The organism is Nocardia sp. NPDC056611 (assembly GCF_042792755.1).
Lineage (GTDB): Bacteria > Actinomycetota > Actinomycetes > Mycobacteriales > Mycobacteriaceae > Nocardia.
In genome coordinates this window covers 1-46865 of record NZ_JBHTVV010000011.1, presented here as the reverse complement: position 1 = coordinate 46865, position 46865 = coordinate 1, and the positions used below count along the sequence as shown (strand labels likewise).

Sequence of the window (46865 nt, the reverse complement as noted above, 5' to 3'; positions counted from 1 at the left end):
GTATGTGGCGTTAGCGGCGTAGTCGGGTAGGGCTTGCGCATCGGCCACAGTTTCGGCTGTGGTCGTTGGGCGGAGGAACTACCTCCAACGAGGGAGGTTCGTATGTCTAGTGAGTTGTCGCCAGGCTTGACGGTTCTGGGTGTGCTTCCGGATGGTTCGTCGTTCAAGTTCTTCTATGCGCCGGATCGGGTGGCGGGCGCGGCGAATGTGCGGGATGCGTTGGCGCGGGCGCGGGCGGGTAAGTGGTCCGATCCGGTGTCGTTTGTGGTGGTCACGGTGCCGGAAGGTGCTGGCACCGTGACGGTTTCGTCGGATATCGATTCGTAGGAGGTTTGGTCATGGCTGTGTCGTTGTTGGATTACGTGAAGTCGCTTGTCGGGGAGAAGGAGTCGTACTCGATGGCCGACTTCAACGACGCGAATGTGCCGATGCTGTCGGGGTGCGGGCCGTGTGGTGCGACGCTCGGCGGGTATAACGCGTTCCCGTCGCGGAGCGGTTACATCCGGTGCGGGGACGATATCGGCGATGAGGGTTTCGCGACGGTCGAGGAGTTCGCCGCGTGGATGGCGGAGGACTGATCATGCGGGTTGTGTCTGAGCGGCAGGCGATCGAGTGGGTTGCTGCGGCTGGCGGGTGGACGGATACGCCTGGCCAGCGGGATGAGCGCTGGAGGGACGCGGGTGCTCTGAATGTGGATAACGGCCGCTGGGGTGCGTGGGTGTTGTTCACGGACGCGGGCGAGGTTGAGGATGCCAGTTTGGTGTTCAATCCTGCTGTGGGCGATCAGATCTCGATGAATCCGACCCTGAGTGGCGATTCGGATGAGTGGTGTGAGCGTATCTGCGACTGGCTGGTGAACCCGGTTGAGAATCCGGATTGGAGGCGGTTTCAGTGACGCGTGAGCAGGTTTCGGAGCGGCCGGATTTGGCGGCGTGGCGGTGGCGGCAGGGGTTGCGCAGTTCGAATGCGGCGCAACCGAAGCCGTCTGGGAAGCGGTATCGGCGGCAGCCGAAGCATCGCGGGACGGAGGTGCAGCGCAATGGCGGGGCTTAGCGACTGGTCGGACGCGGAGTTGCTGAAGGCGCTGCGGGAATACGCGGAGCCGGGTGACGATTGGTTCGACCCTGGCGGCGAGATCGCGGGCGAGAACGAAGCCCTGCTGCTCGCCGAGGCCAATCGACGGAAGCTGAGGTACTGAGATGGGCATGAATGGCGACTATCAGAGCATGGCGGAGGCGTGCGGCGAGGCACCTCGGCGGGCGCCGACGTTCGTCCCTGGCGTGGATTTCGACCCGTACGACGAGGACGATGTCGAGGCGGTGAAGCTGGCGATGGATCGTGATCTGGCGGACCGGAATCGTGCGCTGGCGGAGGAGAATGCCCGGCTGCGCGCGTTGCTCGGCGAGGAGGACGATGGCGAGTGGTAGCTTCTCCACATAACTGAATATCATTCTATTGGTGAGACTCTGACGCTTCGGCGTCGGGGTCTCTTTGCGTTGTAAGGAGTTTCGGTGGCAGAGCTGTTGGATGTGCGTGTGTTGTTTGTGTTCACGCCTGAGTTTGTGGGCGATCGGGTGACTGCGGTGTTTGTGGATGTGCCGTGGTCGCGGGATGTGTCGGATGGCAAGTTGGCGGCGTATGCGCATGGCGGTCAGCATTGTTCGGTTGATCGGGAGTGGGTTGCTGGGCAGCGGGTTGCGACGGTGGCCGAGTATTCGGAGTTGTTGCGGGAGTTGTTCCGGGTTGGGTATTCGGTGGAGGTGGTTGATTCGTTCGAGGAGGCGAAGGTCTGACGTTCTGGCGTGAGTTGGCCCTCAGTGTTCGCGCTGAGGGCTTTGTCATGCTCGGAGTTCGGGCAGTTGTGGTGAATCTCGGGAAAGGTTCTGTTATGGCGGGTCGTAATGGTGGTCGGCAGCTTCGGCAGCGGCGGGCGCTGGTTCGGGAGTTCAAGCGTGGGAAGCCGGTCGATTGGGATGCTCTGCGCGCGGAGCTGACGGTGGATTGGTGGTGGTGATCGTGTTGGGGTTGCCGTTGGTGCCGTGTGTGGGTTCGCGGAACTTGGTGAGGTTGGTGTGGCAGGGCAGCTCGCCGACGTGGCAGTGCACGCAGTGTTCGGACACGGTGTGGGTGCTCGCTGCGGCGGATGGTGCGGGTAACGCGAACGAGGCGGTTGATCTGCATCTGACTCGTGATTGCGCGGCGATCGGCCGGGCGCGGCGGGAGTTGATGTCGGCATGAGGTCGATGTGGGCCGGGGGTGAAGTTATGGCCACGTACCCGTTTTGGTCGGATCGGTCGGAGCGGGCGAGGTTGTATCACTGGCGGACGTGGCGTTCGCGGCTGTGGGTGTGGGTGCAGGTGCGTGTCCGGTATTCGGGTGGCGCGCAGTTGACGTTGGTGTTCCGTCGCCCGGCGTGGTGGTGGTTCGTGTCGTCGTGGTCGGGGTGGCGGGTGGTGACCGACGAGTACGCGATGCTGACTGGCGGCCGTGACGAGTGGCGTCAGCATTTGGCGGATTCGTATCTGATGGTGACGGATTTCGAGTTGGGTCGGTGGTTGTCGAAGCTGGACAATGATCACCGGAATCCGATTGTGGTGTAACAGTTTTAGAGGATGGCCTCTACTTGGTAGTGGGATCGGCATGTGCGTGTCGGTCCGAGGTGGTTCGATTCCACCTGGAGGCACTGCGCGGTCACCTATGAGGGGTGGCCGCCTGTTAGGTAGGAGTGATTGATGGCTGACGTGACGGGGTTGCCCGATGGGTTCACGGAGGAGCCTCGGGTTGATTCGGTGACTGGGGAGCCGGTGTTCTGGTTCCGGTCGAATGGTGTCGACCAGTTCATGGTGGTCAGGCTCGGCGAGGACCAGTTCCGCCCGTGGGTGACGGTGCCGAACTTCCCGGTGCCGTTTGTGTCGGACAGCCCTTGCGGCACGAAGGCTGAGGCTGTGGAGTGGGCGCTGAAGCGTCTGCGCGAGGAAGGCAACTGAGATGGGAACACTCGCGCCTAGGGTGTCGGCTGCTCTGAGGGCGGCCGAGATTCCTGTGTTGCGCTATTCGGACCGCAAGGGCGATCGGGGTCGGTTCGGGATTCGGGTCGGCAACGAGGGCGTGGTCGGCGGCAGGAACTGTCGGGTGTCGATCCCTTCCGACGCGGACGACGCTATGGGGTGGTCGGACAAGGCGATGGCGGTGTTGATCGCGAGGGGCTTCGAAGTAACCCGGTTTGACGGCCAGGTGTCGTTGACGGTGCGTGAGGGTTCTGCTTCCGCTCAACCGGAGGATGTGCACGCGGTTGTCGCTGCGTCCGATCTGGATATCTTTCAGCCGATGCAGAACTGTTGGCTGGTTCGGGCGGAAGGGTCTATGCGGACCGAGTATGAGATCCGCCGGACTGGTAAGGATGCGAAGACGCGGTTCGCGGTGACCAAGGCCGGGACGACGGTGGCGAAGAACCTTCGTTCGATGGCTGAGGCGCTCGCCGCTGTCGAGAAGGATAGGGACGGCGACGATGACTGAGCCCATGGTGGGTTATTCGGCGAAGCGGCACGAGGTGACGTTCGATTTGACGGACGCCCCGTTTGTGGATGTCTCGTATTCGGATCGGAGGATTCGCCCGGACGAGTTGACGGTCATCTATTGGCTTGAGGATGGCTGTTGGGTGGTGGGCCGGATCAAGGTGATTGGGTCTCGGGTCAAGAAGAACGGCGACGTGGGTGTGGCGCAGGAATCGACGTGGTGGAACAGCTTCGAGAAACAGCCGGATTACCTGCGTGTGATTGCCGAACAGAACATGCCGCAGAGTCGGCACAACAACAGTGAGGAGAGCTGAGATGGTCGATTCGAAGGATCCGGCGATCCCTTTGGAGCTTTCGCAGTCGCAGCTTGTGGTGTCGTTCACGCTTCCGGATATGGTGTGGCTGAGGGTGACTGACATGCTCGATCGCACTGTGATCCCGAAGGAGATCTCAGTGACGTGGCTGGACGACGGCGAGGGCTGGCAACTGTTCAAGGTTGATGTTCGCGGTAAGCGCGATAAGAAAACGGGAGGCCATGGCAACCCGATTCCGATCACCGTGTTCGACCTCAAGCAATTCCCTACCGACGTTCGGGACCAGATCAATGCCCAAGCGCCGACAGGATATTCCGAAAACGATTCCACAGAAAGCGAGGAGGGCTGAGATGGCGGCCGCGAATTTGAAGCGGACGAGCACGAAGCATGTGGTGCAGTTCGAGGTCCGGGAGGGTGTTGATCTTCGGCTGCACGATCCGGCGGGCCTGACGGTTGCTGCGGCGGAGTTTGCCGTGACGTGGACGGACGATGACCGCGCGGAGGGTTGGCGGCTGTCGAAGGTCGACGTGGTCGGCCCTCGGGTTCTGAAGGCTGGCGACCTTGGCAAGCCGTACCCGATCGACGTATACGACCTGGAGCAGTTCCCGCAGGACGTTCGGGACGAGATCAACGCGAATTCACCGACCGGCAGCGACATCCCGTCGCGATACGCCCTCACCATCCAAGAGGGCGAGGGCGAGCGGTGAAGTTGACGGTTGAGGCTGGTTGGCGGGAGACGGAGCGGAATCGTCGGTACGAGTTGGCGATTCTCGATTACGTCGCGGCCGTGTATCTCGAGGACGGTCGATGGCGTTGGAGCCTGACCACATCGAATGCGGTGGGCAGCCCGTACCGGGGCGGCCCACTCGATTCGGATCAGGCCGCGACGCGTGAGGTCGAGGGACTGATCGAGCATCTCCACAAACAGAAAGCGAAATTCAAGTGAGCTTCGAGGATGAGGTTCGGCGGCTGCCGAAGTTCACGGACGATCCGGTTGACCGGTTGGTGCATACGCTGGCGTCGTACACCAATCGGCCGGGTGATGAGTGGCTGCTGATTGCCACCAGGGATGTGGACGGTACGACGACGGGCCTGACGTGGCAGGATCTGCGCCGGTTGAAGAGGCTGTTGACGGAACCAAAGGCTGCGCCGGAGCCGGATGAGATCACGAGCTTGGCGGAGCTGGATGCGTTGGGCGCGGAGTCGATCGTGTCCGGGCATCGGGATGACGGCGAGGTGATGGCGTATCAGCGGGCGCGGGATGGCCGGTGGGCGCAGCCTGGAGCGTCGGTGTGGATGCCGTCCGATGCCGTGTTCCATGGGGTCAGGTTCGGCCATACGAAGCTGTATGTCCGTTTCCGATCACAGAAGGCGGTAACGGCTGGTTTGACCCCCGATCAGCATATGCAGGCGATAGCGGCCGAGCTGGGCTGGGATGTGGACGTTCAGGGGTCAACGGGCGTGCACTACCGGAAAGGCATGCGAGGTATCTCCACATGGCCTACCGCATCCGGCCGGTTGATGAAGATTCAGCGTTGGCGTTTACATGCGCCGGACGAAGACCTGACAGTTACCCGAAACGTATTGCCTACCGGCCTTCAGTGGCTGGCAGAAGAGGAGGACTGATCATGGCCGTGGAGATGGTCGAGGCGTTCGATGCGGGCGATGACCCGATCGGCCGCAGGCCGGTTGACGCCGAGCTGCTGCAAGGCTATATCGACAGGGCTTGGGGTTTGGGCTGGTCCCTGACGCTGGATGACTTCGCGATCCTGGATGGCGAACTCTGCATCGACAGCAAGTACCCCGACGACTTCATCGAAGAACTACAAGGGAAATAGGAGGACTAAACGATGAGCAACGACGAGATGCATGCGATGGTGGAGATCGCGGATGTGGTTCCGGCGGCGGTCAAGAAGCGCGCGGACGAGATCACTGTGGGTGCGACGGTTTTCGATGTTTGGGGCAACGAGTACAAGGTGACGAAGGTGCAGCTGACGACGCACCGGATCAAGATCACGCGGGATGACGACCAGGTCGATTCGTTCCCGCGCGACTGCACGTTCACGTTCATTCCGGCACCGACCGACAAGTAGCGAGCTAGGAGTTAGTGGCATGAGTGCAAGTCAGGATGGTCAGCGGTTCGTCCGCTTGGAGGTGGTGCCGGGTCAGCTGTCGCTGTATGCGTCGGTGCCGGGTTCGTCCACGCGCGATTGGGTGCTGTTCGAGGACGGCGTGTTGAGCGCCCAGTTCGGCACCGCGTACAACAAGTGGTCGGGCGCTGCGGCGATGGTGGATTTCATCGCGTGGGCGAAGGGCCTGGGGTTCTCCCTGCCGGAGCGCAGCATCGGCGTCCTCCAGGGTTACGTGTGGGCGATCCAGCAGTTCGTGCGGTGACGGCATGACTGAGGATGCGTTGACGCCCGCCGAGGAGAAGGCGGTCAAGCTGACGGTCCGCCTGTGGGCGGAGTGGGAGACAGCGACAGATCTCCGCGATATCAGGGCATACGTGAACGGTGCCATGTCGCCTGCTGATCCTGAGCGCATGATTCGGCGACTCCAGGAGGCGAAGACATCAGCGGACAGCGTGATCATGGCCGCGATGCGGCTGACGATGCTCCCCGACGCTTCCGGGTTGGAGGAGAAGCGGTTCCGGCAGCTGGTGGACGACCAGTGGCGGAGGATGGACCAAAAGAAGCGGTCCGCACCTGCTGAGCCTGCGCCTATCCGGCGTGCGCCGGGTCGGGTCATGACTGCGGCCGAGTTGAACGCGTTGGGTGTCGGCTCGATAATCTCGTTCATTCGCTTCGGCCGGTATGCGCTTGCAGCGCAGAAGGATGACCGTGGGCACTGGCTGTCAGTGGGGTCTCAAGAGCTGCACACGGCCCCGAGCCTTATTGAGAGCGGCTCGTCGTTCGACGTGTTGGTTTCGAAGCCTGGCCCACGCACGGACGCCGAGAAGGCGGCCCTGTATGCGCAGGTTGCAGCGAAGGCTCTGCGTGATTCGCCGTTGGGCTCTGGACCGGAGAAGTTCACAGTACGACGGGCTGGAACGGAAATCCATATCGCCTGGAAAGACGGCAGCGGTAGTGACGATCTACGCCGCCGGATTGAGAGCTTCACGGTAGAGCATGGCGCGCCGAAAAGCGTGCTTGTGTTCAATCGGTAGAAGATGTTATTGCGTTGGCCTGCATCGGTTTTCGGTGTGGGCCTTTCGTTTCGAAAGGGCTAGACTGTGACGGTGTTTGACATGGCTTGGGTTGATGACCCGATGATCGGTAACCATCTTCTGATTCGCCGGAATGGGCGGGGGGTGGGTTCTGTTCGCGTGGATGAGTATGGCGTTCATCATTCGGGCGAGTTGTTCGGGAATCCGATTCGGCCGGAGTTCCTTCCGGTCGCGATCGAGGCGCTTGAGAATGCGCGGGTTCGCGTGGAGCGTTTGGCTGCCGAGGAGGCTGCGAAGTGACTGAATTGACTACCGAAGGCCCTACGGCGACTGTTCACACGTTCACGGATACGCGGATTGTGACGTTGCGGTTGGAGGGGGCGGAGGATCGTCGGCCCCAGAACCGTGCGAGGGGTACGTGGTATCGGCCGGAACGCCTTCATCTGCGTTTCTACGGGATTCGCAGGAGCGAGTTCGGGGCGGCGCTTCAGTGGCAGACGGAGGCGCGGCTGAATGGTCCGATCCGTAAGAAGGATTTGACTCTGGGTGTTCAGCGCGGCGAGGAGTCTTGGCTCTGGGACGGCTTCGAGAACGCCCCTGAATACGTGAAGGCGGTGGTCGCCGAGTACATGCCGAAGGAAGGAGAGTAGGGAATGAGAGACATCCCGTTGCATGAGTTGGTGTCGCCCGATGGTCATTTGGCACGGTCGGTGTTCTTCGACGAGAATCCGGGCGCGGAGGTGTTGCGTCCTCTGCTGATGTTCTTCGTCGAGCATTCGGACGAGGTCCGGAAGGGCTTGTGGCTGCGGCTCGAGGAGGCCCAGGCGGCGGCGAAGAAGACGGCGGACACTGCCGCTGAGGTGGACCCGAAGGGTGAGATCCGCTTCTGGAGGGAAGTCGATCAGAGCCAGTCGGCGGCGATTGCTCGTGTCGAGAAGGCGCGGGCCGACCTGGATCTCATTGAAACTGACCCGAACGAGACTGAGGAGTAACTGACATGAGGACGTGGGAGCAGCCGTACGCCCGGAAGGTGGCACGGAGGTTGTTGGCCGCGCATGACGTGCTGACGAAGGTGTCGGACGTTGAGCCGGAGCGGAACGGGGATGGCGATCCGGTCGACGGTCCGGCGTGGCTCGAGTGGGATAAGCAGCAGAATCGTCCCGCCCGTGCGGCGGTGGCCGAGCTGGTCGAACATCTGGCCGATGTCCTCGACGCCGACTCGGCTGGGGCGCACGAACTGCACGGGAGGCACTGGTATCTGCCGGTCTCGAAGACCATCGGCGGCGGGGCGGGCGCGTATGAGCGGCAGGTCGCGCGGGCGTTCTTCGGCAAGCACATCAGGCAGGAGTGATCGGCATGAAGGTGTGGGAGTCGGCTGAGGCACGGGCGGCGGCGCAGAAGCTGTTGGATGCGGAGGCCGGGCTGGATGAGGTGAGGGCGGTTGAGCCGGAGCGGGATGAGTTCGGCAACCAGATCGACGAGGCGACGTGGCTCAGGTGGTTCGACGGGCCGTACGCGGATGCGCGGCGTGTTCGGGATGACGTCTTGACGCACCTGAACAAGACGTTGGGGCTCAGTACGGTTGGTGGGCGGTGGCCGCTGAGGGGCGCGTGGTGGACCGTGCCGGTCGCGAAGGCGATCGTCGGCACCGCGAACGCCGAGGAGCAATCCATCGCACAGTTGTTCTTCGACGAGAAGTTCGGGAAGGGTTAATCAATGCGCAAGTTGACGGGTCCGGCGGATTTGGATGCGATGCCGGAGCGGGGTGTGGTACGTGCCCACACGAAAACGGGCGAGAACACGCTTGAGCGTGACGCCAAGGGCCGCTGGCATGCCAGGTGGACGCCGCCGAACGGCTTGTCGTCGCAGGCGGTGTGGGATGGCGCGGTCGAGGTGTTCCAGGTGAGGCCATCGTTGGAGTTTGTGGACTTCGACAACAACGGCATCGACACAGTTCACATTCAGGTCGAGTTTCACACTCACGAAGCGCCGAGCGACGACGAGGACTTCGACTACGGCGGGGACTCCGACCCGAATCTAAATCCGCCGCGCCTCACGAACTACGGTGTCCCCGCCGACAGCGACTGGGTGGCTCAGGTGCGGGAGGAGATGCTCCAGTGGTGGGGTGCGGAAGCGGTCGAGTTGGTGGACTTCCCGTCGTTGGAGAAACGGCTGCTGGCGACCGGGCATGTGCGGATGATCCATTGGGACGCGGCTGGTTGCGAGGACGAGCAGGTCATTTCGCTCTGGTTTGAGCGCGGCTCCCAGAACCCGCAGTGGCTGGACAAGGATCGGGTGTGGGCGGCCTGGAAAGCGCTGCCGGATGAGGAGCAGTCGCCGGTGAAACGGATCGCCCGCGACCTCGGTCTGCGGAATGCGGAAGTGGCCATGATCGTGTACCCGGTTCGACAGGGTATGGGTGCCTGGAAAGACGAGCAGGAGCCGGATCTGTAATGCGTGTGGTTGTGAGTGAGCGAACGTGGGTCAATGCCCTCGATTCGACGGCGACGAGTTTCCATGACGAGCATCCGGAAGTGCCGTTACCGCAGCAGGTTCGGGATGGTTCCGTGGTGCGGTACGACTACGGAGAGCTGGATGGCGTTCCGCTGTTCGCGCTGCTGGATCGTTTGAACGTCATGGCGGAGGCGTTCAGTGGCGGTGGCGTGGACGCTGAGACGGAGGCTGACGGCGACGCGATCTACGAGGATTGGCGGCGGCTGAGAGATGCCTCTGAGCCGCGCGAAGCTGGCTACTACACCGATCGTGACGGGCGCGGCTGGTATCGGGATGGCCAGCGTTGGCATTTCGTCCGTCGGATCACAGGGAGTGGCTCCGGCGTTGCGGCGGGTGAGGGTTCCGGGGGACGCCCGTGGATTGACATTGGCCGTGCCGGTCCGTTCGAGTATGTTTCGTCTGATTGGCCCGGCGAGGGTTGGCGTGAAGTCGTTTGAGAGTTAGTGGGTGAGGTTGTGAAGCCGGAGGATCTGGAGTATTTGCGTGGCCGCGACCTGCGCGACTTGACGACGTTCGAGTTGGAAAAGCTGGAGCGGGTTGTGGAGCTTCAGGTGCGGGCGCTGAACGCCGAACTAACGGGGCTGGATGTGCAGATCAGCGCGATGCAGGTGCATCGGGATGACAAGGCTGCCGAGTTGCGTGTGGCTGAGCAGCTGCTCGGCGATGTGTCTTCGCTGAGGCGAAGGTAACCAATGTATGTCGGTGCCCTGTGAGACATTCTGTCTCGCAGGGCTTTTCGCGTTTATGGAGGTGGTTGTTTGAGTTGGATGTTGGCTGGGATTCAGGCTCGGCGTACTGCTCGTGCGGAGCGGGAGTCGTTGTTGCGGATTCGGGATCTTCGCGAGTCGTGCGATAACCGCCGGGCTTGGGCGGAGAGACGTTATGTGGAGGTGTCGGAGTGGTCGGCGCGGAGGGTGGCGGAGGGTTGCGAGTTGACGCCTCGGGAGCAGGCTGATCTGATCTGCGCGGAGATTGATAGGGATGTGGCTCGGATGTCGCGGGCCTACATATGAGTGCGAAGGGCCGCCGTTCCGAGGAGTATTCGGAGCGGCGGCCCTTCGTCACGTGATGTTACTTGATGCCGATAGCGTGGGGTAGCTGAACGCCGGGGAAGTTCCACCCGGCGTTCAGCAATTTTCCGCTAGAAGCTGCGGGCCAGCAGGTCGAGCTTGGCGTATTCCTCGTCGCGGGCCTTGTTCTGCCAGCGGCCAGAGTCGGCCCGCCAGTAGCCCTTCCGGAGGATCAGCCCGCCGAACGTGAGCATGAGGATGGCGGAGGTGATGTTCAGGCTGAGGAGGGTCACGACCGCACCGACCGCGAACACGGCTGCCGAGAGGCGTTCGGGGTTGCCGCTTCCGGCCCAGCTGTCGATCGCGAACTGGCGCACGGTGTTCCAGATTTCCTTCATGGTGTTGCTCCCTGGTTGTCGGTGGCGGGTTTTAGCGGGCCTTGTACTGGAGGATGTTGGGGTGGGCGGCGCTGTTGGGGCGCTTGCCTCGGATCTGGAAGTCGTAGCGCCGGTTGACCTGGATGGCGTTGAAGGTCGCGCGGTTATTGTTTACGGAATACGCGCCGCACGTGGTCCCGATCCAGTTGCCAGACCGCTCCTCGTGCTTGTCGGTCACGGTGCAGTTCCGCTGCCAGGTGGTGCTGCTGGTGCAGCCGGTAGCGCCGAACATGACGGCCATGAGGATGACGGCGAGTGGGAGCTTGTAGTGCAGCGGCAGGGGGGTGATCTTGGGTGTCATGTCGTAGCTCATTGCTCTCCTTGGGTGGTGTGCAACATCCGCAGCAGCCATGGACGGCCTGCGCGGACTGGTTGGTGAGATCCCAGAACTCGAATTGGTCTGGGTCGGGGTGCCCGGTTCCGTGTGCCGGGCAGAGGCGTTCGAAGATCCCTCGATCGTTGCGCCACAACAGTTCCCAGCCCCGCATGTGGTGATCAGTGGGGTCGTGGACGATGCATGCTGTTCCGGCGCAACGACTTTCGGGGTGGACGTTCGCGAGCAGGAATTCGCGAGCGTCCGTTGTTCCGTTCCGCACTACGTCTTGGCCTGGTAGCCGGTGACGGTGCGGGTGATCGGTTCGACCTGGATGAAGTCGCCGTAGAAGCTGATTCGGCCGTAGCTGTCGTATTCGCCGTGCTTCTGGAAGTAGCGGACGCCGCCGTCGGGGTATTCGGCTTTGAAGGTGATGGCGGCCGGGGCGGTGCTGCCCTGGTCGTATTCGTAGTAGTCGTCGCGGGCGCGGTCGTCGTCGAGGCGCTCGACAACGGTCACGGCCAGCGCATCGACCCGCGTGCGTCCCGCGTATCCGCTCTGCCAGTGTTCCCAGCCTCGCGGGGAGTGGTTGGCGAGCAGGTGGTGGGCGCGCCACGTTTCGATCTGGTCTTCGGTGTAGGCGGTGGTTGTCACGGCCGGGCCTTTCGTGCAGTAGAGGGTTTGGGCGGCGAGTTCAGCCGCCGCCCACTTCAGGTAGGCGATGTACCCCGCGATCACGGGGTCATCGACCAGGTCAGGCATCGACGGTTACCCAGGTGGTTTGCTCGACCTGTTTGGGCTGGACTTCGGTGATCGGGCCGTCCCAGGTTTGGCCGTCGAAGCTGTTGTACTCGCCCGTCTTTCGCAGGTACGCCATCTCGAAGTCGCTGCGCCGGAACACGTCGAGGACTATCCACGTGATCGACCGGTGCGCGGTGGGGATGGCGCGGTTGTCGTCGATCCGCCGGACGAGGTAGTTCTCCGTCCGGACACCAGGCCCGAACTTCCCGGCCAGAGCGTCGATGACGGTGTACCAGGCCCCGTACAGGGCGAGCAGTTCGGATTCGACTGCGGCCGGATCGATTGGGGTGATCACTCGTACCTGGTTTCGTACGTGGTGGTGGGGGTGCGGACCATCTTCACTTCGGTGAAGTCGCCGTCCCAGATGGCGTCGCTGCCGAAGCTGTTGGCACTGCCCAGCTTCCGGAAGTACTTGTCGCCGAAGATGTACTGGTTGTCTTCGACGCGGAGGATCAGCGCGGGAACGGTCTCGCCGTACTGGTCCTTGGCGGTGGTCAGTTCTTCGCGGCTGATCGTTGCATCGCCGACCACGATGTCCCGGCCGCCGTGGGCGAAGTATTCAGCGACGGTGTCCCAGCCGAGCGAGCCGAGGTAGCTGCTGTAGCGGCTTTCGGGGAACGCGGCGCACAGGATGCGTTCAACGTCGTGGGCGTCGAGGCGGCTCATCAGGAGTTCACGCTTTCGTAGTCGATGACGGTCTTTTCGGTGGCCCGGACTCGTTCGAAGTCGCCGGTCCAGCGGCTGCCTTCGAAGGACTCGTAGATGCCGGTCTTGCGGAAGTACGTCAGCATGCTGTGGTCGTCGTTGCAGTCAATGCGCTGGACCTTCCACACCATCTCGAGGTCTCTGCGGTAGCTGCCCAGCCGCCCGCCGACGTACCTTTCGAGTTCGATCCGCAGATCCGATGTCTCGATCGGTCCGCCGTCGTCGTAGATGAAGTACCCAGCGACAACGTGCCAGTCGGATTCGCTCAGCTCGTCGTCGTCGCGGGTCTCAGGGAACCAAGCCGAGAAGATGCGGGCGATCTCCTCGGCCGTGGCCGCCGGATAGCTCACTTCCCGATCTCCTCGTACACGGTGACGACCTTCTGGACGGGGTGGACTTCGAAGGTGGGGCCGTCGTAGTGGCCGCCGTCGAACGAGGCGTACCAGCCGTCGCGCTGGAACATGCGGGTCTGTCCCGCATCGTCTTTCACTGCGAAGACGAGCCAGTATTCGTCGCCCTGGCCTTCGCCTCCGTGGCTGGCCGCGAGGTCGTCGATGACGCCGATGCCCGGCAGCTTGAGCGGGGCCTTGACCCACGTCCATCCGCCGTTGCCGTCCGTCTGATAGAGGGAGAAGGAGTCTTCGAGTTCGCCCCAGTCGATGTAGTTCTCGCCGTCCTCGTCGATGCGGCTGTAGTCGACGGTGTCGGGGTTGAACTCGACGCCCTTGCGTTCAGCGTCCCGGCGTGCCCACTGTTCGGCGTTTGCGCGGTGCCGGATGACCAGGGCGGCAGCGAGGGCGTTCTCAAGGTCTTCGATGGTGTAGTGCAGAGCGGGGGTGGTCACTTGTTCTCCTTGAACATTTCGAGGTGGTGGGCGTTGCGTTGGTGGTGGCGGACGTAGTCGAAGTCGGGTTGCCGGAAGATGTCGTAGTTTTCGGCGATGAACCGCGACGACCGGCCTTTGGTGAGGCTGGTGATGGTGCGGCGCAGCGCCCACTTGTAGGCGCGGCCGGGGCTGTACTGGTAGTTCGACGGGATGATCAGGCGTTCGAGGGCGGTGACGTAGATTTCCTCGCGGAACAGCGCCACCTGCCGGTCGAACGGCATCGCCCACACGGCCGCCATGTCCATCGCGACTGTCTTGCCTGGCTTGAGGACCCGCTCGTAGAGGGGTTTGCCGGGGCTGTAGGCGACGGACCGGTGGAGGCTGTCGTGGTCGAAGCGGCGGACCACAGCGTCGGTGAAGAACTCGTCGGATTCCTCGTCGAGGTTGACCTGCTTTTTGCCGTGGTGCCGCTCCCACACGCTGTACAGCAGCTTGTACAGGTCTTCGTCGACCTGCGCGCCAGCCGCCTTCAGGACCATCGCGTCGTTCATGTGCTTGTCCCAGCTGCCGTTCCGCAGCTCCCACGCCGCATGCGACAACTTGATCGTGTACAGCTCCTCCGGGTAGGCGATGCCGTAATGCCCTTCGGGCAGCCACTGCGTGAGGGCGTCATCCCAGAAGATGTCGACCTTGTCGCCGTTCTCGTTGTCCCCGTGCATCATTTCGGGGAACTCGGTGTCGGCGAAGAAGTCGTAGTCGCCAGGCGTCCGGCCAAGGTCGACGCCATGCCATTTCGCGGCGTGCGAGCCGACAAGAAGTGTGCGCATATCGCTATGCCTCCGTTGCGATTCGGGCGCGCTGGGCCTCGTCGGCGATGACGTTGCGCGCGAACTCGCCGAGGCAGTGGGCGGCCATCTTGTCGAGGTCCCAGCCGAGGATCTCGGAGGCGTCAAGAAGTTCGTCGTAGCCAGTCTGGGTGGTGAGGATGTCGACGGCGACCTTCTTGGGCGGCTCGACGGCGGCAATCCAGGGGTTGGCGGGCCGCCACGGATCAGGGCCGAGTTCGTAGTTGAGCTGGTCGATTACGGTTCCAGCCGTGACCCGCGACTTCTCCAGGTCTTCCGCTGCGAGTACTGCTCGGAGCCGGTCGATTTCGAATCCGGCGAAGATCTTCGCCTTCTCCAGGTCCTCGATGCATCCCTCGGGCGTGCTGCTCTTGTTGTTGCCGTCGAGTCGGGTGGCTCGGGCGAAGTACTGGACGCCCTGTCCGCCGAAGCTGGTGAGGTGGGCGGAGATGTGGCGGACCTCAACGTCGCCGGGGAACTTGTAGTAGGCGGGGCTGGTCGCGGTGTTGGTCACTTCTCGTCCTCGTGCTTGTTGTGGTTGTGGGCGGCGACGATTTGGCGGGAGTAGGCCAGGGCGGCGTAGGCGACGTGGGCGGCGATGTCTGCGGGGCGGTGGTCGGTAAGAACTCGCGCGGCAGCCAGAACTTCCCCGAATTCACTTGTGGTGTAGGTAATCTCAATGCGCCGGTTCGCTTCCTGGTTCGGTCCGGATGCCTGATGGAAAGGCGCGATGCGCCCGGCCTTCAGCCGGGCTTTCGCCCACGCCTCGTCTACGTTCGTGACGTGGTAGTGGGCCACGTCGGGCTGCGGCTGTGTGGGTTTGAGGCTGCCCACCTCGGCGGCCAGCAGCTGCATTCCTTCAGTGAGTGCACGCATGTCGGTGAGGAGCTCGACGAACAGGCGCTCGTCGATGCAGGAGCCGGGGGTGGCCTGGTGGCGTTCGGCGATCTGCGCGGCGACGCCAGCGAGCCATGCGGCGGCGCGGGAGCGAATCGCCCAGCCCTGTAGTGCTGCAACGTTTTTCATCGGGTTGCGACCTTCTTCTTTCCGCAGGTGATGCAGTAGCGACGTTGGCCGGAGACCGTGGACTTGAATCCGAAGAAGTCGGTGACTTCGATGTAGATGTCCGACCAGTTCCCCCACTTGTGGAAGATGTGCATCAGACCGCCTCGCTGAGCTGCTTGGCGATGCCCTTGGTGACGCGGGAGATGGTGGACTCCGAGACGTTGTATTCGACGGCCAGCGCCTGCACTCCCCCGTTGCCGATGGCCTTGAAGTTCCGCGTGTACTTGGCGCGGATCTCGATGACCTCCTCCGGCGACAGGACGGGGTCCAGCGACGGCGGGCGGCGGCGGCCCTGCCGGATTCGCAGCGCGACGCGCTCTTTCGCGGTCATGCCACCCCACACGCCCTCGTCCTCGAAGTTCCTGAGTGCGTGGTCGAGGCATTCCTTGATGACGGGGCAGGTCTTGCAGATGGCGATGGCCCGCTCGGCGTCGCGGCGCTGGCTCATGCGGGGGAAGAACGGGTCGATCTCCTGGTTCCGCAGGTATGTGATCAGTGATGCCGGGTCGACGTAAACGACCTGTCCGATGACGGTGCTGCGCAGGTCGCCACGCTTTCGCATCGTGTGGATGGCTTTGCGGCCGACCTCGAGGACTTTGATCACCTCGTCGACCCGCAGGCCGCGACCTTCGGCTTCGGCCTTCGCGGCGAAGGCGCGGGCCATGGTGAGCGGCTCCATGTGGTCGCTGTCGCGGCAGACAGCTCCGTCGATCCAGGCGTAGTTGGCGATGCCCATGTGTCAGCTTCCGATCGTTCGGCCGAGCAGGTGGTAGAGATCGACGCGCGGCGGGAGGACGTTGAGTAGGTGCGCGGAGGTGTAGATGACCGCGAACCCTGTTGCGTACCGGTGTTTTTCGAGGAGCCGGTCGAAGGCGTGGGAGATGAGTTGGCCTTCGGGGGCGGCGATTTCGTAGGCGGTGATGGCGATGGTGAGCGCGATGAGTGCTCGTTCGCCGGTGAGGTGGCGGCGCATCAGACGACCTGCCATGTGGCGCTGGTACGGTGCCCGGCCTTCTTCGATGGCGAGAGCCTGCGAATGAGTCCCTCGTTGCTGGCTGCCCTGAGGGCGTTGCTGACGGCGTTCGTGGAACCAACTTCCGGCAGGTCAGCGGTGTCGAACGTGTAGCCCGTGCCTTTCGCGATCATCTCGTCGAGGGCTTGGTCGACCTCTCGCCGGTCGGGCTCGCGGTATGGGATGCCCGCTTCGCGGAGAGAGACGGCCAGACCTTTGGGCGAGTCGCGGCCGAGGCGTTTGGTGATCGTCTCGAATGGCAGATCGTCGGCTTCGAGCCACTGGAAGTCTTCGCGGAGCTTGGCTTCCCGAATGGCCCTGGAGAGTGCGGGAGCCGTGATGTTCGACTCGCGGCGACGCGCCATGATTTCGGCGAAGCTGAGGTCTTCTTCGACCTCGTAGTCAATAGCCATGGGCGCGACGGCCTTTCGTGCTCTAGTGCGAGTTGGCTGCGTGGAAGCAACCCAGAAGAATCGCCAGCGCGAGAATCATGAGTGCGAGGCTCATTCTTCGATCTCGATCTCTGTCTCGTTGGGGAGCACGGCACGTTCTTTGCCGTGGGTGGCCATGATGTCGGCGATGACGTAGCTGCTGAAGTACTCGACGCTGAGGAGTTTCGACCGTTTGCGTTTGCTGCCGGTGCCGGTGATCAGCGTTTTGCCGTAGTGCTTGTCGGCGAGGTGTGCGGCTTTCACTCGAGGTGCTCGTCGACGAGGTCGAGGAAGTCGGCGATGCTGATGACCGAGATGCCGCCGGACTCGTCTTCACCTTCGACGACGTACTGGAACACCTGCGCGAGGAGGTCGACAAGGACGTCCTTGCGCTGGTCGTCGAGGTGGGCGGTGCGGGAGAGGAGGAACTTGCTGGCGCGCAGGGCGGGCTTGGGCATGGTGTTCACCATTCGGCTTGACGGGTGCGGATTTCGGGGATGCCGACGCGGAATTCGTGGGCGATGGTGCGGCCACGGTTGCGGAGGCGGATGTAGATGCTGCCGTGGCGGCTAATGTCGGGTGAGCCGCTCCAGGACCTGTCGAGGATGTCGGGGTTGTCGGCGAGGATTCGTTCGCGCAGGATGACGGCCAGGGTGGCGATGTCTTCGACTACGTCTTTGTGTTGCGTGCCGATCCTGACGAGGGTTCGGTCGGGCCCAATGGAGATGTGCGTCCAGTAGTTGTCCGGGAGTCGGATTTCGAATTTGGGCGCGCAAAGTACAGCGGTCATGGGGTGCTCGAATCCTGTCGTGGGATCAGATTTGAGTGAGTGCCGCCATTCCGGTGATGGAAAGTATTGCGAAGGCGGCTATTTCGGCCCTGTAGCGCATGCTTGAGTAGCGCTGATTCGTGGTGAAGTCACGAATAGCGTCGATCAGTGGGAAGCATGCGAGGGCGGTGAGTATTGCCCAGCATGTCATGCGGCGCAGAGTCCCTCTCGGACGTAGCGGGTTTGGATTCCTGGGCGGACGGTGTTGCGAGTGCTTTGTGCGGCGTTGCGCCACAGGATTATGAAGGCTTCCCGTTCGATGGATACGGATGGCGGCCTCGGGCGTCCGCCGCGTCGCTTGTATCCCTCTTTGGTGTAACGGTTGTGTCCGTTGAGGCATTTCTTGCAAGGTAGGTCGGACCATCGACGGTGGCGCTGATAGCCTGTCGCTGAGCCTTTCCGGTCCCTGCAAGCTTTCCCCGGTTGCAGTGGTCCGACGAACGCTCTTGGCATGGTTTAGAACGTAATCGAGGTGTCCGCTAAGTGCAACATAGCGGACACCTCGTGTGATGCAGATCACTTTCCAGCTAATCGAGCCTGGTCACAGCCACGAGATCCGACACCAACGGCAGCCGCAGAAACCCCTCCGGCGACTTCCCGCTAGTCAGATACTCCTCCGAGAACAACGCATACGCCTCATCGCAATACGCAGCCATAAACGACCGGGACACCTGCTGCACCTTCCCCCAGGTCAGCACATCGAAATAGCCATCCCGATAGCCGACCACCGGCACATAGTGGCCACCCTCCGACCGGGCACCCCGCACGATCGACCACGGCTTCCCAGCGTTGAACTGATCCATTGCGCTGGAAGGGAATTCGATCCCCACACCCACCGCACCGAACAGATAAGTGGCCTCGATCAGCTGCCGCACATTGCCCGGCTCCAACGCCGCATACGCAGCGACCTTGTGCCGCCGACCAGCCGCGTCCACGACACCAACCTTCCGCCGATACGACAACGCCTGCGCCACATCCGTACCCTGATCGGTGCTCGGGTCGGCCGGATCGAACCCCGTGACGGCCGAATAGTCCGACAGCACAGCAGAATCCGTGAAAGACACTGCCCGGCCGTTTGCGCCCGCCCACAGCATCGTCTCGTGCGCGGCCCCCGCAAATACACAATCCCCGAACCGATCGTTAGCGAGCATTCCCCAACTGCGCGAAGCGTTTTCGTGACCGAAGCTCGGCGGAGGTGTCGGCAGCCGCGCCGCGTCGAGATAGTTGGCCAACTTCAGCTTCACCGCACCCTCACGTGCGGGCAGCTTCCCAAACTTCATGGGTTCTCCGTATTCAGTTGTAACTCAACGTATTACGCGTCCAACGGCACTTCTTCACCGAAGGTCTCAGGGGCCAGCAGGAACAACGTGTCCACATTCGGAGAGCCATACTGGATCGCGCCGTCACCCCACTCAGGAAAGCCGGGATAGAACCCAGGCTGCCGGGGGAAGCCGATCTCGTTGCCGAACTCATCCAGGACCGCATTCGGGCCGTAACCCAAATGCTTCGCCTCCCAGAACCACGCGACACGCACCAGCCGCTTCTCCGGCAGCAGCTTCACCACCCGGCCCACCTTGAACGACGACGTGTTGCCGTCCCGCGCCCCCCGGCCGACAATGCAGCCGGGGGCAATCTCCTGACCAAGCCAGTTCTTCACGCGTTCACCCACTTGCGGACCACGACCATCTCCTCCACAGGCTTGACGCGACGCACCTTCAACCCACACTCACGCGGTGCCAGGACCTCCTGAAGCTCCGTCAGCGGATTGGCATAGGTCCACGCGTAGTGCTGCCCAGACGGGCCGCGCGTGATCACCTCCACGCACTGGTTCCAGCGAGTCTTGCCAACCACATAGGAGTCGACGTACTCGAAGCCAGCGACCGGGCCTTCCAGCCCATCCGTCAGCCAATCCCAGTCGATCGACTCCAACAGATCAGTCAGCAGGTCCTGCTCGGCCCACAGCTCCGCCTCCGTCACGCGGCCACCGCCTTCATAATGTCCTCGTAGTAGGAGTCAGCCAGGGTCTGGAAGTCCTTGTGCGCATGCTTCGGCGACAGCATCAAGGATCGCGCTCGATTGCACGCAAGGCATCGGCGGTAACCCTCACGCGCTCCACATGCAGTGGTGTTCGCGGCGACCAGTAGATGCCCCTGCGGACAGTGAGTCTTGTTGGCTACGTGATGAATTCCATTTCGAACCCGATCTCGCACGTTCTCACTGCGCGTACCCCAGGCAAGGTTCCCTGGCGTGTTGTTTGCGGGGTTGTCGTCGAGGTGGCGCACCTCCTGACCCTCCTTAGGCTCTCCATGGAAGGCGCGGGCGACCAGCTGGTGGACCAGCCACGGGTTCGCCCGACCTAGGTTCACCCGCAGGTGGCCACTGGGTGTGGGACATGGCTTGAGTACATGCCCTTTCGCGGGTCTCGTCACGCCGGTAGCGGTTGTCAGCAGTCTCGGAATCGAGCGGACGCGGCCCTGGTTGGACACCTCATACGACCCCACATAGCCGGGGACCGGCAACCACGACTCGGTCATGCCGCCACGGCTTCCGTGGACTCGAGATCAGCCACGCCCTCGTCCAAGACGCGGGTTTCATGAGCGAAAAACCGTGGACTCTTCGCCTTAGCCAGGAACGGTACGAGCCCTTCAACTCGGATGACCACCCCTTCATCGACCAGGGTCTTGTCCGGGCCAAGCGAGAGAGTCTCGTAGCCGAGGTCACGGAAGCGGACATCAAGGAACTGATCCACGTCGAAGTCGGAGTGCTTGCCACGCCACAGGACCGGGACCGTATTCAGGCCATGGTCGCGGGCGAACTCGACAACCTGATCCCACGAAAGGTCAGTCAGGCGGCCCTGTGGGTTGATTTGAGCGACTCGATAAACGAACAGTTCGTGAGTGCCCTGCGGCAGGCCATAGTGGTAGTCCTTTTGGATCTCGGCACCGTCCGACGTGTAGCCGACCAGTTCGCCGAAGACAATGAAGCCTTCCGGCAGGATTTGGCCCAGCTTCGAACCGAACTCCGACCAGATGTCCTTCGCATAGAAGTGCTGCTGGCGAGGGTTGTTCACGTCCTTAAGGACCCGCCTGGACCCGAAGACGTGGTCGTAACCGGTTTCCTGGACGCGGACGCCGAGTCGTTTGGCGATACGGTCACGCCACGGAAGCTCGCGCGCCACAATGGTGTTCGCGCCGCGCCACGATGTGCCGTGATACTTGGCGCTCACGATGATCTCGGTGTCAGCGGAGATCTGGTCGCGGACGCGGAAGTAGTTGGAAGTGTCCACATGGGTGTGGAAGTGCTTCCGGTCGACGCGCGAGAAGGTCCGGCCCTTGTTCTTCTCGTTTAGCGCCTTCTCAGCCTTGGTTGCAATTTCGTATTTCCGGCAGATCTCGTGGTCGCCGATGGTGTCGAAGGTGTCGCCTTCGCGCAGCTCGCTCACGTCAATTCCCGTGTAGGCCACAGACTTCAGCGGCAGCAGCATCGCGTCCGAGCGGTGTCCGGCGAACTTGATCGCCTTGATTCGCCGGTTGTCCTCGAGGTAGCCGACTTCGGTCGGGTCGTCGTTGCGGTCGCTGTGCTTGTGGAGGTTGTTGCGGGCGGCGAAGTCCTCCGACAGCTGCGCTTCGGCCGGGAGGAACACACCCAGGTCGCCGACGCTCCAGTTGTCCTTCTGCACGATCGCCTGGTAGCCGTGGACCGGCACACCCACGATGAAGTCGCGGCCCTTCAGCGGCACGATAGCCGGGACGCGGACGATGGTCGCGCTGTAGTTCTCGTTGATCGGCTTGTCGAACTTCACTTCGATCTCTCCCTATGAAATTGTCTGGGGCAGTTCAGAATCCGCGCCATACATCGCGCAGAAGGCTATTGGCTTCGTCGAGGATGTCAGCGAACTCTTCATCGCTGTAGTCGTCGATATCCGAATCGCTGTACCGATAGCTGTAGCGGAGATCGTCGTCCAGATGGTTCTCGACAATCCTCCGAGCGATGCGCTTCATCTCCGAAGTGAGCGCCATCAGAACTCACGCCCCATGAACAGGTCCGCGACGGCACCGAGCTGTCGGGCGGCTTCGTTGTAGATCTCGACTATTTCCGTGGGGGTGAAGTCGTCGATATCGCCTCGCTCGCCGACCATGCAGAACTCCAGCTCGGAGTCGAGATAGCCCATGACGACATCCTTGGCGATCTTTTCCATTGCGGGCGTCAAAGCCATCAGAAATTTCCTTCAGCTACTTGGAAGCATTTGAGCCCCAACGCTCTCCACATCTCCACGACCTGATTGCGGTCATCGAAGACGCCGAGGACGTTGTACTGACCCCGGATGTGCTTGTTGAACAGGTCGAGCTTCACCAGCGAGTCGCGCCGGTTGTCACCCTTGGCGCGCATCAGCAGCAGTCGGGGCTGAATGCCATGATCCTCGAGCCATCGCGCGGTCTGCTCGCGGCATGATTCGTCGCGGCCGGACATGACGATGATTCGACCGAAGCTCTTGAGCGCGTTGTGAACTCGGATCACATCGAAGTCGGGTTCGTCTTCGCCGACCCGGTCCCAGTCGAAAGGTGACCGATCTCGAAAATGGGCAAGGGTGCCGTCGATGTCGAAAATATAGGCATCCTGCAAGTCCAGCTGGTAGCTATATGGCTCGATGGCGCTCAGGTTGTGGCGTGGCGTGATCGGCTTCCACTTGCTGGCCGGGAACCGCTGTGCCATGCCGTCGATGGCGCGCGGGTCGACGTACCGGCCACCGGCATCGCGGCGGGCTTCGTTGCGGGCCTTGCACAACTCCACGTCCGCACGGAAGTCGACGTTGGAGAAGTCGACGCCGAGAGACTGCGCCAGGTCGGCCCAGTCGCGGGCGTAGGCACGCAGGTTGGTGTCATGCAGCACAACCGAAGTACCTTCGTGCACAAGCGCTTTCACGGCGGCCTTCATGGCGACAGTGACGACGTTCTCCTGATCGTGTGTCAGGACGCCTTCGCCGTCGAACAGCATGGCCCGGAAGTCGTCGCGGGACAGCGCGGCCCGGTCCTCATCCTCCGCGACCCACTGGCGGGCCCACGTGGTCTTGCCGCTGCCCGGCAGGCCGCGCGTAATAACGATCTCGGTCATGCGGCGGCTCCGATGTAGCGGAGGCCGTAGTTGGTGCCGCGTTTGACGACCTGCCAGCGGCCTTCCACGGTGCCGTCGATGACGCGGCCGGAGTGGTGGATCATGTCGAGGAAGTCCTTCGCGAACATCGGGTATGACGTGCCCTCGGCCGTCTCGACGATGAACCGGACGGAGGCGATGCCTCGCTCGTAGTCCATGACGGTGAGGGCGGCGGTGAACGGTTCGTTGTCGCGCCATTCGATCCGGCCGCCTGGGGACTGCACGGAGGCGATCAGGTTGCCGTTGACGTACGGGGCAGCCTGGGCAGTGTTCTTCATCCGGCGTACCTGATTCCGTAGGCAGATCCTCGGCGGCAGACGATCCACGAACCGACGAAGGCCAGCGGTGCACCCTCGGTGATGCCGATACCCAGATTGGGGTTTTGGAGCATCTTCACCAGGTCGGCGACGAACATCGGGTACTTGTGGCCGTTGGAGTCGGCCAGTTCAACGACGGCGGTCTTCGAGGTCTCATACTTGCCGACGACCCGCAGCGACGACCTGAACGGCTTATTGTCGCGCCATTCAAGGCCGTTGAGCTGCAACATCCCGGCGGGGGCGTGACGCAGCAGGCTGCCGTTGAAGTACGGCGCTCGCTCGACGGCCATCAGTCGCAGCTCGAGCTGTAGGAGCTGCCGCTGTCGCAGGACGAGCTGGACGAGGAGTCGCTGTAGCTGCTGCTGCCGAAGTCGAAGCTGGAGAAGGGGTTGCCGTCGATGACGCCGCCGGTCGCGTAGCTGGAGCTGCTGCTCGAGCTGTAGCCGGGACGCTTCTTCTTGTCCTTGTCGTCGCGCTTCTGCATTGGATGCTCCTGACAGTTGTTGTGGTTCAGTCGTTCTCGAAGACGAGCACTTCGCCGACCTCGTGTAGGTGGGCGATGACGCGGTCGAGTTGGAGGAGGAACGAGAGCAGATGGGCCGGTCCGAAGGTGGCGCACGTGCAACCGGCTCTGAGCTTGTTGAACTCGTCTTCGGTGACCAGGTCGTCGAACCGCTTGTAGGCGTTGCGCCAGCCGTCCGGGTCGCAGATCAGGAACCCTTTGCTGATCGCCCACATCTGCGGATGCGCCTTGATGGTGGCCATCAACGCTTCTGGATGTCGGGGACCAGTGACTCGGGCTTGAAGTTCACGACGTAGTGGTCGGCCGAGACGTTCGCGCCGTCGAGCTGCTCAACCAGGTAGGTGACGTTGTCGGACAACCCCAGGTAGTCCTTCTTGTAGTTGTCGGGACCGAGCTTGCAGGTCACGGCAACCTTCTGGGCGGCGCTGGCATCGAGCGAGCAGAAGCCTTCGATCGTCAGCAAGTACTTGTCGGTGATCGCGTTGATGAACACCACGCGGCGGAGGATCTCGAAGTTGTCGGACTTCTTGGAGATGTTCTCCGACGCGATGTCGGCGCTGGTTGAGCAAGCGGTCAGGGCAGCGCCGCCGGTCAGGACGGCTGCGGCCAGGGCCACGGACTTGACGATGCGGGTCATGCCTTCACTCCTGCGTTGCGGATGTCGTTGAAGCAACCGAGGATCAGGGCGGCTGCGATGACTGGAAGTGCCGCGACACCAACGGTTTCGACGATGCCCGTGACCGTGAACATGATGTTGTCGATCTCGCGGCGAATCGAGTCCATGAATCCACCTTCGCGACCCACGGCCGCGAAGGTGAGGCTGGCGGTGGTCACTTGCGGCTCTCCTTGTAGAGGACGTAGCTGCCGACCGCCAGGCAGGGCAGCCACAGCGGGATCAGTACGAGCGCGACGACGACGCCGAAGATCGCCTGGCCGATGGTGAGTTCGGCAGCGAGCCAGTTGAAGAAGACGGACCCAGCGAGCGAGGCGGCAAGGATCAGGCCGATGATGAAGTAGGCGGTAATCATGCGATTCTCCGATAGATGCTGGTGGTGATTGCTTGAACGGATTCCGTTGTGCACGTGGCGATTTCGATGTGCACGCCGGGTGGTTCGTCGGGTTCGGCGATGCGTTTGCGGAGCGGCATCGCGACCACTTGGCTGTCGTCGCGGAATCCCACACCGTTGATGGCGTCGGATATTGCGCGAGCGAGTTTCTCGATGTCGGGCCGTTTCACTGCTGGCGGTGTCGGCTTCGTTTTCGGGGTGGCTTTCGGGCGCGGCATCACGAATTCGAGGCCCATCACGACCGCGCCCTCATGCATCGGCATGTCGCTGTTTCGGGCGGCGGCGTTGACCGCTTCTCGCCACGGCTTCAACCGTTTCGACGATTCGATCATCCGGCCGTTGCCGACATGCCGTTTGCTGCCTTGGGGCGCTGGGTGTCCGGGGACGAACAGGGTGGTCACCATGGCTGGAGTTCTCCGTGGGAGATGCGCCGCAGCCGGGACAGGGCTCGCTTGTAGTAGCCAGTGCTAGGCATTTCCGGTACCGGCACTCCAGCCCACACCATGCCGCGAGGATCGAAAGTCAGTGCGTACGTGGCGCATTCACGCGGGACCTTGCAGCCGGTGCAGGCGAGCACTACTTCTGTTTGTTGCCCGCCGCCTCGGTTGTCGGCTTCCCACTGCGCCCATTCCTCGGGCGTGGACGCGGTCCGGCATTTCGCCAGACGCATCCAATCGCGATCCCTGTCACCCAAACCCCAACACCCAAACCCTATTAAGTTGTGTCACATAGCTATTCGCGCACGGTCTCGTTGATGAGGTGTGCGAGTTCCTCGGTGTATGTCAGGTCGACGCCTGGAATCTGCAACGTCGCGTAGGCCGCGTGCTGCCCAAACATCGCGTAGTCCAGTAGCTCGGAGATGGCCAGCGCCACATCCAGCCCGGCCGCCTGCAAGCCGTGCCCGTGAATTCGGGCGGCCAGCTGCTGCGCCCACCATCCCGGATCGGCGACCGAGAACGCCTCGGTCAGATCCGCGAACGAACGGAGCAGGCTGTCGCCGGGCAGGGAGCAGATCGGGTCGCGCGGCTGCGCAACCTCCCAGATCGGAAAGTCGCTGGGCCACGGACCATGCTCACCCGCAATGCCGTAACCCAGATTGCTTCCGTCGATCGATTCCCAACCGTCTGCCCGCGTCGGGTTGGCGACCAGGCCAGCGAACGCGATCTCCACGTCCGGGTAGTCGCCGCGCTCAATGCCCTCCAGGAGTCGGGACACGACCGTCGCGCCCTGCGAGTAGCCGAGCAACCCAACGCGATTCGTGGTGGAGCGGATCTCGTCGAGCAGGGCCTGCACTCCCTGCTCGACGGACCGCACGTAGTCCAGGCCGAGCGCATTCGCCCCGCCGACCGGACCGTACGACGCCGGGTAGGCGACGTTCCACACCGCGAACCGGGCCTCGTCCAGGTGGCGGGTCACCTCGGCGAGCAGCCCCACGGGCCGGTCACTGCCCGGCGGGGCATGCTCGCCGGTGCCCGCGACGCACAGGACGTCGATCACTCGAACTTCACCCGGCCCTCGGCGAGGGCGGCGCGGAGACGCTCGCTGGCGGCCTTGTTCGCCGGGTCGACGACAAGGACGTTGGCCAGCCGGGTCAGGTCGGCTGTCAGCTGCTCCGGCGACCGCAGCTTCGCAGCCGCCTCGAGCGCGGTCTTCGCTGCCATCGCGACCCGACCGACCTCGATGAAGCTGTCGAGATCCTTTTCCGGGATGCGCGGCGACCCGAAGGACCCGTTCGTGATGTGCCAGGTGGTGGTGCCTGGGATCTTCTCGACCTGCGGCAGGTCCACGAGGGCGGCGGTCCGGATGTTGCGGAATACGCCGTATTCGTATGAGGATTCGTCGGCGGTGACGCCGTACTGCTCGCCGGACCCGTCAGGGTCGGTGACGACGAAGGCGCGCTTATCGCTCGTGGCGTAAGGGTTTTCGCCGACGCGCACGATGGTGAACTTCGAGTCAGTCACAGCTGGGTTGTCCTTGCCTGTCAGAAGGGGGCGTCCATACCAGCGTTGGCGGTGCCGGGGCTACCCCACACGTCGCCGCCGCCAGCTGCGTTGCGCAAGCTGCCGCTGTCGCTGGAACTCTTGGTGATTTGCACGGTCGCGAACTGAACGGACGCACCGATTTCGGTGATCTCCATTTCGATCACCGTGCGCTTTTCGCCGTCCTTCTCATAGCTGCGCTGCTTGAGATTTCCGGTGACGATTACGCGCGAACCCTTCTGGAGGGAATCGGCCGCGTTCTCGGCGAGCTTGCGCCAGGCGGTGCCGCGCAGGAAAAGCGGTTCGCCGTCCTTCCACTCGTTGGTGTTCTTGTCGAACACTCGCGGGGTGGAGGCGATGGAGAGGTTCAAGTAGGCTGCGCCACCCGAGGTGAAGCCGAGTTCGACATCGTTGGCGATATTGCCGACAAGGGTGAGCGGAGTTTCTCCAGCCATATTCTCGTTCCTCTATTCAGTTTTCGTCGCTGGTGCGGTATGTCGATGTTTATCGTAAGGGCAGGTGCGCTGAAGAACGCACCTATGATGCCCCTCGATTGCGGTTAGGCCGTGATCTTCCGGATGAAGTCGGCCACGTCTTCCGGCCCGTCCGCTTCGTAGCTGACTTTCTGGCCGTCGCGCAGGGTTCCCTGGATACGGACGTTGATGGCGGCGTTCTCGTAGGTGTAGGACGAGTAGTTGTAGCCGTCCTCACCTTCCACCACGATGGCCACGTCGGGTTCGTCGCCGTTGCCGTTGTAGCTGCCGCTGGTAGCGACTTTCAGGCAGCGGCGCTTGTACTCGTTCTTCCAGCTCATTGCTTCTCCTATCCGATGCGTGCGATTTGGCCGCGCCAGGGCAGGGTGACGACTGCGCCTGCGGGGCCGGTGCGGTTCTTGCCGAGACGGATCTCCACGTCGCCGGTCCGTTCACCGTTGACGAGCGGATGATGCAGCAGCGCAACAACATCCGCGTTCTGCTCAATGTCGCCGGACTCTTTCAAGTCAGAGGTGACGGGCGGCCGATTCTCCTGCTCAGTGCCACGGTTGAGCTGGCACGCGAGCAACACGACGATGTCCAACTCTTTCGCCATGACCGAGCATTGCCAGGAGGCGTGGCCGATCGCATCGCGGCGCGACATCCCGTTACGGGTCGCCTTGATGAGGCCGATGTGGTCAATCACCAACAGCCCCAAACCAACTGACTGCTGCATCTGCTCGGCGTACGACCGGATCTGCTCAATCGTCAGTGACGACTTGTCCAGCATCCACAGTGCTGTCGAGTCCGGCCGGTCCGACTCCATGTAGGTCTGGACGCGGCGGGCGGCGTTGTCGTCCAGCTCGCGGCGGGTGATCTGCCCGTAGTGGGCTTGCGAACCTGCCGCGACCATCCGTGACGCCATCTCGAGGTCCGGCATCTCCAAACTCGCCACCAGCACCGGGCAATGCTTCTCGGCGACATGCTGGGCAATGTTCAACGCGGCCACTGTCTTTCCCGCGCCGGGACGCCCGGCGAAGATATAACTTCGCTTGGGGTGCAGTCCGCCCGCCAGCTTGTCGTTCAGGTCCTCCCACGGCGTGCTGTAGACGCGGCGCTCCGACACTGGCTGGTGCATCCAGCTCCACCAGTCGCCCAGCACCTCCGAGAAGCTGCGGACGCCTTCCGGCATGGGGGTCCGCAGCATCGTGAACGCGCTGGCGTCGAGTCCGGCGGCCACATGGTCGGCGGAGTCCTTGCCGACAGCCGGTTCGACGATCACCACATCGCAGTGGTCGCGCAGCAACTCGTGGACACGCTTGGCGTGAGTCAGGCCAGGATCGTCCATGTCACGCACGACCAACACGGGGCGGCCATGCAGCGGGGTCCAGTCGAACCGGGCCGGGTCGGTCATCGCGCCCTGCGGCGGCGACACAGCTACCTGCCCAACCGCCTGCAACGCCCGCACATCCTTCTCGCCCTCCACGACGAACACCGGCATGTCAGGAACATCTTTGGGGATCGTCTCGACCGCGAAAAGCGCTGTGCCAGTTTTATTTCCGCCCTGCGCGAACCGCTTCTTGCCCGTCTCGCTGTCGTACCAGCGGGTGACCTTGCGGCCGTCGCCGTAGCTGTACTCGGTTTGCTTGGCGTCGAACAGGTCGGACATGGCCAGCCCGAGCTGCTCGAGCACCGCATCGCGATCGTCGTTGTGCACCCACAGCAGCACGCCGTCAGCGGTGCGGCGGAAGGTGGTGCCTCGGTCGCCGTGGCCGTGTCCGGGAGTCTGCGCGGAACCGAAGTCGCCTTTGTCGTCGACTACGACTCCAGCTCCGCGCAGCGCCTGGACCAGCCGCTCATACGCGGAGGTTTCCATGCTGGGTCAGCCCACCAGCTCGTCGACGGAGTGGTAGCCGGTGGTGACGGCCTGTGTGATCGCCTCCGGCCAGATGCGAGTGTCTTCCATCCAGCCGCCGTAGTAGCCGTTGGAGCTGTTCCGGAAGCTGAACACCGAGGTCTGCTCACCCCACATTGGATGTTCTGTGATCAGCCGGAAGCCGTAGCACTGGATCACTTCCCAGCCTTCCCCGACTTCGCTCTCCTCGAGGTCGATCTCTTCGGCGGACAGGATCGGCCCGTTTGCGAGCAGCTTGTCCGCGCCGACGAAATCGTGGAAGTAGCTGTGCGAGCAGCAATCTCCGTACACACCGAACGCGGTCTGGGTGCCGTCCGAGGCGGTGAACTCCAGGTAGTCCTCGTTGATGCGGATGCCGACGATCTTCTTGCCAACCAGGGCGTCGATAGACACTGTTCTGCTCTCTATTCAGTTGTATGTTGTTGCGTTACTTGACAGCTAGGCGTTTAGTACGCGGCGCTTCATCTCTGCCCAGTTGTCACGGACCCACGCCTTCAGCTCGTCTACGTGGTAGGCGCGTTCTTTGGCGGTGTTGCCGTGGATGCCTTCTGGCAGTGGCAGTGTGGGTGTCCAGTCCATGCCGGTGAGCCGTTGTATCTGCCCGCTGTACGGGTATTCGGCCCACAGCCGGATGAACGCCTTCAGCCGGGCCTCCGAATGGTTCGGCGGCAGCTCGGCGACGGCGGCGAGGACACGGGCAGGCATGATCGAGTACATGTTGCTGGCGTCGCGGTAGTACTGCTGGACAGCCTCCACCGCTTCGTCCGGCTCCACATCCGTACCGGCGAACAGCGCCGCCCACGCCGCCACCCGATCCTTCGTCGCGGCCGGAATGCGGCGGTCAATGGCCGCCGCCGCCGAATACGCTGCGGCAGCGGCCTCTTCAGCCGTCGAAGACACTCAAGTCCGCCTTTCAGGGGTTATTGAGGACGGTCACCGGAAGAAGCACGGAAATCCCTTGGTCCGCATACTCAATGGCTTGCCGCCACGTGTACTCATCGTCTTGCTTGGCTTGCACTTTCGCGAACCATTCCGCCCGAGCCCCATCCACGCCGAAGTCGCCGGTTAGGATCGCATCAATCCCCGTGGTGTCCGCACTATCCCAATCCTCAAGAACGGCGATAGGTATGCCGATTCGCGCGGCGGCCTGGCCGATGAGGCATGAGGGGCAGCCATTGTCGACATAGACACAGCCGTCCCGATGGTTGGGTCGTTGGTACACAAACTCAGGCTGTTCTGCGGCGAGGGCGCGGACTTCACGCTCGAGGCCATCGGGGTCGATCGTGGCAGTCACAGCAGGGGCCGCCTTTCCGCTTCGAGGGTGTCCCAACGCATCAAGTCGCTGGGGTGGTCGCAGGTGAGGTCGATCAGGTGTTGGGTGCAGTAGTGCTTAATGCCCCACCACCGCCACTGCACGGATGCAGTGGCGGGTTCACGGCAGGAGGAGAACAGGTCCGCCTGATCGCAGATGAGCGAGGCCATTAGTCGATCCAGCCGGGCAGGTCGCCGCCGTGCTTTAGCTCGGCGACCTTGTCCTGGAACAGCTTCCAGCGGTCCTCGTGGCCGTACCACTGGAGGGTGGTGTCGTCGCTGGCCACCCACGCCTGCAACTCGGCCAGGTTGTCGAACCAGCGTGCCGACTCGAGGACGCCCAGGCAGTGCTCGAGCTTCGCCTTCGGGTCGTCGTACATGGACTGCCAGGCATCGCAACCGCTGCATGAGCCGTAGCCGATGACGACGAAGGCGAACTTGTTGTCCTCATCGATCCAGCCGTAGGTGTAGCGGTCCTTCTGGAGGACGGCCGCGACATCACCCTGGTAGTCCTCATTGAGGTCAACCGCGACAACGGTCGGCATGTCCACCAGGTTCAGGACTTCAAGCTCCGGTGAGCTGCTCATTCCAGCTCACCGGCTTCCGCGATCTGGTCTTCGGTGATGTCGAGTACGTCATCGTCAACGATGTCGTAGTCGGCGGGCAGCGCCCGTGCGGCGGCTGCCTCGAGCCCACCGAGGTCGCGGCGCGGCTGCGGCTCAGGCGCGACGTGCACGAACGGCTCCAGTTCCTTGATCGCGGTCTTCCTGAACATCACGCCGGTCGGGTTCTGCCACGGGCTGGACGGCTTGTCGTGGCCGAAGCTCTTGGCCTTGGCCGATGCGATCCGCTCCGGGGTTGCCTCGGTAACGGTCGACGGTGTGCCGTCCCAGTGGATCGCGAATGCGTAGGCGGATACCGGCTTTCCGCGATCACCCTCGGCGGGGACGTGGTTGGGGACGATGTCGGTCACCGGGTCGAAGCTGTAGGTGTCGTTGGCGAACACGGTTCGGGCCACCACGGAGCGGTAGAACCCCGAGTTGAGGACGCGGCGGATGATGCCCCGGTAGCTCTCCTCACCGGAGATCGCGTTACCACGCTTGATCAGGTAAAAGTCCTTGCTGCCAGGCTCGTGACCGAGTCGGGCGCAGTCGACGAGTGCACGCATGAGGCTTGCGCCCTGGTCGGCCTTCACCACGGCCAGCAGGTCCGGGTTCTTGCGGACGGCGTTCTCGGCGGCCATCAGCCAGCGGTCCGGGTCCTTGCGCAGCACCGCAGGCAGCACGGTGCCCAACTGGTGCTTGTAGCGGGCGACCACGGCAAGCGGATTCTGCTGGACGGCAACAGCGTTCGAGATCTCAGACATTCGTCCTCTATTCAGTTGTGCGAGAAAGGGTTACGTGGTCAGCGCAGGATGCCTGCGGCTGTGGCGGCGGCGATCCAGGTCCGCCACTCGTCGACCATGACGTCTGCGAAGTCCAGGTCGCTCATCCCGGCCGGGTCAACGACCCGCTTCGCGTCAAGATTGTCGATCAGGCCGGGGATGTTGATGTCGTCCATTTCGTCCCAGAACGGTGCGGGAACGAGGGTGAGGACCTTGATGAACACCGGGTAGCGCTTCAGCTTCTTCAGCAGCGCAACGACTTCGGCGAGGTCGGACGGGTCGTCGTCGGTCACGATCACCACATACAGTGGGGAGTTCGCGGTTTGAGCCATGTCCAGCACAGCCCGCAACGCTGGTGCAAGATAGGTACCGCCCATATGGTTCGGCCGGTAGATCTGCTGGTTCACGATGTCGGTGTAGTTGGACAGGGTTACCTCGACGGTCGGCCACAGGATCGAATCAAACGGCAGGACAGGGATTTTCCCGTCGCCGTCGATTTGCAACGCGAACGCCAGCGCGCGATCCATGAGGGTCTGCACCATGCCGCTGCGGTAGCCGCCGCGCATCGAGAAGGAGTGGTCGAGAATCGACACAGCTTCGGCCCTGATACCGTCGAGCCCGGCCTTCGACAGGCTGATCCCCGCCTTGTCGAACTTCTTCGCCAGGTCGACGCCAGCGGCGGCCACCTGGCTGCGGTCTGTGGCCGGGCCGTGCCCCTTCGTCAGGATCACGCTGCGCGGAGCCGCTGCGACTTCAGCGGCCAGGCTGGCGGTGGACTGGGGCTTGTTGCGAGTGAAGATGCTCACCGGTTCTCCTATTCAGTTGTTGCGGTTGGGATGTCGACGAGCGCGCCGCCAGGGTCGCGCCAGCCTGTCTCCCAGTCGGCTTTGATGCGGGCTTCGGCGGGGGTTTCCGGCTCGTACTCTTCGAAGGCTGTCGGGCCGATGCCGTCGTCTCCCTCCCACCAGGCGTGAAGGTCGAGGATCTTGACGGCCGCGACACAGTGGGCGCACTCTTTCCACGTCCACAGATAGCCTCCGTCGACCGCCCGCGTGTAGTGGTAGCGTTCGCCAGGATCGATTGCGCGCCAACACATTTGACACGAATGCGACTTCCGGGCCTTCCGCCAATAGACGTCGAGAACGGTGGCCATCAGACGAGCTGATTCAGAGTCACAGGCCGGACGGTGTAGTCGACCTGATACATGGCGTCCTTGAACTGCGAATGGGCCGCAAGCCAGCCTTCGGACGCAAGATGCTCGGGCCGATACCATTCCAGTTCGCAACCCGATTCCTGTTCGGCACCCGCCTTCGCGTTCCCTGGCGTGGTGTAGACGCCGGAAAAGAACCGCTCGTACGGCGACGCGTCCTCGGTGGCCTCGAGCAGGTACATGGTGCCATCGAGGTAGGCGCGGCGGATGCGCTGGAGCAGGTCTTCGATCCGCGTCTCGTTCGGCGCGTCTGGCAGGACGGTGCGGGCCTCGTCGAACTTGGCTTCGTATTCGGCGATCAGTTCGCGGGCGGCCGTCGCGGCCGGGTCAGCTTTGACGCGGCGACCGAACTCGAAGAACGGTTCCGGGTCGGGGACGCGGATCGGCAGGTGGCCGGTGGTGTACAGCTCGTAGCCTTGCCACAGCAGCCGCATCGTGTGCCGGGCATGCTTCTCCCGGCGGGTCTCCAAACTGCCCTGGAACCGCCCCTTGTCGACCAGGCGGCCGAACTGTTGGGTGGCGTACCCGAAGAACGCGTCCCTGACTCGCTGCGCCGCCAGGAAATCGCTGCGCAGGCTGATCAGTTCCTCACCGAACGGCGTTGTGTGCGTGTACTTCTCGAGCCACAGCAGTTCCATGTTGGTCGGGTTGCACTTCAGCATCTGCGACAGCGCCTTGCCGACCTCGTGATAGGTGCAGTCGACGGTGAACGTGGTCGAGGTCTCGGTGGCATGCTCGCGCGACGGCGGGTGCAGGCCAAGGAAACTCGCGGTCGGCTCCACGTAGATGCCCGCGTAGTCGATGTCGGACAGCGGCGTGTTCAGGCCGTACGCAGTCGAGCCGACAACGCCCTCGAGCAGCACATTCAGCTCTGCGATTTCAGGCATAGGTGTAGTCGTCCTCGTTCAGTTCGGGGTCGAGCGTTTCAATGCCGATCCAGTACATCCAGGCATGCGATTCGTTCGTGTCAGCCCAGCCGTTGGCGTGCCACGCACGGTCAGGGGCGAGCTGGTAGGACTCTTCTTCCCAACTGAGCTGCGCGCCTGCATGTTTCGACGCGAAGCTTTGCGCCTTCTCGAGTGTCGAGAAGACGCCAAGATGCAGCGAATCTCCGTGTTCGAAGATCTCCAGCAGGTAGAGAGCGTCAGACATAGCTGTAGTCGTCCTCGTTCCAGGGCTCAGGATCGACCTGTTCGAGGTCAATGAAGTACATGTTCAGCGGCAGGCCAGGATCAACGGTTGAGGCGTAGCCAGTGAGCGCCTCACTTGAGAACGGGAATCCTTCCTCCAGCTCCCATTCGAGCGGATGTCCCGCATCCCATTCGGCGTACTCCTTCGCCTTCTCGATGGAGGTGAAGATGCCCGCCTGGTCGCTGTGATCCTCAAACGGCTCAAGCACTTTCAGGGCGTACAGCTTGTCAGGCATAGCGGCCTCCAACGGGTACGAGTCGCGGGTTGACCACGAGGAGCGGGATGCGGGCGGCCTTGATGCGGCGGATGCAGTCGACGGTGCCGCGCGAGCCGGGCAGCGGGAACGCGAACGCGCCGACGTACCCACCAAGGTCCACCATCCGCTGGTTGCGTTCCGGCCCGCGCCGAGGGCACTCACCGGGTGCAGCGAATGCCTTGTGGTAGCAGTCGGCGTCGCAGTTGCGCGGCTCCATCGGGACACCGCGTACCGGCAGGCCGAAGGAACTCCACGCCATCGCGCACAGCTCGTCCGCGCCGCCGTATGGACACTCGCCTTGGACCAGCTCGATATCCGTGGGGTGGCCCTGTCGTTCCCACCAGCCGCCGAGGGTGTCGAGGACCAGGCCGTAGTCGTTGTGGTACCGCGACCCAAGGCCGAGGATGCGGCGGATGTCGTCGGTCATGCTGCCGCCTCCTTGATCGATGTCTTGTATTCGTCCGGGCGGGGCGCGGACTTGACGTAGGGGTCGCCGCCGTTGGCGGGCCGGACGCGGTAGGCGAGGGTTTGGTCGCCGCAGCGGGCTTTCCAGCCCAGGCCGATCAGGTCGGCCAGCTGGGTGCGGACGGCCATGTACTCCGCTTCCGCCTCATCGCGTTTGGTTTGCACGGCCCACCAACGGTCGGCGAGGGCTGCGGTTGCGTCGACAACGATCGAGCGATCGATGTCGGGGTGCATTTCACGCAGCGCCTGGTAGGTGGCTAGGTGCCCATCAAGGTTGGGTGGGATGTCGGCGAGGAATTCGGTCCAGAACAGCCGTCCCTGGTCGCGCAGGAAGTCGAGGTCGTCGCGGCTTGGCCGGATGCGGTAGGACCGGGGATCGTTGCCGCCGATCAGTGCCCGCAACACCATCGAGTCGAGCCCCAAAACGTCGCAGTACCAAGCGATTTGGCAGCGGTAGTAGATGGGAACGTTGTCGGAGCCGTCGCGGCCCCACTTCTCGTTGTGGTCGGTGCCGGGCGCTTTGATCTCGATGCCGTCGACCAGTTCGCCGCTGTCGGACCAGATCAGGCCGTCAGGGTTTGCGAGCTGCCAGGGGCGCTCAATGTGGCGGAAGGTCGCGCCGGTGGTCATGGTCTGGCCACGCTTGAGGTGGTTGGCCTCGTACTCGCGGTAGATGACCGGCTCGAGGAGGGTGCCCCACTTCATCGGGGCGGATTCCGGCACGGCTGCCAGCGCGTCCTTCTTGCGGTGCCAGAGTGCGAAACGGCTTTCCCACGGGTTGAGACCGACGATTGCGGAGATTTCGGAGCCGCCAATTCCTTTTGCGCGGGCGGCGTGCCATTCGGGGCTACCGGAGGTGAATTCTCCGACTACTTCGGCCTGGCCGTTGACAAGATGCGTCACAAGATCCCCTTATTGGGTGTTTCTCGGACGCACGAAGCATCGTAAAAGTTTTCGGTAATACGAGGTTCGCACGCATGCCAGTCCGTCGCGCGCTACTTCGGGTCGCTGGCCAACCAGCTGCCCCCGGCCTCGTTGGAACGACTGTACTCGAGCTGTGCCCGTCACACCAAGCGATTGGAACACCGAAGTTGTGCAACGTGGATCACATCAGGGTGCGGCCGGAAATAGAACAGCTTTCACAGGTTTCTCACATGTTTACCTATGGCACGTTCGGGTATATCCACACGGATGGCAACAACGTTACCCGCGAGTCTTGCGCGGCCCTGTACTGTCCTGCATCATGAGTCGGTGCGGGCGGGATCTATGGCGAAACTGAGCGACACGTCAACAAGTGACGACGCGTGGCTGGCCTCCGCTATGCGGTCGGCCGGGATTGTCGATCAGCGCACCGGTAAACCATCGAAGGTGGAGTTGGCCAAGCGTGCCGGAGTCTCCCGGACCACGGTCTACAACGTTCTGGACGGCAAGACCGGCCACATGCTCGACCCGTCGATCGTGCTGCGGATCGCTGTGGCGCTCAAGAAGCCGCTCGGCGAACTGCTGGCGTACATCACCAGCCGCCAGGCTGAGCCTCTTTCGATGAACACGGGCGTCAACATGGAGGAGCTGGCGCTCCTGGCCTTGTTCCGCAGCCTGCGTAGCCCCGAAGGTCGCGATGAAGTGATCAACGAACTCTTCGAGGCGTACAAGGCCGCACAGGTCTAAACCGCTCGAAGCATGGGGATTCCAGCGCGGACGGCGATACCGTCGCGCTGGAACTTGTCGAGGACTTCGCAGAATCGTGCCGCCTCGGCGAGGATGCGCGTCTTCGCGGGCTCTAGGTCGTCGAGGTCGATGTCGCGCGTGTTGTCGACGGAATCACCGATCGTGATGCCGACCCACACTTCACCCCCTTCGCGCCGGAGTTCGAGCCGCAAGCACTCGCCGAGCAGGCTCATGACCTCGGATTTGATCAACTCTGCGCCGCCGTCGTCGGCGGCACTCACCGTTTCGAACAACTCGATCCCCATCGTTCGTACATACGTTCGATCGTAGCGGGTGAGCAAGCTTCTGGCGATGCCTCCCGCAGTCGTGTCGCCGTCGACCTTCACCCGTGACACGCTGCACCATTCTGTAACGCGTCACACCGGATCTCCTCACCCAGGCCCCGGCCGCAACCCTCGCTATGAGGATCGCGTCCTGTCTGAATCGTCCGACGTTGATCATGAAACCGCGTTTCGCCGTCACTGTCTAGCGGTCGGACATATTTCATCTAAAACCGTGACACGCCGTTTCTGGGGGACCTTCGCCGGGGTGTCGGCGAAGTTGCTTCATCGGCTCTCGATGCATCTATTCCAGATGGAAGATTAGGGTTCGCTCAGTCGGTAGCCGCACCTTTGCTGATGCTACAGAATCACTGTCCGACAAACTGTTGAACAGATAACATTTCACACACGAGATCGTCCCGCGACAAATTTGCTGCGACACCACACCCAGACAGCGGCCACCCCCGCAACCCGCCCAGCAAGGCGCTGACCAGGGAATCTAGCGCCACGCATGCGGCCGAGGGCATACCCCCACGATCCTTGCGACGGCAAGCCGGAAGAATCACGGCTCCGCATTAGCTGGCCACGACGATTCGCGAGCGCCAACCCGGACCTGACCAATCGGCGGCAACTACACGCCCAACGGTAGCTACAGACGTTGCCCACAGTGTCCCCCGATCGGACAACACGAGACAAACAATTCATCCCGAAACCCACATCAACCCGCCCAGACAAGTGAGGCACCACGCAACGCATAACAGTCTTGCCTGGCATCGACTTTCAACACACACCGAATGCACGGAATGCCAAAAACACCTATGACATCCCGTGCCAGAGTTCAACCACCGACAGAACGTGCCAAAAGACAGACAAGATGGGAGAAGGCAGGCGCGGATGATGTTGTTCTGCCAGGAACGGCGCGCCTGCCTTCAAACGGCGACCGGGATACGGAAGGGAGACCGGTCGCCGCGCTTCACTATCGCTACGCGGCCAGCTTCACCCGGTCTTCGCGCGCAATCCGCTCCGTAATGTCCGCCACCGTCGTACACCCCAGCACCGGCTCCGTCTCCACGTCTGACTCCACTCCCCACAGAGCCAGCTCGGCCCGCCGCTCCGCAACACCTAGCCACCAGCCGAGCGACGCGAACACTACAAACCCGCCTCCCAGAAAGAGGAACAGCGCAAGCATCAGCGAAACCTTTCGAATGATTGGAAGGGAAGGCCCCGAACCTCGCCGGGAAAATCCGGGGCCTACCCGAGCCCGGTCAGGCGTACGCGGCACGCTTGACCGGACAGATGAGGATCAGCGGTCGGTGTCCGGCTGATCAGTTCTCGCGAGCATCCACTGGCGCATCTCGCAGTCGTCGCCACAATTCGTGACATGCCAGTCCAGCTCAGCGATGTCGGTGGCGGACAGGTCGGCGTCCGGCAGGGGCGCGGAATGCCAGCCAGGGATCGGGGTGGACGTGTCAGGCATATTGCCCTCCTGGATCGGTGTAGCGGCGGCTGTAGACAGACCTGCCGGTTCGGACACGCCACGCGGGCATCCCGGCCTTGAACTCGGCATCCTCGTCGGCGTCGAGTTGACATCGCGCACTGGCAGACTCGAACGTCGCCTGGCCGGACTCGATCAGCTCATACAGGCGGTCGAACAGCCGCTGCTTCGCGAGGGCACGGCGCTCGATCATGACCTGAAAGTCCGATCTCGCGTCGGCCTGCAAACGCAGCCCCGCCTCCGACTGCGGACGCTTCGACAGGCTTCGAAGTATCGTGTGGGCGGCGCGCATGTTGATCCGCGCCTGCCGGGCCGCCGCCACCAGCTCGTCGACCCCGTCATCCGGCGGGACATCCCTCACCAGCGCGATCATCGCGGCCCCGACTCACGCGCCTCGGCATCGGCAACGCGTCTGATCGCCTTACAGGTGTGCGCCGTGCACATAAAATGCAGCTGCCTGCCCAACTGAGCCTCTTCCAGCGACAACTCGCCGGGGTCACTCGTGCAGTCCAGCAACAGCTTTGCGTTCATCATGCCGCAACCTCCCGTAGAGCGGCCGATAGGTTTAGGTGCGTCCGGCCCCGCCGCCGCAAGGTCCCCGGATAGGGCTAAGGCGGTTACTCCTGTAATGACCGAACCAGGCGGGGACGAGGTCGGCCTATTCGTTGGGGGCACCTCGCGCTCCGGACGCAGAACCCAGCACACCACCAACGCCTCAGTGCCACAATGAGTATGGTGAATATTCACGCGAAGCCGCCCGTCGGCCCAGCACGTTTCTTGCCTTAAATCGGAACCTGATTCACCATGAATCAGTACGGAACCAAATCAGGGGGTACCGTGGCCAACATCGAGCCAGCTCTGCCGCGAAGGCAGCTCGGCCGCTACATGAGAGAGCTGAGGAACCAAGCGAACCTGACCCTCCAAGACGCAGCCAAGCTCGTCCAGTGGAGTCCTTCGATGCTCCAACGCCTCGAGGCAGGCAAACTTGCCGAACCGCGCGAAGTCGACATCCGCGCACTGTGCAAGGTCTACGACTCCGACGACGGCACAACCGAAGCCATGGTGAACCTCGGCCATCAAGCGAACGAAAAGTCGTGGTGGCACGAGTACACCGGGGTCATGCGACGCGGCTTCGACGTGTACGTAGGTCTCGAAGCTGTCGCCGAGTCACTGGCGATCCACCAACCCGAACTCGTCCCCGGCCTATTCCAAACCAACGACTACGCGCGGGCAGTCATCTCCGCCCGGCTATCCCCGATCTCGGCTGCCGAGATCGACCAGAAGGTCCAGTTCCGACTCCGACGCCAGAAAGCGATCCTGCGGACCACCAGACCAACTCGGGTCGCCGCCGTCATCGGGGAAGCCGGACTCCGCCGGGTGATGGGCGGATCGCGGATCATGGCGGCGCAGATGCGCCGACTCGACGAGCTGATGACGAAGGACCACATCAGCATCTCAATCCTGCCGTTCTCCGCCGGATGCCCCGCCGGAGAGCCACTCAGCTCCTTTGTCATGCTTGACTTCGGACAGGACGCGAAGGGGCGTCCGGCATCACCGCCGTTCATCTACCAGGAGGGCTACACAGGCGAGCTTTACCAGGAGACCGATACAGCGGTACGGCAGTATCAGGAAGCGTTCGAGGCTCTACGGAACTCGGCGCTGAACACCCACCAAGGCCGGAACCTCATCCGGCAACTCACGAGAGAGTACGAGCGAGCAGCGTGAACAACACCAACACTCCCGAGCCCCTGCACTTCTTCAAGAGTTCCTACTCGGAGAGCGGATCGAACTGTGTGGAAGTGGCATGGCGGGCGGATGGCGGAGTAGCTGTCCGCGACTCCAAGAACCCGACCGGCCCCGTCCTGAACTTCACCCCCGGCGAATGGGACGCATTCATGGCAGGCGCAGGCGACGGCGAATTCCACCGACCGAACGCCTAACCGGCTGATACAGTCAAGCTGTCGCCGCCCCTGCGAGGGGTCGCAACTGTTTCATTTTCGGAGACACTGCCACCGGCGACAGGCAAACCATCGCCCCTACGAGGGGTAACAACGCGAAACCCCCAGCAGCACTGGGGGTTTCGTCGTATCACGAGCGTTCACTGTCCAGCTCGTCCTCGTAGTCCTTCATCCATTCCCGACGCTCCAACGCCCGGCCGCGTATCTCCATCGAGGTGCAGCACGGACACCAGAAGCCCCGCCTCGAATTCGACCGCAGCATCCTCGACGGACCAGTACTGAACTCCATCAGCGCATCCCCCACTCATGCCGACACTCCGAACAGATCCGGACCACCTCAAAGCCGGACTCGTCGCCAATCACACCCGAACGCTTCTGCACCTCGCCGATGAACGACACCAGCGTGTACTCATACAGCTCCATCAGCGCCGGATCAGAACGGGGCGGACGCATCCGATGCACGGTGTAGTTGTCGCACCGAGGGCACGCCGCCCACGCAGTGAAGCGCGGCGGCGCGGTCGGCACACGCATCGGCTCGAACTGGTACCGGCCGTCAGGCCCGATACCCACCGGGCTAGTCACCACCAAATGTGCAGCGCGTACTCGCCCCTATCGAGCAGGCCACGCTTCATCAGATCGTTCACGACTTCCTCGAAGTTCGGATACCAGTGTTCGTGCCACCAGTCCGTCGCGCGCCAGTCACTCTCCGGCGGTGCTGGTTTCGCCAGCCACTCGGCCAGGCGCGGCAGGGAGTACGAGTCATACTCGTTCTCCTCGGACGGCACCGAGAACTCCTCGATCGAGTCCTGGCCGGTAGCGTCGCCCTGACGCAGCCACCGGTACGGGCGGCCGTACACCTCGGACACGAACTCGCTGAAGTCCTTCTCCCAGATCAGCGTTACCTGCTTGGTCTTCAACGCGGTCATTTCGCCGCAACCTCCTTCTCTAGCTTCCTGAGCGCCCGGCGGGCGCGGAAAGCCCTAACCGGGTGGTCGATCGCATGCAGCCGATACCAGCGGCCCAGCTCGGCGTACCAAAGCTGACCGTGGTCACACCTCCGCACATCCCAAAGCCCTGGGTAACCGGATTCGTGGTTGAACGAACTCCGACACATGGACCCGCACACCACTGCAACCGGGAGGATGTTCGCGATCACAGGCTTCGACGTGGTCACTTCGGCAACGCCTCCGCTGCCCGCCTGAAAGACTCGCCTACCTGCCGGATAGCCTCGATGAACGACCGGCTCTGCGCTGCGAGCTGATCGCACGTAGCCCGCAGCGCCGCCGCCCGCTCAGGAGGCAACGTGACACCAACGTCATGCACGCGCAGCCTCCGCCATGAGCGCCCGACCCGCCTCGGTGATCTGGAACAGGCCGTCACAGCCACACGGGCAGCCCTCCAGCAGGCCACGTTGGATCAGCCGCGCAGCCTTCGCCCGCACCAACTTCCTCGGCACCTGATCCTGGTGTCGACCCGACCGGCCGCGAGACGCCTCGAAGCCACGCGACTCCAGCTCGGCCACCAAATCGCCCAACAGGGTCACGTCCGGCAACACCTGTGCCGCCGACACCGCCGACAAGAACTCGACGTCCGTGAAGTCCCGCGCGTGCCGCAGATTCGGGGTATGGCGCGGCATCGGCTCCGTCCAGTCCCGAACCTCCAGCACGCGACCAACCGCATACCGCACATGCCTCTGATGCCAAGCATCGAAGGTGCGCGAGTCATAGATGTACTGCAATGCGCCGCAGCAGCACGCCACCCGATCCTGACCGTTGACAACCTTCCGGACCGGCGAGTGCGCCACCAACACCTCAAGCACGACCGTGCGGGCACGGTTCGCGATCCTCACCGTTTCCTTATCGGCATGAACCACAGTTCAACCCTGTTCTTTCACAATCGAATACGAGACACAATCAGGCGGCGTGCCGCATCGGACGGCGAGTTCGCGCCGCCACCCGATGCTCACTGATCCCGCCCTCGTAAAACATGTTCCGGTCCCACTCGCCCGAATAAACCTCCGGCGCGAGATGACCCATATGCCAATAGTCACCAAGCTCACGGCACAAATACATGCTCATCCGGTCACCAGGAAACAGAATCCGCGCCGACCGCTTCGCCAGCTTCCGCGACGCATACCGCTGCTTCCCGCAAGCCGGGCACGTCCCCGAAGACATGACACTCACCGCGTGTCCTTCAACGCCACGGCCAGCTCGCCAAGTTCGATCGACGCACGCAGCCGCTCCAAAGCCAAACCAGCGCCAGCCTTCTCAGCCAGCTCCATCACGGTCCGCAAATCCTTCGCGACCGACGACCGCTGCCGGGCAACATAGGCGGCAATCGCCACCAAGCCCCACCGCGCATCACGCTCCAGGGTCTCGTCGCTGACAATCATGTCGTAGTCCGTCGAACCCTTAGGCCGCCAGTAGGTGATGCGGTCGTAACAGACCTCCACCTCCGGCAACGCAAGAGCGAAGCCCTCGCACACCTCCGGCTTGATCAGCTCACCCGACTGAACTGGCGACACGTACCTCCGGTGGCCATCCGAATCCTCCGGCCCAACGACCACCGGCTCATCCGAATACTTCGAGTAGCCGATCAACGCCCGAACCACCTGACCGTCAAGCATTGGACGCCACCGACTGCGTCGTGATCGCGCCCGACTCCACGGCGGCCTTTACACGGTCCGCCAGCGGACGCAGTGAATTCAGCGCGGTTGCAGCCTCCAGTAGCGCCGCGAGATCCTCACTCGCCCGGCCAGACTCCCGGCGCACAATCTGGGACGCAATGACAGTGAGCGCCCAGCGAAGGTGGTAATCCAGGTTGGCGTCAGTGCACTTCCAGGACGGCACACTATCGCCAGTCGTGCGCCACATCCATTCGGCATCAGCGGTGTCCCAATACTTTTCCACCGCAGGCAGTTCCAGAACGACCGCCGGACGAACGTTGTCGTACACCCCGTTCTGCCAGTAGCCATCCTCGGCGATGCCATAACGCTCCCCCGCGCGGGCTCCGTTGTTTGAGCTGACGACTCGGGTCTGGCCGGTAGGTCGGTGATCGGCGATCTCGAACTTCTGGTACTTCAGCGGCTCAGGCATGGGCCAGCTTCGGCAGCAGGTCGTCTTCCTCGCCGAGCACCGAAAGGGCGTCGCGGCGCAACGATTCGTCGGCCGCGCACAGCATCGGCAGCTCGTTGAGATCGAGGTCCACCCGATTCACCGGGAGGTCATGCAGAAGGCCGTTGTAGGCGCGCAGACGCGTAAACCCGAGCAGCTCCGCGTAATGCTTCAGCAGGGTCGGCAAAGCGTCGTCGCCCGCGCTCAGGTTCGCAAAGTCGGACATCGCCGAAAGTTCAGCGTAAGCAGCCTTGAAAGTCATTGACATAGCGATAGAACACCGCAACCGCCCGTCACCGTCAACGAAACGGAACACGCCCTACAGCAACGACTCCGCCCAATCCCGGAGCGTCACAATGTCGGCAGGTTTCAACCCGATCGCCGGGTCCACCTGGTGCAGCAGGGACGGTTGTGACACGTTCTCCGCGACCCACGACCGGTCATTCCGCCGGATCAGATCATCCACCCACGCGAAAGGGCGGCCGTCCGCATACCGAACCACCTCCGACGTCTTGAAATAGGTCCCCTCCGGGCCATAATTCTTCTCCGAGAACCACTCCACCACTGGCAGCTCCGGCAAACCGATACGCGGCCCGATGAACTCGTTCGCCTCGCGCTCCCACGTCGTCGCCCACACCAGATCGAATTTGTCCGCCAGAGACAGCAACAGCGGCCCATGCGCAGGGTTCAGCCACACACGCAAAGGCTTCACCGTCCGCCACGGCTCCAAATCCCTGCACCGCTTCACAAACGACGGCGGCAAAATGCGGTGCGTCTCATACCCAGCCGGACGACGCTGAGCCTTCGCAGCAAAAGGATTAAGGGGACCATCGACATCAAGAAACAGAAACGGGCGCTCAGACATGAACCGAATTCATGCATGAACGCCCGCCACCGTCAAGCCAATTACGCCAGTCTCAGACAGTTGGAACTTCATTTCCGACGGGACGATTTACGGTTGATCCCCCTCGGGCGGCATCAACCCCTTCTCACGAAGGAACTCGAACACCACCTCCATCACCGAATCGGCCACCGAATCCGCGTCCTGCAACGGAACCTGGAACGGACGGTCGTAACGGTCAAGCACTCGGTTGTACAGCGTTTCGCGATCGATCGGGAAGTAGCTCATGTCCCGTAAGGCTACCCGCCCGTGGATAATTTGTTAATTGTTTATCCACAACCCGTCCCCAACCCTGTCCCCGTCTTTGTCTTTATAGCTCTTTGATATTTCTAATGCTTCCGAGGAGCGTCGGGTGGTGGGCTGAGGACAGAGTTACCCGTTACGTGCAATAGACAAATGCATGAAACGGGTAAGTCAGAACCAGACAACGCTTCGTCGTCGGACGGTATGGAGCCGCGTCGTTCTTCATTACGCCACCGGGAATTACTCGGCAGCCGGGACTGGGGTACTCCAAGGAACCGGTACAGCCGCCAGACTGTCCCCGTCCGAGTCCGCCTTTACCGGGTCGGTTCCTTGTGATCGGAGGGCGCACCCGTCTCCAGGCACGCCAAAGCAATCCCGCTCTAACCGGGGACGGCACCGAGGGCTAGTCGGCCCACCCGTATGTACTCCACGGGCGCAGGGAGAAGTACTCCCTCGGCCCTCGGTCCTTGTCTCACGCATGCAGCAAGTACTCCGTGCCGCCCGTGCCGTATCGGTGGGTCGCGCAAGGTATGTACGTATGCAGTTGTTACACAGGGGTTTTCGCGATCGATGCCGCTAGAGGGCGTGCGAGGTCAAACCTTTCCTCGAAGGATCAAAGGCTGGCCGCTAGGGCCTCGGACGCACGCAGCATCGTAAAAGCCAGGAGGCGTCGGACGAGCCGACGACTGGCACGAACTGATTTATATGACAGGTTCCCGTCACTGGCAAGACGATGGAACACCGATCGTCGCGGGACGGGAGAAAAGGGCAGGCTGACGCTAGGTAGCGCCGGACCGTGCCACGAGCTAGACTCGTGCACGACCAACCTCCTCGTAAGGTTCGGTCCACGCCCCGGAGTGCTACCAACACTGCCGGGGCTTTCTTTTGTTATCAACCCCCGACTGTACACACATGTTTGCCAGCCGGGAAGCTAGACGCCAGCACACTCGTGGCGACGCCTGAGACCACCTGGCCCGAAAACCTTGATCTACCAGACGATTTTGGCCTAGACTCGATCCCGTCCCCGCGCGAGCGGGGATGAGCCGTCGATAGGCGTGCGCTAGCACGCTTTCCCCGCACGCGCGGGGATGGTCCGGACTAGCGTCTGGATGACAGCTCGGCCCCGCAGCAGCGGGGGTTGTTCCCCACGCATGTGGGGGTAGTTTCAGAATGGCCGCCAGCCTTCGGGTTGGCGGCCATTCCGCTCTCTCGACGGTGGCGGGCATCTATGCGATGATCCCGGCCGACCGAAGCGCGCGATGGACTGGCAGGCGTGCGAAACCTCCACCAGGAGAACAGCATGCCCAAGTTCGCGTACAGCATCGCCGAGGCCGCCGACGAGATCGGCGTCCACAAGGACACCATCTACCGCGCCATCCGCGCCCACGAGATCGGCCACACCCACATCGGCCGCCGCAAGGTCATCACCCACGCCTGGCTCACAAAGTGGGCGTTCGGTGAGGCCGAAGTCATCCAGCCGTCGAAGACCGGCTACAACGTCGGCGAGGCCGGACTGGAACTGGGCGTGCACGAGGACGCCATCTATGCCGCGATTCGTGTTGGCGAGCTGGATCATTCGCGTATCGGCCGCCGGATCGTCATTTCCCACCGGCAGCTCGAGGATTGGTTCAACGCCTTGCCGACCGGTCCGCGAACCGATAGTCCTGCCGCCGCGTAGGCTGAAATAGAGCAAGGCCCGTACCGGGGAAGGTACGGGCCTTGCTTCGTATTTAGGGAAAGAGCCACCTGGGGGAATCGAACCCCCGACCTTCGCATTACGAGTGCGGCGCTCTACCGACTGAGCTAAGGTGGCGCGACCTTCGAGCCTCTGGCGTCGGAATCGACGGCTCTCGGGTCGTGGAGAAGCGTAGCGTACGTCGGGCTTATCCGCGAAACCATTGCTCCAGCATCTCACCTGGTTACCGTGTCAATAGGTCGACGTGGTGAGAACAGTCACATCTGTATGGCGTGTCGCCACGCCGATGGAATCGGCTTCTGACCTCGGAAAATGAATCGTTGTGCCCCCCGCTGTACCCCCAGGCTATAGTTCACGAAAGTCTGCTCATGAAACTTAGCTGGTCAGAAGGTTTTCAGAGGGGGAGAAAATGCCGCGAAAGACTTGCATCTCATCATTACGAGTGA

Annotated in this window: 95 protein-coding genes and 1 tRNA gene (1 of these 96 running past the window's edge); 31 read left to right on the top strand and 65 right to left on the bottom strand. The window is 62.7% G+C overall.

Annotated features, from left to right (window positions below):
- The 27 genes from ACFRAQ_RS34880 to ACFRAQ_RS34750 all read left to right on the top strand — a co-directional run.
- Window positions 1-22, top strand: the end of a protein-coding gene (locus ACFRAQ_RS34880; RefSeq protein WP_379107334.1) for a hypothetical protein. Its footprint begins 341 nt before the window's first position; the window shows 22 of its 363 coding nt (coding positions 342-363); its start codon lies beyond the left edge, outside the window; its stop codon occupies window positions 20-22.
- Between the two features lie 80 nt (window positions 23-102).
- Entirely contained in the window at window positions 103-327 is a 225-nt protein-coding gene (locus ACFRAQ_RS34875) for a hypothetical protein (RefSeq protein ID WP_379107333.1), read from the top strand.
- Between the two features lie 11 nt (window positions 328-338).
- A complete protein-coding gene (locus ACFRAQ_RS34870) occupies window positions 339-578 on the top strand; it encodes a hypothetical protein (RefSeq protein ID WP_379107332.1) in 240 nt (79 codons plus the stop codon).
- Between the two features lie 11 nt (window positions 579-589).
- Entirely contained in the window at window positions 590-895 is a 306-nt protein-coding gene (locus ACFRAQ_RS34865) for a hypothetical protein (protein ID WP_379107331.1), read from the top strand.
- A gap of 144 nt (window positions 896-1039) precedes the next feature.
- Window positions 1040-1198 carry a hypothetical protein gene (locus ACFRAQ_RS34860; RefSeq protein ID WP_379107329.1) on the top strand — a complete coding sequence of 53 codons (159 nt, stop codon included), beginning with the start codon at window positions 1040-1042 and terminating at the stop codon, window positions 1196-1198.
- A gap of 1 nt (window position 1199) precedes the next feature.
- On the top strand, window positions 1200-1427 hold the full coding sequence (locus tag ACFRAQ_RS34855) for a hypothetical protein (protein ID WP_379107328.1): 228 nt from the start codon (window positions 1200-1202) through the stop codon (window positions 1425-1427).
- 84 nt (window positions 1428-1511) lie between these two features.
- Window positions 1512-1793 (top strand): hypothetical protein, encoded by a 282-nt coding sequence (locus ACFRAQ_RS34850; RefSeq protein WP_379107326.1) that lies wholly within the window; start codon window positions 1512-1514, stop codon window positions 1791-1793.
- Between the two features lie 558 nt (window positions 1794-2351).
- On the top strand, window positions 2352-2600 hold the full coding sequence (locus ACFRAQ_RS34845; protein ID WP_379107325.1) for a hypothetical protein: 249 nt from the start codon (window positions 2352-2354) through the stop codon (window positions 2598-2600).
- Window positions 2601-2732: 132 nt separating this feature from the next.
- Complete coding sequence (locus tag ACFRAQ_RS34840; RefSeq protein ID WP_379107324.1) at window positions 2733-2987, top strand: hypothetical protein; 255 nt, start codon at window positions 2733-2735, stop codon at window positions 2985-2987.
- 1 nt (window position 2988) lies between these two features.
- Window positions 2989-3516 (top strand): hypothetical protein, encoded by a 528-nt coding sequence (locus ACFRAQ_RS34835; RefSeq protein WP_379107323.1) that lies wholly within the window; start codon window positions 2989-2991, stop codon window positions 3514-3516.
- Window positions 3509-3829 (top strand): hypothetical protein, encoded by a 321-nt coding sequence (locus ACFRAQ_RS34830; RefSeq protein ID WP_379107322.1) that lies wholly within the window; start codon window positions 3509-3511, stop codon window positions 3827-3829. Before ACFRAQ_RS34835 ends, ACFRAQ_RS34830 begins: the two co-directional genes overlap by 8 nt.
- A 1-nt stretch (window position 3830) precedes the next feature.
- Window positions 3831-4178: a hypothetical protein gene (locus ACFRAQ_RS34825; RefSeq protein WP_379107321.1), complete on the top strand. Its 348-nt coding sequence runs from the start codon at window positions 3831-3833 to the stop codon at window positions 4176-4178.
- Between the two features lies 1 nt (window position 4179).
- The gene (locus ACFRAQ_RS34820; RefSeq protein ID WP_379107320.1) at window positions 4180-4536 is read left to right on the top strand and encodes a hypothetical protein; all 357 of its coding nucleotides are present in this window, start codon (window positions 4180-4182) and stop codon (window positions 4534-4536) included.
- Window positions 4533-4775 carry a hypothetical protein gene (locus ACFRAQ_RS34815; RefSeq protein WP_379107319.1) on the top strand — a complete coding sequence of 81 codons (243 nt, stop codon included), beginning with the start codon at window positions 4533-4535 and terminating at the stop codon, window positions 4773-4775. The genes ACFRAQ_RS34820 and ACFRAQ_RS34815 overlap by 4 nt, the downstream gene beginning before the upstream one ends.
- Window positions 4772-5455, top strand: coding sequence for a hypothetical protein (locus tag ACFRAQ_RS34810; RefSeq protein WP_379107318.1), 684 nt, complete (start codon window positions 4772-4774; stop codon window positions 5453-5455). Before ACFRAQ_RS34815 ends, ACFRAQ_RS34810 begins: the two co-directional genes overlap by 4 nt.
- 2 nt (window positions 5456-5457) lie before the next feature.
- Window positions 5458-5667, top strand: coding sequence for a hypothetical protein (locus ACFRAQ_RS34805; RefSeq protein WP_379107316.1), 210 nt, complete (start codon window positions 5458-5460; stop codon window positions 5665-5667).
- Window positions 5668-5679: 12 nt separating this feature from the next.
- Window positions 5680-5922, top strand: a complete 243-nt coding sequence (locus ACFRAQ_RS34800) for a hypothetical protein (protein WP_379107315.1) — start codon at window positions 5680-5682, stop codon at window positions 5920-5922.
- A gap of 19 nt (window positions 5923-5941) precedes the next feature.
- On the top strand, window positions 5942-6223 hold the full coding sequence (locus tag ACFRAQ_RS34795) for a hypothetical protein (RefSeq protein ID WP_379107314.1): 282 nt from the start codon (window positions 5942-5944) through the stop codon (window positions 6221-6223).
- 4 nt (window positions 6224-6227) lie between these two features.
- Entirely contained in the window at window positions 6228-6995 is a 768-nt protein-coding gene (locus ACFRAQ_RS34790; RefSeq protein WP_379107313.1) for a hypothetical protein, read from the top strand.
- Window positions 6996-7067: 72 nt separating this feature from the next.
- Entirely contained in the window at window positions 7068-7295 is a 228-nt protein-coding gene (locus ACFRAQ_RS34785; RefSeq protein WP_379107312.1) for a hypothetical protein, read from the top strand.
- Window positions 7292-7645 (top strand): hypothetical protein, encoded by a 354-nt coding sequence (locus ACFRAQ_RS34780; protein ID WP_379107311.1) that lies wholly within the window; start codon window positions 7292-7294, stop codon window positions 7643-7645. Before ACFRAQ_RS34785 ends, ACFRAQ_RS34780 begins: the two co-directional genes overlap by 4 nt.
- A 3-nt stretch (window positions 7646-7648) precedes the next feature.
- Entirely contained in the window at window positions 7649-7987 is a 339-nt protein-coding gene (locus tag ACFRAQ_RS34775) for a hypothetical protein (protein ID WP_379107310.1), read from the top strand.
- A 5-nt stretch (window positions 7988-7992) separates the two neighbouring features.
- Window positions 7993-8346, top strand: coding sequence for a hypothetical protein (locus ACFRAQ_RS34770; protein WP_379107309.1), 354 nt, complete (start codon window positions 7993-7995; stop codon window positions 8344-8346).
- Between the two features lie 5 nt (window positions 8347-8351).
- A complete protein-coding gene (locus ACFRAQ_RS34765; RefSeq protein ID WP_379107308.1) occupies window positions 8352-8708 on the top strand; it encodes a hypothetical protein in 357 nt (118 codons plus the stop codon).
- Between the two features lie 3 nt (window positions 8709-8711).
- Window positions 8712-9449 carry a hypothetical protein gene (locus ACFRAQ_RS34760; protein ID WP_379107307.1) on the top strand — a complete coding sequence of 246 codons (738 nt, stop codon included), beginning with the start codon at window positions 8712-8714 and terminating at the stop codon, window positions 9447-9449.
- A complete protein-coding gene (locus ACFRAQ_RS34755) occupies window positions 9449-9946 on the top strand; it encodes a hypothetical protein (protein ID WP_379107306.1) in 498 nt (165 codons plus the stop codon). The genes ACFRAQ_RS34760 and ACFRAQ_RS34755 overlap by 1 nt, the downstream gene beginning before the upstream one ends.
- 18 nt (window positions 9947-9964) lie before the next feature.
- Window positions 9965-10198: a hypothetical protein gene (locus ACFRAQ_RS34750; RefSeq protein ID WP_379107305.1), complete on the top strand. Its 234-nt coding sequence runs from the start codon at window positions 9965-9967 to the stop codon at window positions 10196-10198.
- A 452-nt stretch (window positions 10199-10650) separates the two neighbouring features.
- Here the strand turns inward: ACFRAQ_RS34750 and ACFRAQ_RS34745 are convergent, their stop codons facing one another.
- From ACFRAQ_RS34745 to ACFRAQ_RS34490, 52 genes are all read right to left on the bottom strand, one after another.
- Window positions 10651-10917, bottom strand: a complete 267-nt coding sequence (locus ACFRAQ_RS34745; RefSeq protein WP_379107304.1) for a hypothetical protein — start codon at window positions 10915-10917, stop codon at window positions 10651-10653.
- 31 nt (window positions 10918-10948) lie between these two features.
- On the bottom strand, window positions 10949-11269 hold the full coding sequence (locus tag ACFRAQ_RS34740) for a hypothetical protein (protein WP_379107303.1): 321 nt from the start codon (window positions 11267-11269) through the stop codon (window positions 10949-10951).
- Window positions 11270-11551: 282 nt separating this feature from the next.
- Window positions 11552-12031 (bottom strand): hypothetical protein, encoded by a 480-nt coding sequence (locus ACFRAQ_RS34735; protein WP_379107302.1) that lies wholly within the window; start codon window positions 12029-12031, stop codon window positions 11552-11554.
- Complete coding sequence (locus tag ACFRAQ_RS34730) at window positions 12024-12365, bottom strand: hypothetical protein (protein ID WP_379107301.1); 342 nt, start codon at window positions 12363-12365, stop codon at window positions 12024-12026. The genes ACFRAQ_RS34735 and ACFRAQ_RS34730 overlap by 8 nt, the downstream gene beginning before the upstream one ends.
- Complete coding sequence (locus ACFRAQ_RS34725) at window positions 12362-12736, bottom strand: hypothetical protein (RefSeq protein WP_379107300.1); 375 nt, start codon at window positions 12734-12736, stop codon at window positions 12362-12364. The genes ACFRAQ_RS34730 and ACFRAQ_RS34725 overlap by 4 nt, the downstream gene beginning before the upstream one ends.
- Window positions 12736-13125 carry a hypothetical protein gene (locus ACFRAQ_RS34720; protein ID WP_379107299.1) on the bottom strand — a complete coding sequence of 130 codons (390 nt, stop codon included), beginning with the start codon at window positions 13123-13125 and terminating at the stop codon, window positions 12736-12738. The genes ACFRAQ_RS34725 and ACFRAQ_RS34720 overlap by 1 nt, the downstream gene beginning before the upstream one ends.
- On the bottom strand, window positions 13122-13619 hold the full coding sequence (locus tag ACFRAQ_RS34715) for a hypothetical protein (RefSeq protein WP_379107298.1): 498 nt from the start codon (window positions 13617-13619) through the stop codon (window positions 13122-13124). Before ACFRAQ_RS34715 ends, ACFRAQ_RS34720 begins: the two co-directional genes overlap by 4 nt.
- Window positions 13616-14428 carry a hypothetical protein gene (locus ACFRAQ_RS34710; RefSeq protein WP_379107297.1) on the bottom strand — a complete coding sequence of 271 codons (813 nt, stop codon included), beginning with the start codon at window positions 14426-14428 and terminating at the stop codon, window positions 13616-13618. The genes ACFRAQ_RS34715 and ACFRAQ_RS34710 overlap by 4 nt, the downstream gene beginning before the upstream one ends.
- 4 nt (window positions 14429-14432) lie before the next feature.
- Window positions 14433-14960 (bottom strand): hypothetical protein, encoded by a 528-nt coding sequence (locus ACFRAQ_RS34705; protein ID WP_379107295.1) that lies wholly within the window; start codon window positions 14958-14960, stop codon window positions 14433-14435.
- On the bottom strand, window positions 14957-15472 hold the full coding sequence (locus tag ACFRAQ_RS34700; protein ID WP_379107294.1) for a hypothetical protein: 516 nt from the start codon (window positions 15470-15472) through the stop codon (window positions 14957-14959). Before ACFRAQ_RS34700 ends, ACFRAQ_RS34705 begins: the two co-directional genes overlap by 4 nt.
- Window positions 15469-15606, bottom strand: a complete 138-nt coding sequence (locus ACFRAQ_RS34695) for a hypothetical protein (RefSeq protein WP_379107293.1) — start codon at window positions 15604-15606, stop codon at window positions 15469-15471. Before ACFRAQ_RS34695 ends, ACFRAQ_RS34700 begins: the two co-directional genes overlap by 4 nt.
- Complete coding sequence (locus ACFRAQ_RS34690; protein ID WP_379107292.1) at window positions 15606-16247, bottom strand: WhiB family transcriptional regulator; 642 nt, start codon at window positions 16245-16247, stop codon at window positions 15606-15608. The genes ACFRAQ_RS34695 and ACFRAQ_RS34690 overlap by 1 nt, the downstream gene beginning before the upstream one ends.
- Before the next feature lie 3 nt (window positions 16248-16250).
- A complete protein-coding gene (locus tag ACFRAQ_RS34685; protein WP_379107291.1) occupies window positions 16251-16499 on the bottom strand; it encodes a hypothetical protein in 249 nt (82 codons plus the stop codon).
- A complete protein-coding gene (locus ACFRAQ_RS34680) occupies window positions 16484-16936 on the bottom strand; it encodes a hypothetical protein (protein ID WP_379107290.1) in 453 nt (150 codons plus the stop codon). Before ACFRAQ_RS34680 ends, ACFRAQ_RS34685 begins: the two co-directional genes overlap by 16 nt.
- Window positions 16937-17026: 90 nt before the next feature.
- Window positions 17027-17218, bottom strand: a complete 192-nt coding sequence (locus ACFRAQ_RS34675; RefSeq protein WP_379107289.1) for a hypothetical protein — start codon at window positions 17216-17218, stop codon at window positions 17027-17029.
- On the bottom strand, window positions 17215-17412 hold the full coding sequence (locus tag ACFRAQ_RS34670; RefSeq protein ID WP_379107288.1) for a hypothetical protein: 198 nt from the start codon (window positions 17410-17412) through the stop codon (window positions 17215-17217). The genes ACFRAQ_RS34675 and ACFRAQ_RS34670 overlap by 4 nt, the downstream gene beginning before the upstream one ends.
- Window positions 17413-17417: 5 nt before the next feature.
- A complete protein-coding gene (locus ACFRAQ_RS34665; RefSeq protein ID WP_379107287.1) occupies window positions 17418-17744 on the bottom strand; it encodes a hypothetical protein in 327 nt (108 codons plus the stop codon).
- Window positions 17745-18310: 566 nt separating this feature from the next.
- Complete coding sequence (locus tag ACFRAQ_RS34660) at window positions 18311-19063, bottom strand: hypothetical protein (protein ID WP_379107285.1); 753 nt, start codon at window positions 19061-19063, stop codon at window positions 18311-18313.
- 32 nt (window positions 19064-19095) lie between these two features.
- On the bottom strand, window positions 19096-19440 hold the full coding sequence (locus tag ACFRAQ_RS34655) for a hypothetical protein (RefSeq protein WP_379107284.1): 345 nt from the start codon (window positions 19438-19440) through the stop codon (window positions 19096-19098).
- On the bottom strand, window positions 19437-19760 hold the full coding sequence (locus ACFRAQ_RS34650; protein WP_379107283.1) for a hypothetical protein: 324 nt from the start codon (window positions 19758-19760) through the stop codon (window positions 19437-19439). Before ACFRAQ_RS34650 ends, ACFRAQ_RS34655 begins: the two co-directional genes overlap by 4 nt.
- A complete protein-coding gene (locus tag ACFRAQ_RS34645) occupies window positions 19757-20317 on the bottom strand; it encodes an NUMOD4 motif-containing HNH endonuclease (RefSeq protein WP_379107282.1) in 561 nt (186 codons plus the stop codon). The genes ACFRAQ_RS34650 and ACFRAQ_RS34645 overlap by 4 nt, the downstream gene beginning before the upstream one ends.
- Window positions 20314-21585, bottom strand: a complete 1272-nt coding sequence (locus tag ACFRAQ_RS34640; RefSeq protein WP_379107281.1) for an RNA ligase family protein — start codon at window positions 21583-21585, stop codon at window positions 20314-20316. The genes ACFRAQ_RS34645 and ACFRAQ_RS34640 overlap by 4 nt, the downstream gene beginning before the upstream one ends.
- Before the next feature lie 34 nt (window positions 21586-21619).
- Window positions 21620-21802, bottom strand: coding sequence for a hypothetical protein (locus ACFRAQ_RS34635; RefSeq protein WP_379107280.1), 183 nt, complete (start codon window positions 21800-21802; stop codon window positions 21620-21622).
- Complete coding sequence (locus tag ACFRAQ_RS34630) at window positions 21802-21999, bottom strand: hypothetical protein (protein ID WP_379107279.1); 198 nt, start codon at window positions 21997-21999, stop codon at window positions 21802-21804. The genes ACFRAQ_RS34635 and ACFRAQ_RS34630 overlap by 1 nt, the downstream gene beginning before the upstream one ends.
- On the bottom strand, window positions 21999-22895 hold the full coding sequence (locus tag ACFRAQ_RS34625; RefSeq protein ID WP_379107278.1) for an AAA family ATPase: 897 nt from the start codon (window positions 22893-22895) through the stop codon (window positions 21999-22001). Before ACFRAQ_RS34625 ends, ACFRAQ_RS34630 begins: the two co-directional genes overlap by 1 nt.
- Window positions 22892-23212 carry a hypothetical protein gene (locus tag ACFRAQ_RS34620; RefSeq protein WP_379107277.1) on the bottom strand — a complete coding sequence of 107 codons (321 nt, stop codon included), beginning with the start codon at window positions 23210-23212 and terminating at the stop codon, window positions 22892-22894. The genes ACFRAQ_RS34625 and ACFRAQ_RS34620 overlap by 4 nt, the downstream gene beginning before the upstream one ends.
- Window positions 23209-23541 (bottom strand): hypothetical protein, encoded by a 333-nt coding sequence (locus ACFRAQ_RS34615; protein WP_379107276.1) that lies wholly within the window; start codon window positions 23539-23541, stop codon window positions 23209-23211. Before ACFRAQ_RS34615 ends, ACFRAQ_RS34620 begins: the two co-directional genes overlap by 4 nt.
- Window positions 23541-23735, bottom strand: a complete 195-nt coding sequence (locus ACFRAQ_RS34610) for a hypothetical protein (RefSeq protein WP_379107275.1) — start codon at window positions 23733-23735, stop codon at window positions 23541-23543. The genes ACFRAQ_RS34615 and ACFRAQ_RS34610 overlap by 1 nt, the downstream gene beginning before the upstream one ends.
- A gap of 26 nt (window positions 23736-23761) precedes the next feature.
- Window positions 23762-24016, bottom strand: a complete 255-nt coding sequence (locus ACFRAQ_RS34605) for a hypothetical protein (RefSeq protein WP_379107274.1) — start codon at window positions 24014-24016, stop codon at window positions 23762-23764.
- Complete coding sequence (locus ACFRAQ_RS34600) at window positions 24016-24411, bottom strand: hypothetical protein (protein ID WP_379107273.1); 396 nt, start codon at window positions 24409-24411, stop codon at window positions 24016-24018. Before ACFRAQ_RS34600 ends, ACFRAQ_RS34605 begins: the two co-directional genes overlap by 1 nt.
- The gene (locus tag ACFRAQ_RS34595; RefSeq protein WP_379107272.1) at window positions 24408-24608 is read right to left on the bottom strand and encodes a hypothetical protein; all 201 of its coding nucleotides are present in this window, start codon (window positions 24606-24608) and stop codon (window positions 24408-24410) included. Before ACFRAQ_RS34595 ends, ACFRAQ_RS34600 begins: the two co-directional genes overlap by 4 nt.
- On the bottom strand, window positions 24605-24802 hold the full coding sequence (locus ACFRAQ_RS34590) for a hypothetical protein (RefSeq protein ID WP_379107271.1): 198 nt from the start codon (window positions 24800-24802) through the stop codon (window positions 24605-24607). Before ACFRAQ_RS34590 ends, ACFRAQ_RS34595 begins: the two co-directional genes overlap by 4 nt.
- Window positions 24799-25245 (bottom strand): RusA family crossover junction endodeoxyribonuclease, encoded by a 447-nt coding sequence (locus ACFRAQ_RS34585; RefSeq protein WP_379107270.1) that lies wholly within the window; start codon window positions 25243-25245, stop codon window positions 24799-24801. The genes ACFRAQ_RS34590 and ACFRAQ_RS34585 overlap by 4 nt, the downstream gene beginning before the upstream one ends.
- Window positions 25239-25511, bottom strand: a complete 273-nt coding sequence (locus ACFRAQ_RS34580) for a WhiB family transcriptional regulator (protein WP_379107269.1) — start codon at window positions 25509-25511, stop codon at window positions 25239-25241. The genes ACFRAQ_RS34585 and ACFRAQ_RS34580 overlap by 7 nt, the downstream gene beginning before the upstream one ends.
- Before the next feature lie 62 nt (window positions 25512-25573).
- Window positions 25574-26338, bottom strand: a complete 765-nt coding sequence (locus ACFRAQ_RS34575) for a PE-PPE domain-containing protein (protein WP_379107268.1) — start codon at window positions 26336-26338, stop codon at window positions 25574-25576.
- Entirely contained in the window at window positions 26335-26802 is a 468-nt protein-coding gene (locus ACFRAQ_RS34570; RefSeq protein WP_379107267.1) for a hypothetical protein, read from the bottom strand. The genes ACFRAQ_RS34575 and ACFRAQ_RS34570 overlap by 4 nt, the downstream gene beginning before the upstream one ends.
- Window positions 26803-26822: 20 nt before the next feature.
- Window positions 26823-27275 carry a single-stranded DNA-binding protein gene (gene ssb / locus ACFRAQ_RS34565; protein WP_379107266.1) on the bottom strand — a complete coding sequence of 151 codons (453 nt, stop codon included), beginning with the start codon at window positions 27273-27275 and terminating at the stop codon, window positions 26823-26825.
- A gap of 104 nt (window positions 27276-27379) precedes the next feature.
- Window positions 27380-27634 (bottom strand): hypothetical protein, encoded by a 255-nt coding sequence (locus ACFRAQ_RS34560; protein ID WP_379107265.1) that lies wholly within the window; start codon window positions 27632-27634, stop codon window positions 27380-27382.
- A gap of 8 nt (window positions 27635-27642) precedes the next feature.
- Window positions 27643-29169, bottom strand: coding sequence for a DnaB-like helicase C-terminal domain-containing protein (locus ACFRAQ_RS34555; RefSeq protein WP_379107264.1), 1527 nt, complete (start codon window positions 29167-29169; stop codon window positions 27643-27645).
- A gap of 6 nt (window positions 29170-29175) precedes the next feature.
- Window positions 29176-29601: a hypothetical protein gene (locus ACFRAQ_RS34550; RefSeq protein ID WP_379107263.1), complete on the bottom strand. Its 426-nt coding sequence runs from the start codon at window positions 29599-29601 to the stop codon at window positions 29176-29178.
- Between the two features lie 45 nt (window positions 29602-29646).
- Complete coding sequence (locus tag ACFRAQ_RS34545; protein WP_379107262.1) at window positions 29647-30108, bottom strand: hypothetical protein; 462 nt, start codon at window positions 30106-30108, stop codon at window positions 29647-29649.
- A gap of 13 nt (window positions 30109-30121) precedes the next feature.
- A complete protein-coding gene (locus ACFRAQ_RS34540; RefSeq protein ID WP_379107261.1) occupies window positions 30122-30502 on the bottom strand; it encodes a hypothetical protein in 381 nt (126 codons plus the stop codon).
- A complete protein-coding gene (locus tag ACFRAQ_RS34535) occupies window positions 30499-30690 on the bottom strand; it encodes a hypothetical protein (RefSeq protein WP_379107260.1) in 192 nt (63 codons plus the stop codon). The genes ACFRAQ_RS34540 and ACFRAQ_RS34535 overlap by 4 nt, the downstream gene beginning before the upstream one ends.
- Window positions 30690-31106, bottom strand: coding sequence for a hypothetical protein (locus tag ACFRAQ_RS34530; RefSeq protein WP_379107259.1), 417 nt, complete (start codon window positions 31104-31106; stop codon window positions 30690-30692). The genes ACFRAQ_RS34535 and ACFRAQ_RS34530 overlap by 1 nt, the downstream gene beginning before the upstream one ends.
- The gene (locus ACFRAQ_RS34525) at window positions 31103-31837 is read right to left on the bottom strand and encodes a recombinase RecT (RefSeq protein WP_379107258.1); all 735 of its coding nucleotides are present in this window, start codon (window positions 31835-31837) and stop codon (window positions 31103-31105) included. Before ACFRAQ_RS34525 ends, ACFRAQ_RS34530 begins: the two co-directional genes overlap by 4 nt.
- Before the next feature lie 86 nt (window positions 31838-31923).
- Window positions 31924-32709, bottom strand: coding sequence for a VWA domain-containing protein (locus ACFRAQ_RS34520; RefSeq protein WP_379107257.1), 786 nt, complete (start codon window positions 32707-32709; stop codon window positions 31924-31926).
- A gap of 8 nt (window positions 32710-32717) precedes the next feature.
- Window positions 32718-33056: a hypothetical protein gene (locus ACFRAQ_RS34515; RefSeq protein ID WP_379107256.1), complete on the bottom strand. Its 339-nt coding sequence runs from the start codon at window positions 33054-33056 to the stop codon at window positions 32718-32720.
- Window positions 33056-33976 (bottom strand): DNA polymerase beta superfamily protein, encoded by a 921-nt coding sequence (locus ACFRAQ_RS34510; RefSeq protein WP_379107255.1) that lies wholly within the window; start codon window positions 33974-33976, stop codon window positions 33056-33058. Before ACFRAQ_RS34510 ends, ACFRAQ_RS34515 begins: the two co-directional genes overlap by 1 nt.
- A 16-nt stretch (window positions 33977-33992) precedes the next feature.
- Window positions 33993-34265: a hypothetical protein gene (locus ACFRAQ_RS34505; protein WP_379107254.1), complete on the bottom strand. Its 273-nt coding sequence runs from the start codon at window positions 34263-34265 to the stop codon at window positions 33993-33995.
- Window positions 34258-34539 carry a hypothetical protein gene (locus ACFRAQ_RS34500; protein WP_379107253.1) on the bottom strand — a complete coding sequence of 94 codons (282 nt, stop codon included), beginning with the start codon at window positions 34537-34539 and terminating at the stop codon, window positions 34258-34260. The genes ACFRAQ_RS34505 and ACFRAQ_RS34500 overlap by 8 nt, the downstream gene beginning before the upstream one ends.
- Entirely contained in the window at window positions 34532-34987 is a 456-nt protein-coding gene (locus ACFRAQ_RS34495) for a hypothetical protein (protein ID WP_379107252.1), read from the bottom strand. Before ACFRAQ_RS34495 ends, ACFRAQ_RS34500 begins: the two co-directional genes overlap by 8 nt.
- A complete protein-coding gene (locus tag ACFRAQ_RS34490; RefSeq protein ID WP_379107251.1) occupies window positions 34984-35928 on the bottom strand; it encodes a YqaJ viral recombinase family protein in 945 nt (314 codons plus the stop codon). The genes ACFRAQ_RS34495 and ACFRAQ_RS34490 overlap by 4 nt, the downstream gene beginning before the upstream one ends.
- 363 nt (window positions 35929-36291) lie before the next feature.
- Here ACFRAQ_RS34490 and ACFRAQ_RS34485 point away from each other — a divergent pair, with 363 nt between their 5' ends.
- A complete protein-coding gene (locus ACFRAQ_RS34485) occupies window positions 36292-36693 on the top strand; it encodes a hypothetical protein (protein ID WP_379107249.1) in 402 nt (133 codons plus the stop codon).
- On the opposite strand, the gene ACFRAQ_RS34480 is transcribed toward ACFRAQ_RS34485, so the two are convergent.
- The 4 genes from ACFRAQ_RS34480 to ACFRAQ_RS34465 form a co-directional block, all read right to left on the bottom strand.
- Window positions 36690-37079, bottom strand: a complete 390-nt coding sequence (locus tag ACFRAQ_RS34480; protein WP_379107248.1) for a hypothetical protein — start codon at window positions 37077-37079, stop codon at window positions 36690-36692. The two genes, ACFRAQ_RS34485 and ACFRAQ_RS34480, sit on opposite strands and share 4 nt — an antisense overlap.
- 916 nt (window positions 37080-37995) lie before the next feature.
- Window positions 37996-38202, bottom strand: coding sequence for a hypothetical protein (locus ACFRAQ_RS34475; protein ID WP_379107247.1), 207 nt, complete (start codon window positions 38200-38202; stop codon window positions 37996-37998).
- Window positions 38203-38316: 114 nt separating this feature from the next.
- On the bottom strand, window positions 38317-38490 hold the full coding sequence (locus ACFRAQ_RS34470; RefSeq protein ID WP_379107246.1) for a hypothetical protein: 174 nt from the start codon (window positions 38488-38490) through the stop codon (window positions 38317-38319).
- Window positions 38483-38881, bottom strand: a complete 399-nt coding sequence (locus ACFRAQ_RS34465) for a hypothetical protein (RefSeq protein WP_379107244.1) — start codon at window positions 38879-38881, stop codon at window positions 38483-38485. The genes ACFRAQ_RS34470 and ACFRAQ_RS34465 overlap by 8 nt, the downstream gene beginning before the upstream one ends.
- A 464-nt stretch (window positions 38882-39345) precedes the next feature.
- On the opposite strand from ACFRAQ_RS34465, the gene ACFRAQ_RS34460 reads away from it, so the two are divergent.
- Together ACFRAQ_RS34460 and ACFRAQ_RS34455 are read left to right on the top strand one after the other, a co-directional pair.
- A complete protein-coding gene (locus tag ACFRAQ_RS34460; RefSeq protein ID WP_379107242.1) occupies window positions 39346-40233 on the top strand; it encodes a helix-turn-helix domain-containing protein in 888 nt (295 codons plus the stop codon).
- Window positions 40230-40448, top strand: a complete 219-nt coding sequence (locus ACFRAQ_RS34455; RefSeq protein ID WP_379107241.1) for a DUF397 domain-containing protein — start codon at window positions 40230-40232, stop codon at window positions 40446-40448. The genes ACFRAQ_RS34460 and ACFRAQ_RS34455 overlap by 4 nt, the downstream gene beginning before the upstream one ends.
- A 306-nt stretch (window positions 40449-40754) precedes the next feature.
- Here ACFRAQ_RS34455 and ACFRAQ_RS34450 read toward each other — a convergent pair whose 3' ends face one another.
- The 8 genes from ACFRAQ_RS34450 to ACFRAQ_RS34415 all read right to left on the bottom strand — a co-directional run bounded on the left by ACFRAQ_RS34450 (window position 40755) and on the right by ACFRAQ_RS34415 (window position 44708).
- Window positions 40755-41036 (bottom strand): hypothetical protein, encoded by a 282-nt coding sequence (locus tag ACFRAQ_RS34450; RefSeq protein ID WP_379107240.1) that lies wholly within the window; start codon window positions 41034-41036, stop codon window positions 40755-40757.
- Between the two features lie 8 nt (window positions 41037-41044).
- Complete coding sequence (locus tag ACFRAQ_RS34445) at window positions 41045-41392, bottom strand: hypothetical protein (RefSeq protein WP_379107239.1); 348 nt, start codon at window positions 41390-41392, stop codon at window positions 41045-41047.
- Window positions 41393-41781: 389 nt separating this feature from the next.
- Window positions 41782-42315, bottom strand: coding sequence for a hypothetical protein (locus ACFRAQ_RS34440; protein WP_379107238.1), 534 nt, complete (start codon window positions 42313-42315; stop codon window positions 41782-41784).
- Window positions 42316-42645: 330 nt separating this feature from the next.
- The gene (locus tag ACFRAQ_RS34435; protein WP_379107237.1) at window positions 42646-43092 is read right to left on the bottom strand and encodes a hypothetical protein; all 447 of its coding nucleotides are present in this window, start codon (window positions 43090-43092) and stop codon (window positions 42646-42648) included.
- A complete protein-coding gene (locus ACFRAQ_RS34430; RefSeq protein ID WP_379107236.1) occupies window positions 43085-43561 on the bottom strand; it encodes a hypothetical protein in 477 nt (158 codons plus the stop codon). Before ACFRAQ_RS34430 ends, ACFRAQ_RS34435 begins: the two co-directional genes overlap by 8 nt.
- A complete protein-coding gene (locus ACFRAQ_RS34425) occupies window positions 43554-43841 on the bottom strand; it encodes a hypothetical protein (RefSeq protein ID WP_379107235.1) in 288 nt (95 codons plus the stop codon). The genes ACFRAQ_RS34430 and ACFRAQ_RS34425 overlap by 8 nt, the downstream gene beginning before the upstream one ends.
- A gap of 57 nt (window positions 43842-43898) precedes the next feature.
- Window positions 43899-44444 (bottom strand): HAD domain-containing protein, encoded by a 546-nt coding sequence (locus tag ACFRAQ_RS34420; RefSeq protein WP_379107233.1) that lies wholly within the window; start codon window positions 44442-44444, stop codon window positions 43899-43901.
- An 87-nt stretch (window positions 44445-44531) separates the two neighbouring features.
- Window positions 44532-44708 (bottom strand): hypothetical protein, encoded by a 177-nt coding sequence (locus ACFRAQ_RS34415; RefSeq protein ID WP_379107232.1) that lies wholly within the window; start codon window positions 44706-44708, stop codon window positions 44532-44534.
- Between the two features lie 1315 nt (window positions 44709-46023).
- Here ACFRAQ_RS34415 and ACFRAQ_RS34410 point away from each other — a divergent pair.
- Window positions 46024-46401, top strand: a complete 378-nt coding sequence (locus ACFRAQ_RS34410; protein ID WP_379107231.1) for a helix-turn-helix domain-containing protein — start codon at window positions 46024-46026, stop codon at window positions 46399-46401.
- A gap of 62 nt (window positions 46402-46463) precedes the next feature.
- Here the strand turns inward: ACFRAQ_RS34410 and ACFRAQ_RS34405 are convergent.
- Window positions 46464-46536, bottom strand: a tRNA-Thr gene (locus tag ACFRAQ_RS34405).
- Between the last annotated feature and the right edge of the window lie 329 nt (window positions 46537-46865).

Excerpts from the sequence above, each read along its gene's own strand:
- ACFRAQ_RS34430 (WP_379107236.1), bottom strand. The coding sequence starts at position 43,561 with ATGCCTGAGCCGCTGAAGTACCAGAAGTTCGAGATCGCCGATCACCGA.
- ACFRAQ_RS34710 (WP_379107297.1), bottom strand. The coding sequence starts at position 14,428 with ATGCGCACACTTCTTGTCGGCTCGCACGCCGCGAAATGGCATGGCGTC.
- ACFRAQ_RS34820 (WP_379107320.1), top strand. The coding sequence starts at position 4,180 with ATGGCGGCCGCGAATTTGAAGCGGACGAGCACGAAGCATGTGGTGCAG.
- ACFRAQ_RS34475 (WP_379107247.1), bottom strand. The coding sequence starts at position 38,202 with ATGCTTGCGCTGTTCCTCTTTCTGGGAGGCGGGTTTGTAGTGTTCGCG.
- ACFRAQ_RS34615 (WP_379107276.1), bottom strand. The coding sequence starts at position 23,541 with ATGGCCGTCGAGCGAGCGCCGTACTTCAACGGCAGCCTGCTGCGTCAC.
- ACFRAQ_RS34530 (WP_379107259.1), bottom strand. The coding sequence starts at position 31,106 with ATGAGCAGCTCACCGGAGCTTGAAGTCCTGAACCTGGTGGACATGCCG.
- ACFRAQ_RS34770 (WP_379107309.1), top strand. The coding sequence starts at position 7,993 with ATGAGGACGTGGGAGCAGCCGTACGCCCGGAAGGTGGCACGGAGGTTG.
- ACFRAQ_RS34415 (WP_379107232.1), bottom strand. The coding sequence starts at position 44,708 with ATGAGCTACTTCCCGATCGATCGCGAAACGCTGTACAACCGAGTGCTT.
- ACFRAQ_RS34435 (WP_379107237.1), bottom strand. The coding sequence starts at position 43,092 with ATGCTTGACGGTCAGGTGGTTCGGGCGTTGATCGGCTACTCGAAGTAT.
- ACFRAQ_RS34800 (WP_379107315.1), top strand. The coding sequence starts at position 5,680 with ATGAGCAACGACGAGATGCATGCGATGGTGGAGATCGCGGATGTGGTT.
- ACFRAQ_RS34470 (WP_379107246.1), bottom strand. The coding sequence starts at position 38,490 with ATGCCTGACACGTCCACCCCGATCCCTGGCTGGCATTCCGCGCCCCTG.
- ACFRAQ_RS34735 (WP_379107302.1), bottom strand. The coding sequence starts at position 12,031 with ATGCCTGACCTGGTCGATGACCCCGTGATCGCGGGGTACATCGCCTAC.
- ACFRAQ_RS34410 (WP_379107231.1), top strand. The coding sequence starts at position 46,024 with ATGCCCAAGTTCGCGTACAGCATCGCCGAGGCCGCCGACGAGATCGGC.
- ACFRAQ_RS34835 (WP_379107323.1), top strand. The coding sequence starts at position 2,989 with ATGGGAACACTCGCGCCTAGGGTGTCGGCTGCTCTGAGGGCGGCCGAG.
- ACFRAQ_RS34495 (WP_379107252.1), bottom strand. The coding sequence starts at position 34,987 with ATGACCGACGACATCCGCCGCATCCTCGGCCTTGGGTCGCGGTACCAC.
- ACFRAQ_RS34605 (WP_379107274.1), bottom strand. The coding sequence starts at position 24,016 with ATGGCCACCATCAAGGCGCATCCGCAGATGTGGGCGATCAGCAAAGGG.
- ACFRAQ_RS34590 (WP_379107271.1), bottom strand. The coding sequence starts at position 24,802 with ATGATTACCGCCTACTTCATCATCGGCCTGATCCTTGCCGCCTCGCTC.
- ACFRAQ_RS34465 (WP_379107244.1), bottom strand. The coding sequence starts at position 38,881 with ATGATCGCGCTGGTGAGGGATGTCCCGCCGGATGACGGGGTCGACGAG.
- ssb (WP_379107266.1), bottom strand. The coding sequence starts at position 27,275 with ATGGCTGGAGAAACTCCGCTCACCCTTGTCGGCAATATCGCCAACGAT.
- ACFRAQ_RS34585 (WP_379107270.1), bottom strand. The coding sequence starts at position 25,245 with ATGGTGACCACCCTGTTCGTCCCCGGACACCCAGCGCCCCAAGGCAGC.
- ACFRAQ_RS34505 (WP_379107254.1), bottom strand. The coding sequence starts at position 34,265 with ATGTCTGACGCTCTCTACCTGCTGGAGATCTTCGAACACGGAGATTCG.
- ACFRAQ_RS34695 (WP_379107293.1), bottom strand. The coding sequence starts at position 15,606 with ATGCACATCTTCCACAAGTGGGGGAACTGGTCGGACATCTACATCGAA.
- ACFRAQ_RS34725 (WP_379107300.1), bottom strand. The coding sequence starts at position 12,736 with ATGAGCCGCCTCGACGCCCACGACGTTGAACGCATCCTGTGCGCCGCG.
- ACFRAQ_RS34740 (WP_379107303.1), bottom strand. The coding sequence starts at position 11,269 with ATGAGCTACGACATGACACCCAAGATCACCCCCCTGCCGCTGCACTAC.
- ACFRAQ_RS34870 (WP_379107332.1), top strand. The coding sequence starts at position 339 with ATGGCTGTGTCGTTGTTGGATTACGTGAAGTCGCTTGTCGGGGAGAAG.
- ACFRAQ_RS34420 (WP_379107233.1), bottom strand. The coding sequence starts at position 44,444 with ATGTCTGAGCGCCCGTTTCTGTTTCTTGATGTCGATGGTCCCCTTAAT.
- ACFRAQ_RS34830 (WP_379107322.1), top strand. The coding sequence starts at position 3,509 with ATGACTGAGCCCATGGTGGGTTATTCGGCGAAGCGGCACGAGGTGACG.
- ACFRAQ_RS34670 (WP_379107288.1), bottom strand. The coding sequence starts at position 17,412 with ATGCCCAAGCCCGCCCTGCGCGCCAGCAAGTTCCTCCTCTCCCGCACC.
- ACFRAQ_RS34560 (WP_379107265.1), bottom strand. The coding sequence starts at position 27,634 with ATGAGCTGGAAGAACGAGTACAAGCGCCGCTGCCTGAAAGTCGCTACC.
- ACFRAQ_RS34555 (WP_379107264.1), bottom strand. The coding sequence starts at position 29,169 with ATGGAAACCTCCGCGTATGAGCGGCTGGTCCAGGCGCTGCGCGGAGCT.
- ACFRAQ_RS34500 (WP_379107253.1), bottom strand. The coding sequence starts at position 34,539 with ATGCCTGACAAGCTGTACGCCCTGAAAGTGCTTGAGCCGTTTGAGGAT.
- ACFRAQ_RS34665 (WP_379107287.1), bottom strand. The coding sequence starts at position 17,744 with ATGACCGCTGTACTTTGCGCGCCCAAATTCGAAATCCGACTCCCGGAC.
- ACFRAQ_RS34600 (WP_379107273.1), bottom strand. The coding sequence starts at position 24,411 with ATGACCCGCATCGTCAAGTCCGTGGCCCTGGCCGCAGCCGTCCTGACC.
- ACFRAQ_RS34660 (WP_379107285.1), bottom strand. The coding sequence starts at position 19,063 with ATGAAGTTTGGGAAGCTGCCCGCACGTGAGGGTGCGGTGAAGCTGAAG.
- ACFRAQ_RS34690 (WP_379107292.1), bottom strand. The coding sequence starts at position 16,247 with ATGGGCATCGCCAACTACGCCTGGATCGACGGAGCTGTCTGCCGCGAC.
- ACFRAQ_RS34745 (WP_379107304.1), bottom strand. The coding sequence starts at position 10,917 with ATGAAGGAAATCTGGAACACCGTGCGCCAGTTCGCGATCGACAGCTGG.
- ACFRAQ_RS34840 (WP_379107324.1), top strand. The coding sequence starts at position 2,733 with ATGGCTGACGTGACGGGGTTGCCCGATGGGTTCACGGAGGAGCCTCGG.
- ACFRAQ_RS34765 (WP_379107308.1), top strand. The coding sequence starts at position 8,352 with ATGAAGGTGTGGGAGTCGGCTGAGGCACGGGCGGCGGCGCAGAAGCTG.
- ACFRAQ_RS34620 (WP_379107277.1), bottom strand. The coding sequence starts at position 23,212 with ATGAAGAACACTGCCCAGGCTGCCCCGTACGTCAACGGCAACCTGATC.
- ACFRAQ_RS34610 (WP_379107275.1), bottom strand. The coding sequence starts at position 23,735 with ATGCAGAAGCGCGACGACAAGGACAAGAAGAAGCGTCCCGGCTACAGC.
- ACFRAQ_RS34875 (WP_379107333.1), top strand. The coding sequence starts at position 103 with ATGTCTAGTGAGTTGTCGCCAGGCTTGACGGTTCTGGGTGTGCTTCCG.
- ACFRAQ_RS34790 (WP_379107313.1), top strand. The coding sequence starts at position 6,228 with ATGACTGAGGATGCGTTGACGCCCGCCGAGGAGAAGGCGGTCAAGCTG.
- ACFRAQ_RS34855 (WP_379107328.1), top strand. The coding sequence starts at position 1,200 with ATGGGCATGAATGGCGACTATCAGAGCATGGCGGAGGCGTGCGGCGAG.
- ACFRAQ_RS34635 (WP_379107280.1), bottom strand. The coding sequence starts at position 21,802 with ATGGCGCTCACTTCGGAGATGAAGCGCATCGCTCGGAGGATTGTCGAG.
- ACFRAQ_RS34515 (WP_379107256.1), bottom strand. The coding sequence starts at position 33,056 with ATGGCCACCGTTCTCGACGTCTATTGGCGGAAGGCCCGGAAGTCGCAT.
- ACFRAQ_RS34805 (WP_379107316.1), top strand. The coding sequence starts at position 5,458 with ATGGCCGTGGAGATGGTCGAGGCGTTCGATGCGGGCGATGACCCGATC.
- ACFRAQ_RS34580 (WP_379107269.1), bottom strand. The coding sequence starts at position 25,511 with ATGCGTCTGGCGAAATGCCGGACCGCGTCCACGCCCGAGGAATGGGCG.
- ACFRAQ_RS34775 (WP_379107310.1), top strand. The coding sequence starts at position 7,649 with ATGAGAGACATCCCGTTGCATGAGTTGGTGTCGCCCGATGGTCATTTG.
- ACFRAQ_RS34685 (WP_379107291.1), bottom strand. The coding sequence starts at position 16,499 with ATGGCAGGTCGTCTGATGCGCCGCCACCTCACCGGCGAACGAGCACTC.
- ACFRAQ_RS34445 (WP_379107239.1), bottom strand. The coding sequence starts at position 41,392 with ATGACCGCGTTGAAGACCAAGCAGGTAACGCTGATCTGGGAGAAGGAC.
- ACFRAQ_RS34645 (WP_379107282.1), bottom strand. The coding sequence starts at position 20,317 with ATGACCGAGTCGTGGTTGCCGGTCCCCGGCTATGTGGGGTCGTATGAG.
- ACFRAQ_RS34485 (WP_379107249.1), top strand. The coding sequence starts at position 36,292 with ATGGCGAAACTGAGCGACACGTCAACAAGTGACGACGCGTGGCTGGCC.
- ACFRAQ_RS34755 (WP_379107306.1), top strand. The coding sequence starts at position 9,449 with ATGCGTGTGGTTGTGAGTGAGCGAACGTGGGTCAATGCCCTCGATTCG.
- ACFRAQ_RS34760 (WP_379107307.1), top strand. The coding sequence starts at position 8,712 with ATGCGCAAGTTGACGGGTCCGGCGGATTTGGATGCGATGCCGGAGCGG.
- ACFRAQ_RS34535 (WP_379107260.1), bottom strand. The coding sequence starts at position 30,690 with ATGGCCTCGCTCATCTGCGATCAGGCGGACCTGTTCTCCTCCTGCCGT.
- ACFRAQ_RS34795 (WP_379107314.1), top strand. The coding sequence starts at position 5,942 with ATGAGTGCAAGTCAGGATGGTCAGCGGTTCGTCCGCTTGGAGGTGGTG.
- ACFRAQ_RS34625 (WP_379107278.1), bottom strand. The coding sequence starts at position 22,895 with ATGACCGAGATCGTTATTACGCGCGGCCTGCCGGGCAGCGGCAAGACC.
- ACFRAQ_RS34680 (WP_379107290.1), bottom strand. The coding sequence starts at position 16,936 with ATGGCTATTGACTACGAGGTCGAAGAAGACCTCAGCTTCGCCGAAATC.
- ACFRAQ_RS34425 (WP_379107235.1), bottom strand. The coding sequence starts at position 43,841 with ATGACTTTCAAGGCTGCTTACGCTGAACTTTCGGCGATGTCCGACTTT.
- ACFRAQ_RS34825 (WP_379107321.1), top strand. The coding sequence starts at position 3,831 with ATGGTCGATTCGAAGGATCCGGCGATCCCTTTGGAGCTTTCGCAGTCG.
- ACFRAQ_RS34630 (WP_379107279.1), bottom strand. The coding sequence starts at position 21,999 with ATGGCTTTGACGCCCGCAATGGAAAAGATCGCCAAGGATGTCGTCATG.
- ACFRAQ_RS34860 (WP_379107329.1), top strand. The coding sequence starts at position 1,040 with ATGGCGGGGCTTAGCGACTGGTCGGACGCGGAGTTGCTGAAGGCGCTG.
- ACFRAQ_RS34700 (WP_379107294.1), bottom strand. The coding sequence starts at position 15,472 with ATGAAAAACGTTGCAGCACTACAGGGCTGGGCGATTCGCTCCCGCGCC.